Source organism: Flavobacterium sp. (genome assembly GCF_036759525.1).
Classification (GTDB): Bacteria; Bacteroidota; Bacteroidia; order Flavobacteriales; family Flavobacteriaceae; genus Flavobacterium.
In genome coordinates, this window is record NZ_DAIOUN010000001.1 from 205,813 (window position 1) to 263,483 (window position 57,671).

General features: G+C 35.3%; 58 protein-coding genes (1 of these 58 running past the window's edge). 23 read left to right on the top strand and 35 right to left on the bottom strand.

The window, feature by feature from the left end; genetic code table 11:
- Nucleotides 1-933 (top strand): TRCF domain-containing protein (locus V7M80_RS00930; RefSeq protein ID WP_333693364.1); only part of this gene is annotated, 933 nt, incomplete at its 5' end.
- A gap of 73 nt (nucleotides 934-1,006) precedes the next feature.
- On the opposite strand, the gene V7M80_RS00935 is transcribed toward V7M80_RS00930, so the two are convergent.
- The 4 genes from V7M80_RS00935 to V7M80_RS00950 all read right to left on the bottom strand — a co-directional run bounded on the left by V7M80_RS00935 (nucleotide 1,007) and on the right by V7M80_RS00950 (nucleotide 4,229).
- Nucleotides 1,007-1,666: an aspartate kinase gene (locus tag V7M80_RS00935; RefSeq protein ID WP_333693365.1), complete on the bottom strand. Its 660-nt coding sequence runs from the start codon at nucleotides 1,664-1,666 to the stop codon at nucleotides 1,007-1,009.
- A gap of 63 nt (nucleotides 1,667-1,729) precedes the next feature.
- The gene (locus V7M80_RS00940) at nucleotides 1,730-2,887 is read right to left on the bottom strand and encodes a poly(ethylene terephthalate) hydrolase family protein (RefSeq protein WP_333693366.1); all 1,158 of its coding nucleotides are present in this window, start codon (nucleotides 2,885-2,887) and stop codon (nucleotides 1,730-1,732) included.
- Between the two features lie 52 nt (nucleotides 2,888-2,939).
- Nucleotides 2,940-3,299 carry a YraN family protein gene (locus tag V7M80_RS00945; RefSeq protein ID WP_333693367.1) on the bottom strand — a complete coding sequence of 120 codons (360 nt, stop codon included), beginning with the start codon at nucleotides 3,297-3,299 and terminating at the stop codon, nucleotides 2,940-2,942.
- A gap of 33 nt (nucleotides 3,300-3,332) precedes the next feature.
- On the bottom strand, nucleotides 3,333-4,229 hold the full coding sequence (locus V7M80_RS00950; protein ID WP_333693618.1) for a S66 peptidase family protein: 897 nt from the start codon (nucleotides 4,227-4,229) through the stop codon (nucleotides 3,333-3,335).
- Nucleotides 4,230-4,613: 384 nt separating this feature from the next.
- Here V7M80_RS00950 and metG point away from each other — a divergent pair, with 384 nt between their 5' ends.
- The 3 genes from metG to V7M80_RS00965 are packed head-to-tail and all read left to right on the top strand — an operon-like array spanning nucleotide 4,614 to nucleotide 8,267.
- The gene (metG, locus tag V7M80_RS00955) at nucleotides 4,614-6,671 is read left to right on the top strand and encodes a methionine--tRNA ligase (RefSeq protein ID WP_333693368.1); all 2,058 of its coding nucleotides are present in this window, start codon (nucleotides 4,614-4,616) and stop codon (nucleotides 6,669-6,671) included.
- Nucleotides 6,672-6,673: 2 nt separating this feature from the next.
- A complete protein-coding gene (locus V7M80_RS00960) occupies nucleotides 6,674-7,363 on the top strand; it encodes an HAD family hydrolase (protein WP_333693370.1) in 690 nt (229 codons plus the stop codon).
- A gap of 1 nt (nucleotide 7,364) precedes the next feature.
- Nucleotides 7,365-8,267 (top strand): histone deacetylase family protein, encoded by a 903-nt coding sequence (locus tag V7M80_RS00965; RefSeq protein ID WP_333693371.1) that lies wholly within the window; start codon nucleotides 7,365-7,367, stop codon nucleotides 8,265-8,267.
- Here V7M80_RS00965 and V7M80_RS00970 read toward each other — a convergent pair.
- The 4 genes from V7M80_RS00970 to V7M80_RS00985 all read right to left on the bottom strand — a co-directional run bounded on the left by V7M80_RS00970 (nucleotide 8,264) and on the right by V7M80_RS00985 (nucleotide 10,103).
- Nucleotides 8,264-8,713, bottom strand: a complete 450-nt coding sequence (locus tag V7M80_RS00970; RefSeq protein ID WP_333693373.1) for a hypothetical protein — start codon at nucleotides 8,711-8,713, stop codon at nucleotides 8,264-8,266. The genes V7M80_RS00965 and V7M80_RS00970 overlap by 4 nt on opposite strands.
- A gap of 185 nt (nucleotides 8,714-8,898) precedes the next feature.
- Entirely contained in the window at nucleotides 8,899-9,351 is a 453-nt protein-coding gene (locus V7M80_RS00975; RefSeq protein ID WP_333693375.1) for an HRDC domain-containing protein, read from the bottom strand.
- Between the two features lie 18 nt (nucleotides 9,352-9,369).
- On the bottom strand, nucleotides 9,370-9,699 hold the full coding sequence (locus tag V7M80_RS00980) for a single-stranded DNA-binding protein (RefSeq protein ID WP_333693376.1): 330 nt from the start codon (nucleotides 9,697-9,699) through the stop codon (nucleotides 9,370-9,372).
- A 74-nt stretch (nucleotides 9,700-9,773) separates the two neighbouring features.
- Entirely contained in the window at nucleotides 9,774-10,103 is a 330-nt protein-coding gene (locus tag V7M80_RS00985; protein WP_333693377.1) for a single-stranded DNA-binding protein, read from the bottom strand.
- A gap of 188 nt (nucleotides 10,104-10,291) precedes the next feature.
- Between V7M80_RS00985 and V7M80_RS00990 the strand changes: the two genes are divergently transcribed.
- Genes V7M80_RS00990 through V7M80_RS01005 form a run of 4 tightly spaced genes read left to right on the top strand, consistent with a single transcriptional unit; the run spans nucleotide 10,292 to nucleotide 14,848 of the window.
- Nucleotides 10,292-10,639 (top strand): hypothetical protein, encoded by a 348-nt coding sequence (locus V7M80_RS00990; RefSeq protein ID WP_333693379.1) that lies wholly within the window; start codon nucleotides 10,292-10,294, stop codon nucleotides 10,637-10,639.
- Between the two features lie 16 nt (nucleotides 10,640-10,655).
- Nucleotides 10,656-13,037, top strand: a complete 2,382-nt coding sequence (locus V7M80_RS00995) for a M28 family peptidase (RefSeq protein WP_333693380.1) — start codon at nucleotides 10,656-10,658, stop codon at nucleotides 13,035-13,037.
- Entirely contained in the window at nucleotides 13,024-13,824 is an 801-nt protein-coding gene (locus tag V7M80_RS01000; RefSeq protein WP_333693382.1) for an SDR family oxidoreductase, read from the top strand. Before V7M80_RS00995 ends, V7M80_RS01000 begins: the two co-directional genes overlap by 14 nt.
- Nucleotides 13,825-13,852: 28 nt before the next feature.
- On the top strand, nucleotides 13,853-14,848 hold the full coding sequence (locus V7M80_RS01005; protein ID WP_333693384.1) for an NAD(P)H-dependent glycerol-3-phosphate dehydrogenase: 996 nt from the start codon (nucleotides 13,853-13,855) through the stop codon (nucleotides 14,846-14,848).
- 90 nt (nucleotides 14,849-14,938) lie between these two features.
- On the opposite strand, the gene V7M80_RS01010 is transcribed toward V7M80_RS01005, so the two are convergent.
- From V7M80_RS01010 to V7M80_RS01020, 3 genes are all read right to left on the bottom strand, one after another.
- Nucleotides 14,939-15,346 (bottom strand): hypothetical protein, encoded by a 408-nt coding sequence (locus V7M80_RS01010; protein ID WP_333693385.1) that lies wholly within the window; start codon nucleotides 15,344-15,346, stop codon nucleotides 14,939-14,941.
- A gap of 54 nt (nucleotides 15,347-15,400) precedes the next feature.
- The gene (pheS, locus tag V7M80_RS01015) at nucleotides 15,401-16,420 is read right to left on the bottom strand and encodes a phenylalanine--tRNA ligase subunit alpha (protein WP_333693386.1); all 1,020 of its coding nucleotides are present in this window, start codon (nucleotides 16,418-16,420) and stop codon (nucleotides 15,401-15,403) included.
- Nucleotides 16,421-16,503: 83 nt separating this feature from the next.
- Nucleotides 16,504-16,860, bottom strand: a complete 357-nt coding sequence (locus V7M80_RS01020; RefSeq protein WP_333693387.1) for a hypothetical protein — start codon at nucleotides 16,858-16,860, stop codon at nucleotides 16,504-16,506.
- Nucleotides 16,861-17,080: 220 nt separating this feature from the next.
- Between V7M80_RS01020 and V7M80_RS01025 the strand changes: the two genes are divergently transcribed.
- Entirely contained in the window at nucleotides 17,081-17,599 is a 519-nt protein-coding gene (locus V7M80_RS01025; RefSeq protein WP_333693388.1) for a CvpA family protein, read from the top strand.
- On the opposite strand, the gene V7M80_RS01030 is transcribed toward V7M80_RS01025, so the two are convergent.
- The 9 genes from V7M80_RS01030 to V7M80_RS01070 all read right to left on the bottom strand — a co-directional run bounded on the left by V7M80_RS01030 (nucleotide 17,583) and on the right by V7M80_RS01070 (nucleotide 27,447).
- On the bottom strand, nucleotides 17,583-18,326 hold the full coding sequence (locus V7M80_RS01030; RefSeq protein ID WP_333693389.1) for a tetratricopeptide repeat protein: 744 nt from the start codon (nucleotides 18,324-18,326) through the stop codon (nucleotides 17,583-17,585). The two genes, V7M80_RS01025 and V7M80_RS01030, sit on opposite strands and share 17 nt — an antisense overlap.
- Before the next feature lie 10 nt (nucleotides 18,327-18,336).
- On the bottom strand, nucleotides 18,337-20,097 hold the full coding sequence (locus V7M80_RS01035; protein WP_333693391.1) for a BatD family protein: 1,761 nt from the start codon (nucleotides 20,095-20,097) through the stop codon (nucleotides 18,337-18,339).
- 16 nt (nucleotides 20,098-20,113) lie between these two features.
- Nucleotides 20,114-20,860, bottom strand: a complete 747-nt coding sequence (locus V7M80_RS01040) for a tetratricopeptide repeat protein (protein WP_333693393.1) — start codon at nucleotides 20,858-20,860, stop codon at nucleotides 20,114-20,116.
- Nucleotides 20,857-21,900 (bottom strand): vWA domain-containing protein, encoded by a 1,044-nt coding sequence (locus tag V7M80_RS01045; RefSeq protein ID WP_333693395.1) that lies wholly within the window; start codon nucleotides 21,898-21,900, stop codon nucleotides 20,857-20,859. The genes V7M80_RS01040 and V7M80_RS01045 overlap by 4 nt, the downstream gene beginning before the upstream one ends.
- A gap of 1 nt (nucleotide 21,901) precedes the next feature.
- Nucleotides 21,902-22,903, bottom strand: coding sequence for a vWA domain-containing protein (locus V7M80_RS01050; protein ID WP_333693620.1), 1,002 nt, complete (start codon nucleotides 22,901-22,903; stop codon nucleotides 21,902-21,904).
- Complete coding sequence (locus V7M80_RS01055) at nucleotides 22,903-24,519, bottom strand: hypothetical protein (RefSeq protein WP_333693396.1); 1,617 nt, start codon at nucleotides 24,517-24,519, stop codon at nucleotides 22,903-22,905. Before V7M80_RS01055 ends, V7M80_RS01050 begins: the two co-directional genes overlap by 1 nt.
- An 18-nt stretch (nucleotides 24,520-24,537) precedes the next feature.
- The gene (locus V7M80_RS01060; protein ID WP_333693398.1) at nucleotides 24,538-25,404 is read right to left on the bottom strand and encodes a DUF58 domain-containing protein; all 867 of its coding nucleotides are present in this window, start codon (nucleotides 25,402-25,404) and stop codon (nucleotides 24,538-24,540) included.
- 83 nt (nucleotides 25,405-25,487) lie between these two features.
- Nucleotides 25,488-26,489, bottom strand: a complete 1,002-nt coding sequence (locus V7M80_RS01065; RefSeq protein ID WP_333693400.1) for an AAA family ATPase — start codon at nucleotides 26,487-26,489, stop codon at nucleotides 25,488-25,490.
- Nucleotides 26,490-26,643: 154 nt separating this feature from the next.
- A complete protein-coding gene (locus tag V7M80_RS01070; RefSeq protein ID WP_333693401.1) occupies nucleotides 26,644-27,447 on the bottom strand; it encodes a DUF4382 domain-containing protein in 804 nt (267 codons plus the stop codon).
- A 96-nt stretch (nucleotides 27,448-27,543) separates the two neighbouring features.
- On the opposite strand from V7M80_RS01070, the gene V7M80_RS01075 reads away from it, so the two are divergent.
- The 5 genes from V7M80_RS01075 to V7M80_RS01095 all read left to right on the top strand — a co-directional run bounded on the left by V7M80_RS01075 (nucleotide 27,544) and on the right by V7M80_RS01095 (nucleotide 31,591).
- Nucleotides 27,544-28,410 carry an aldo/keto reductase gene (locus tag V7M80_RS01075; protein ID WP_333693402.1) on the top strand — a complete coding sequence of 289 codons (867 nt, stop codon included), beginning with the start codon at nucleotides 27,544-27,546 and terminating at the stop codon, nucleotides 28,408-28,410.
- 130 nt (nucleotides 28,411-28,540) lie between these two features.
- Complete coding sequence (locus V7M80_RS01080) at nucleotides 28,541-29,692, top strand: ATP-binding protein (protein ID WP_333693403.1); 1,152 nt, start codon at nucleotides 28,541-28,543, stop codon at nucleotides 29,690-29,692.
- Nucleotides 29,673-30,416 (top strand): metallophosphoesterase family protein, encoded by a 744-nt coding sequence (locus V7M80_RS01085; protein ID WP_333693404.1) that lies wholly within the window; start codon nucleotides 29,673-29,675, stop codon nucleotides 30,414-30,416. Before V7M80_RS01080 ends, V7M80_RS01085 begins: the two co-directional genes overlap by 20 nt.
- A gap of 36 nt (nucleotides 30,417-30,452) precedes the next feature.
- Nucleotides 30,453-31,001, top strand: coding sequence for a DUF3575 domain-containing protein (locus tag V7M80_RS01090; protein WP_333693405.1), 549 nt, complete (start codon nucleotides 30,453-30,455; stop codon nucleotides 30,999-31,001).
- Nucleotides 31,002-31,018: 17 nt separating this feature from the next.
- A complete protein-coding gene (locus tag V7M80_RS01095; protein ID WP_333693406.1) occupies nucleotides 31,019-31,591 on the top strand; it encodes a PhnA domain-containing protein in 573 nt (190 codons plus the stop codon).
- A gap of 164 nt (nucleotides 31,592-31,755) precedes the next feature.
- Here V7M80_RS01095 and V7M80_RS01100 read toward each other — a convergent pair whose 3' ends face one another.
- From V7M80_RS01100 to V7M80_RS01115, 4 genes are all read right to left on the bottom strand, one after another.
- Nucleotides 31,756-32,130, bottom strand: coding sequence for a hypothetical protein (locus tag V7M80_RS01100; protein WP_333693408.1), 375 nt, complete (start codon nucleotides 32,128-32,130; stop codon nucleotides 31,756-31,758).
- A gap of 134 nt (nucleotides 32,131-32,264) precedes the next feature.
- Complete coding sequence (gene amaB / locus V7M80_RS01105; protein ID WP_333693409.1) at nucleotides 32,265-33,818, bottom strand: L-piperidine-6-carboxylate dehydrogenase; 1,554 nt, start codon at nucleotides 33,816-33,818, stop codon at nucleotides 32,265-32,267.
- 300 nt (nucleotides 33,819-34,118) lie between these two features.
- Complete coding sequence (locus tag V7M80_RS01110) at nucleotides 34,119-34,655, bottom strand: 3-hydroxyanthranilate 3,4-dioxygenase (protein WP_333693411.1); 537 nt, start codon at nucleotides 34,653-34,655, stop codon at nucleotides 34,119-34,121.
- 67 nt (nucleotides 34,656-34,722) lie between these two features.
- Complete coding sequence (locus tag V7M80_RS01115; protein WP_333693412.1) at nucleotides 34,723-35,766, bottom strand: endonuclease/exonuclease/phosphatase family protein; 1,044 nt, start codon at nucleotides 35,764-35,766, stop codon at nucleotides 34,723-34,725.
- A 136-nt stretch (nucleotides 35,767-35,902) separates the two neighbouring features.
- Here V7M80_RS01115 and V7M80_RS01120 point away from each other — a divergent pair, with 136 nt between their 5' ends.
- The 4 genes from V7M80_RS01120 to V7M80_RS01135 all read left to right on the top strand — a co-directional run bounded on the left by V7M80_RS01120 (nucleotide 35,903) and on the right by V7M80_RS01135 (nucleotide 42,215).
- Entirely contained in the window at nucleotides 35,903-38,710 is a 2,808-nt protein-coding gene (locus tag V7M80_RS01120) for a TonB-dependent receptor (RefSeq protein ID WP_333693413.1), read from the top strand.
- A 12-nt stretch (nucleotides 38,711-38,722) separates the two neighbouring features.
- Nucleotides 38,723-39,358, top strand: coding sequence for a choice-of-anchor J domain-containing protein (locus tag V7M80_RS01125; protein WP_333693415.1), 636 nt, complete (start codon nucleotides 38,723-38,725; stop codon nucleotides 39,356-39,358).
- A gap of 2 nt (nucleotides 39,359-39,360) precedes the next feature.
- Nucleotides 39,361-40,725: a DUF5689 domain-containing protein gene (locus V7M80_RS01130; RefSeq protein ID WP_333693417.1), complete on the top strand. Its 1,365-nt coding sequence runs from the start codon at nucleotides 39,361-39,363 to the stop codon at nucleotides 40,723-40,725.
- A 152-nt stretch (nucleotides 40,726-40,877) separates the two neighbouring features.
- Complete coding sequence (locus V7M80_RS01135) at nucleotides 40,878-42,215, top strand: ammonium transporter (protein ID WP_333693418.1); 1,338 nt, start codon at nucleotides 40,878-40,880, stop codon at nucleotides 42,213-42,215.
- Here V7M80_RS01135 and V7M80_RS01140 read toward each other — a convergent pair whose 3' ends face one another.
- Nucleotides 42,216-42,962, bottom strand: coding sequence for a lysophospholipid acyltransferase family protein (locus V7M80_RS01140; protein WP_333693420.1), 747 nt, complete (start codon nucleotides 42,960-42,962; stop codon nucleotides 42,216-42,218). It abuts the gene before it with no gap.
- Between the two features lie 134 nt (nucleotides 42,963-43,096).
- On the opposite strand from V7M80_RS01140, the gene trpS reads away from it, so the two are divergent.
- The gene (trpS, locus tag V7M80_RS01145) at nucleotides 43,097-44,068 is read left to right on the top strand and encodes a tryptophan--tRNA ligase (protein WP_333693422.1); all 972 of its coding nucleotides are present in this window, start codon (nucleotides 43,097-43,099) and stop codon (nucleotides 44,066-44,068) included.
- A 1-nt stretch (nucleotide 44,069) separates the two neighbouring features.
- Nucleotides 44,070-44,498 carry a hypothetical protein gene (locus V7M80_RS01150; RefSeq protein WP_333693423.1) on the top strand — a complete coding sequence of 143 codons (429 nt, stop codon included), beginning with the start codon at nucleotides 44,070-44,072 and terminating at the stop codon, nucleotides 44,496-44,498.
- Here V7M80_RS01150 and dprA read toward each other — a convergent pair whose 3' ends face one another.
- The gene (dprA, locus tag V7M80_RS01155) at nucleotides 44,499-45,602 is read right to left on the bottom strand and encodes a DNA-processing protein DprA (protein ID WP_333693425.1); all 1,104 of its coding nucleotides are present in this window, start codon (nucleotides 45,600-45,602) and stop codon (nucleotides 44,499-44,501) included.
- A gap of 202 nt (nucleotides 45,603-45,804) precedes the next feature.
- Between dprA and V7M80_RS01160 the strand changes: the two genes are divergently transcribed.
- Entirely contained in the window at nucleotides 45,805-46,743 is a 939-nt protein-coding gene (locus V7M80_RS01160; RefSeq protein WP_333693426.1) for an SPOR domain-containing protein, read from the top strand.
- Nucleotides 46,744-46,823: 80 nt separating this feature from the next.
- Nucleotides 46,824-47,333: an acyl-CoA thioesterase gene (locus V7M80_RS01165; RefSeq protein ID WP_333693427.1), complete on the top strand. Its 510-nt coding sequence runs from the start codon at nucleotides 46,824-46,826 to the stop codon at nucleotides 47,331-47,333.
- A 35-nt stretch (nucleotides 47,334-47,368) separates the two neighbouring features.
- Here V7M80_RS01165 and V7M80_RS01170 read toward each other — a convergent pair whose 3' ends face one another.
- The 9 genes from V7M80_RS01170 to V7M80_RS01210 all read right to left on the bottom strand — a co-directional run bounded on the left by V7M80_RS01170 (nucleotide 47,369) and on the right by V7M80_RS01210 (nucleotide 57,065).
- Nucleotides 47,369-48,604, bottom strand: coding sequence for a murein hydrolase activator EnvC family protein (locus V7M80_RS01170; RefSeq protein ID WP_333693428.1), 1,236 nt, complete (start codon nucleotides 48,602-48,604; stop codon nucleotides 47,369-47,371).
- A gap of 6 nt (nucleotides 48,605-48,610) precedes the next feature.
- The gene (locus tag V7M80_RS01175; protein ID WP_333693429.1) at nucleotides 48,611-49,378 is read right to left on the bottom strand and encodes a DUF4292 domain-containing protein; all 768 of its coding nucleotides are present in this window, start codon (nucleotides 49,376-49,378) and stop codon (nucleotides 48,611-48,613) included.
- Nucleotides 49,375-50,715 carry a tetratricopeptide repeat protein gene (locus tag V7M80_RS01180; protein ID WP_333693431.1) on the bottom strand — a complete coding sequence of 447 codons (1,341 nt, stop codon included), beginning with the start codon at nucleotides 50,713-50,715 and terminating at the stop codon, nucleotides 49,375-49,377. The genes V7M80_RS01175 and V7M80_RS01180 overlap by 4 nt, the downstream gene beginning before the upstream one ends.
- Entirely contained in the window at nucleotides 50,716-51,726 is a 1,011-nt protein-coding gene (locus V7M80_RS01185) for a sugar phosphate nucleotidyltransferase (RefSeq protein WP_333693432.1), read from the bottom strand.
- A gap of 104 nt (nucleotides 51,727-51,830) precedes the next feature.
- Nucleotides 51,831-52,265, bottom strand: a complete 435-nt coding sequence (dut, locus tag V7M80_RS01190) for a dUTP diphosphatase (RefSeq protein ID WP_333693433.1) — start codon at nucleotides 52,263-52,265, stop codon at nucleotides 51,831-51,833.
- Nucleotides 52,266-52,268: 3 nt separating this feature from the next.
- On the bottom strand, nucleotides 52,269-53,723 hold the full coding sequence (locus tag V7M80_RS01195) for a lipopolysaccharide biosynthesis protein (protein ID WP_333693435.1): 1,455 nt from the start codon (nucleotides 53,721-53,723) through the stop codon (nucleotides 52,269-52,271).
- 37 nt (nucleotides 53,724-53,760) lie between these two features.
- On the bottom strand, nucleotides 53,761-54,183 hold the full coding sequence (locus V7M80_RS01200) for a hypothetical protein (protein WP_333693437.1): 423 nt from the start codon (nucleotides 54,181-54,183) through the stop codon (nucleotides 53,761-53,763).
- Nucleotides 54,176-54,607 (bottom strand): GNAT family N-acetyltransferase, encoded by a 432-nt coding sequence (locus V7M80_RS01205; RefSeq protein ID WP_333693439.1) that lies wholly within the window; start codon nucleotides 54,605-54,607, stop codon nucleotides 54,176-54,178. The genes V7M80_RS01200 and V7M80_RS01205 overlap by 8 nt, the downstream gene beginning before the upstream one ends.
- A 112-nt stretch (nucleotides 54,608-54,719) precedes the next feature.
- Nucleotides 54,720-57,065: a S9 family peptidase gene (locus V7M80_RS01210; RefSeq protein ID WP_333693441.1), complete on the bottom strand. Its 2,346-nt coding sequence runs from the start codon at nucleotides 57,063-57,065 to the stop codon at nucleotides 54,720-54,722.
- 133 nt (nucleotides 57,066-57,198) lie between these two features.
- Here V7M80_RS01210 and V7M80_RS01215 point away from each other — a divergent pair, with 133 nt between their 5' ends.
- A protein-coding gene (locus V7M80_RS01215; RefSeq protein WP_333693442.1) for a cytochrome-c peroxidase crosses the window boundary here: on the top strand, nucleotides 57,199-57,671 show its 5' end (the start). The gene runs 667 nt beyond the window's last position; the window shows 473 of its 1,140 coding nt (coding positions 1-473); the start codon lies at nucleotides 57,199-57,201; the stop codon falls past the right edge of the window.

The window sequence follows — 57,671 nt, forward strand, 5'->3', positions numbered from 1 at the left end:
GAAGAATTGATGTTGGCTTTTATGAATGGTGAATTTGATGTTTTGGTGGCCACCACCATTATCGAAAGCGGTTTGGATGTGCCGAATGCCAATACCATTTTTATCAATAATGCCAATAATTTTGGTCTATCTGATTTACACCAAATGCGAGGACGCGTGGGTCGAAGCAATAAAAAAGCATTTTGTTATTTTATCACGCCACCACAATCGGTCATGACGGAAGATGCACGAAAACGAATCAATGCGTTAACGCAATTTAGCGAGTTGGGAAGCGGTTTCAACATCGCCATGAAAGATTTAGAAATTCGAGGTGCCGGCGATTTATTGGGTGGTGAACAAAGTGGTTTTATCAACGAAATTGGTTTTGAAACCTACCAAAAAATCATGAACGAAGCCATTGAAGAGTTAAAAGAAAACGAATTCAAAGAATTGTATCAAGAAGAAAATGATTTGGAAACCAAAGAATTTGTCAAAGATCTTCAAATTGATACCGATTTTGAATTGTTGTTTCCGGATGATTACATTAACAGCGTGAATGAACGTTTGAATCTATACAACGAACTCGGAAATGTAAAAGATGAAGAAGGTTTATTGGCTTACGAACAAAAGCTAATTGACCGTTTCGGGCCTTTACCCAAAGAAGCCCAAGCCTTGTTAAACAGCATCCGTATCAAATGGATTGCCACCCGATTAGGCATTGAAAAACTCATTATGAAACAAGACAAGATGATTGGTTATTTTGTGGGCGACCAACAAAGTGATTATTACCAATCGGCTCGTTTTCATAAAGTACTTCAATTTGTGCAACACAACGGCAATCTCTGCAAAATGAAAGAAAAAGAAACCAAAAGCGGCTTGCGTTTGTTATTGACTTTTGAAAATGTAAAATCGATTAGGAAGGCGTTGGAATTGATGGAGATGATGGGAAGATAATTTTCACAATAACTATTTTTAAACTTATTTGACTTATATGGTAAAAAAATTAACCATATAAGTCATATATGTTTTATAAGCTTTTCAAGTCTTTAATCACTTTAAAAGCAACATCCACTTCCTCTTCACTTACTAAAATGGTAAATTCGTTGGAGGTTGAAATTACTTCGTTGATGATAATTCCTTCCCAAGCCAAACGTTGAAAAATGAAGTAATAAATTCCGGGAATGCTGATGTTCTCTTTAGGTAGTTTTACAGTAATGGAAGCCAAATTTTCCAATTTTTGAATCAATTTTTCACCAGAAAAATGTTTGTCAACTAAATAACCAACACTATTGCTTACCACGATATTTGTTTCATTTACGCCACGAGAAGACGTATAAAAAATACCATTTTCTTTATTGATTTCGGAAATCAAAGCCGCTTGTTTGTCTAAAATGGTTTCGGAAACCGCAAATGTATAATCGATTAATGAAGAACGAACCGTGATTTCACCAATGTTTTTTAAGACTTTTAAAATTTTGTGGTTCACTCGAAAATCCAATTCTTCTGAAAGGCGTTTTAAAGCCATAACCACCGCTCCTTGCTTGACATCTTTGCCCAATTCCTGCTCCAATTCGGGCATCATGTTTCGTGATAATGAAGTGAGATTGATGATACCTTGCGACAAAGCACTCAACAAAAAAGGTTTGGTCTTGATGTAATGTTCTACAACCGAAGAAATTGTTTTCATATCATTTCGTTTAAAAAACGCCACAAAGATATAAATAAAAACAATTTGTTACAAATATAACATTTAGTGTTTTATTAATTTTACCGTTTTCTTTTGTTGATATTGAATTACAGTCAGAAAATATATTCCACCGGAAAGAAAAGAAGTTTCCAATTGAATTTCGTTTATAGCTTTTCCTTCCAAAATTTTATTCGCTTTCAAATCAAAAAGCCTGTATTCAAAATGAGTTTTTGTGTCTGACTTTACTGTAATTACTTCTTTAAACGGATTGGGAGTAACGTTAAAAAGTATCGTTGGAGATGAATTTGTAAGCGATAAATTTTCACATAATTGGCAATTGCTGTTGGTTACATTTTCATTATCACTTGTTTTTAGTGCTTCAAAAAGTTCACCCGAAACACAATTTTCCTTCAAATAATAATCCAACCATAAATTGAGATAAGAATAAATAATTTGATGTTGCTGTGCTCTGGTTATTGTAGGTGAAGGTGAACAACTTCCTTCGCCCACCGAACAGAAAAAATTAGAATTAGCCATTTGACAATGACTTCCACCAGTAATGCCCAAATAATTTTTACAACTACTTTGCAAAGCGTTAAACATCGGTAATTGATTGGAAGCCGGAGGTGTGACGCAATCATTTACTCCGGCAATGGTAAAACTTGGTAAATCAATTGTAGAGGAAGCCGAAATCGCAGAAGGATTCGTTTCTGCTGCTGCAAAAGTAACCACATGATTAATTTGAGTAGAATATTGTTTCGCCAGTAAAGCACAACCACCCCCCATGCTATGTCCCATTACTGCATTTTTTGAAGAAACTCTTGAGAAAAAAAGCGAATTGGATTGATTGTTTAACCCATTCATCGCTTCAATAACAAAAGCCAAATCTTTAGCAAAATGGGTATGCGAAGGAGAAAATGAACCCTCTGTTTTTGGAAAGGCCATAATATATCCTTGCGGAACCAATTCTTCCCAAAAATTTTGATAGGCTTCAAAAGTCATGACAAAGCCATGCCCAAAAGAAAGCAACGGAAAAGTTTGACTGGAAGAGACCGTTATCGGAACATCTGTTCCATTGGTATCAGCCGGGTAAAAAACCTCAGTCGCAATAGTTCTATTTCGAGAAGCATCAAAAAGGTTGAGAGTAGTTCTTCCGATTTGAAAAGGTTGAGCAAAAAGGGTGAAACAACCCAAAAACCAAATGACAAATGCTTTTTTCATTTCTTTCAAAACAATTAATGGGTTAAAAATAAGCTATTTACTAAAGTAATTGCTAAAAATAATAAAATGCATCCTCGATATGTTCAATAGAAGTTTCCTGATTGTTGACGACAATACCAATGATGTCAAAACGCACTTCCAAATCCAGGTCGTTTTCAATCATGTATTGATCAACGGCTTTGACTAAGTTTTGAATCTTTTTCACTTTTACAAAATCTTGCGGTAAACCAAAATCGGCTGAGGTTCGGGTTTTGACTTCCACAATGGCTAAAATGTTATCTTTTTGGGCCACAATATCCAGCTCGGCTTTTTGAAAAACCCAGTTGCGTTCCAAGATTTCATAACCTGCTTTTTGTAGAAAATCAGCGGCTATTTCTTCTCCTTTTTGACCGAGTTCGTTGTGTTTTGCCATTTCTAAACTTCAAAATTCATCATTCGTTAATCGTTATTCAAACTTCAAAACTGTTCCACTTTCACTAACTTCTAATGTAACCTGCCTTCCAAAAACCAAGGCTCGATTATCCGGAATATGTCCAGCCGGAAAATTATATACTATCGGAATGTTGTATTTTTTTGTTACATCTTGAATAATTTCCAAGGCATTTTTGCCCCACGGAATTTCGTTATCATTCATTTTTGTCATGCTGCCCACTACAATTCCTTTTAAACTTTCCAAACATCCGTTGCGTTTGAGGTTCATCATCATGCGGTCGATATGGTATAAATATTCGTCTAAGTCTTCCAGAAACAAAATTTTATCAGTGCAATCGATCGCAGATGCCGACCCAAACAAACTGTATAAAATAGAAAGATTGCCGCCCACCAATTCACCTTTGGCTTTACCCAACTTATTCATTTTATCATACGGAATCGAATAGGAAAGGCTTTCGCCAAATAAGGCTTTGCGTAAGCTTTCTTTGGCTTCGGGAGTAGCTCTGGGAATATTAACCGGCATCATGCCGTGAATGGATTGAAAACCCATGGTATTCAAATGACTATGCAAAACTGTGACATCACTAAACCCAATCACCCATTTTGGATTTTTTTTGAATGCAGAAAAATCAATCAAATCAACCATCCGAACGGTTCCGTAACCGCCACGAACACACCATATAGCTTTTACATTGGGGTTGTTCATTTGCGTTTGAAAATCCTTAGCTCGGTCTTCATCTGTTCCGGCCAATTGATGATTATCTAAACCTATAGAAGAACCGATAATAATTTTTAAACCCCAATTCTCCAAAAACTCTTGGGCTAATTTTAAATCGTCATTGATATGTTTTCTGGCGGTGGCAACAATGGCAACCGTGTCGCCATTTTGTAAATACGGTGGAGTGATCATTTTTTTATCCATTTGAGCTTTGGTGGTGAAAAAAAGTGAAAGGAATAAAAGGGTTACAACGTTTTTCATGTTCACCGGTTTTCTTTTAACAAATAAACAAATTATCCTTTGGTTTAGCAAGTTGATTTGTTTTGAAATGATTTGTTATACGAATTTTTAGCCCGGATAGAAGTGGAAAGCCTTTTGCAGGATTGTTGTATTTTTTCTTGGTAAAAAAAGCGACCAAAGGAAGCTCTTTTTTTGCCTTAGAAAAAAACAACAAGACAAAAAAGCTTGGAACGAATAGCCGGAATAGCTTCTTGAAAAAAATAAAATGCAATCTCTGAAGTCATTGATTCGTGTCTCTGCGATAAAAAACTTATTTTTGCATACAATTTCGAAATTATGATAGAAAATCCGAAAAGATATACGATTACGGCGGCTTTGCCCTATACGAACGGCCCGATTCACATTGGACATTTGGCGGGCGTTTATGTTCCTTCTGATATTTATGCCCGCTATTTGCGTTTACAGGGAAAAGATGTGGCGTTTATTTGCGGAAGCGATGAACATGGCGTGGCGATTTCGATGAAAGCCAAAAAAGAAGGCATCACGCCCCAGCAAGTGATTGATAAATACGACGGAATTATCCGGAAATCGTTTGAAGATTTTGGAATTTCGTTTGATAATTATTCGCGAACTTCGGCTAAAATTCACCATGAAACAGCATCGGCTTTTTTTAGAAAATTATATGAAAACGGCGATTTTGTGGAAGAAGTGACCGAACAGTTGTATGACGAACAAGCTCAGCAGTTTTTGGCCGATCGATTTGTGATGGGAACGTGTCCGAAATGTGGTAACGAAGAAGCCTACGGCGACCAATGTGAAAAATGTGGTTCTACGTTGAATGCGACGGATTTGATTAACCCAAAATCGACCATAACCGGCACAACTCCGGTGAAAAAAGAAACCAAACACTGGTTTTTGCCTTTGAATCGCTATGAAGCTTTTTTACGGGAATGGATTTTGGAAGGCCATAAAAACGACTGGAAACCCAATGTTTACGGCCAAGTAAAATCATGGGTGGATGGTGGTTTGGAGCCAAGAGCCGTAACGCGAGATTTGGATTGGGGAATTGATGTTCCGGTGGAAGGTGCCGAAGGTAAAAAATTGTATGTGTGGTTTGATGCTCCGATTGGATATATTTCTTCTACCAAAGAATGGGCAGCAAGAGAAGGCAAAGATTGGGAACCGTATTGGAAAGATGCCGACACGAAATTGGTTCATTTTATTGGAAAAGATAACATCGTTTTTCATTGCATCATTTTTCCGGCGATGTTGAAAGCCGAAGGCAGTTTCATTTTACCGGATAATGTCCCAGCGAATGAATTTTTGAATTTGGAGGGCAATAAATTATCAACGTCTAAAAATTGGGCGGTTTGGTTGCACGAATACTTGATTGATTTTCCGGATAAACAAGATGTGTTGCGTTATGCTTTAACTGCGAATGCACCGGAAACTAAAGACAATGATTTTACTTGGAAGGATTTTCAAGCGAGAAACAATAATGAATTGGCCGCTATTTATGGGAATTTTATCAACCGAGTGGTGGTGTTGACGAATAAATATTATGATGGAATTGTACCTCAACCGAATGAATTTACGGAAGTGGATGAGCAAATTTTAGCAGAATTAAAAGCTTATCCGGCAGTGATTGCCTCATCTATTGAACGTTACCGATTTAGAGAAGCGTTGGGCGAATTGATGAATGTGGCTCGTTTAGGAAACAAATATTTGGCAGATGAAGAACCTTGGAAAATGGTGAAAACCGATCCGGAACGGGTAAAAACACAAATGTATGTGGCGTTGCAAATTGCTACGGCGTTGGGAATATTATCAGAGCCTTTTTTGCCTTTTACAGCCAAAAAAATGGTCACTATTTTTAAAAATGATTTGATTAGTTGGGAAAAAGTTTCCAAATCATCCGAATTAGTAAAACCCGGTCACAAAATTGGTCAGGCAGAAATATTATTTGCCCAAATTGAAGATGCTGAAATCCAAAAACAAATAGACAAATTAGAAGCTACTAAAACTGCAAACAAAATGGAAAACAAAACGGTTGAACCCCAAAAAGAAACTGCCACGTTTGAAGATTTTTCAAAATTGGATTTGCGTGTAGGCACGATTTTGGAAGCCGAAAAAATGCCGAAAGCCAATAAATTGTTGGTGCTAAAAGTAGATACCGGAATGGATGTGCGAACCATTGTTTCAGGAATTGCAGAACATTTTTCGCCGGAAGAAGTGGTTGGAAAACGGGTGACCGTTTTAGTGAATTTGGCCCCAAGAGCCTTACGTGGTGTTGAAAGCCAAGGGATGATTCTAATGACCAACAATGCCGAAGGGAAATTGGTTTTTGTGAATCCGGATGCGGATGGGGTGGATAATGGGGCTTTGATATCGTAATAATGAAAAAACAACCATCCATCATCGCCTTCGATGCCGACGATACCTTATGGCACAACGAACCTTATTTTGACGAGGCTCAAGAACGGTTTTGCGAATTGTTTCAGGATTTTGCTTCCAAACAGGAAATATTGGGTTTGATTTTAAACCATCAGGTAAAGAATTTACCGTTGTATGGTTTTGGAATTAAAGCGTTTACGTTGTCTATGATTGAATCGGCTTTGGAATTAACCAACCGTTCTATCTCAGGACAAAACATTGAAAAAGTCATTCACATTGGAAAAGATTTGTTGCAAAAACCGGTTGAATTATTGCCGGAAGTAGAACCTGTTTTACAGCAATTACATGGCAAGTACAAACTTATTGTTGCTACCAAAGGCGATTTAAAAGACCAACATCGGAAATTACATGACTCCGGAATTGGGCATTATTTTCACCATATTGAAGTAATGAGTGACAAGACCGAAATTGATTATCAAAAAATGTTAGGTCGTTTGGATTGTAAAGCTGAAGATTTATTGATGATTGGTAATTCTTTAAAATCAGATGTGTTACCGGTTTTGAATATTGGTGGTCATGCGGTTCACATTCCGTATCACACTACGTGGGAATACGAGAAAATTGATTTTGAAATCAATCATCCCAATTTTAAAGCCTTTTCATCTGTACAAGAAGTGCTTACACTTTTGTAATATGAAACTCCCGATTGCTTTTCATCCCATTTATAAACATCCGTTACCGGAAGGTCATCGGTTTCCGATGATTAAATATGAATTGTTACCTCAACAATTACTTTACGAGGGAACGGCAGAACATGATGCTTTTTTTGAACCGGAAGTTGCTAATCTGGAAACCGTTTTAAATGTTCACAAACGTTCTTATGTGAATGAGTTGTTGGAATTAACTTTAGACCCTAGATCGGCTCGAAAAATTGGATTCCCTTTATCAGCTGAGTTGGTTGAACGTGAACTTCGTATTGCGAACGGAACTATTATGGGAACACAAAAAGCTTTTGAAACCGGAATTGCGTTCAACATTGCCGGCGGAACACATCATGCGTATTCAGACAGAGGCGAAGCCTTTTGTTTGTTGAACGATCAAGCCATTGCAGCTCAATTTCTTCTGAATCAAAAATTAGCAAAAAAGATTTTAATAGTCGATTTAGATGTGCATCAAGGAAACGGAACAGCAGAAATTTTTCAAGACAATCCTTCCGTTTTTACTTTTTCCATGCATGGAAAATCGAATTATCCGTTTAAAAAAGAAGTTTCTGATTTAGATATTGCTTTACCGGATGGAACGAATGATGAAACCTATTTAAAAATTTTAACCGAAACTTTACCCCAATTAATCCAAAAAGAAAAACCGGATTTTATCTTTTATTTGGCCGGTGTTGATATTTTGGCAACTGATAAACTTGGTAAATTATCTTGTACGATTGAAGGGTGCAAAAAAAGAGATGAAATGGTTTTTGAGCAATGTTTAAAACATCAAATTCCTATTCAAGTAAGTATGGGTGGTGGTTATTCACCTGAAATCAAAACGATTGTTGAAGCTCATGCGAATACGTTTCGTGTAGCAAAGAATGTATTTTAATTATAATAAGTCCAATTGAAACCATCACTAACAAGAATAATGGTTTTATTTTGAGAATTAGGAGGTAAATCTAATGTATTTGATCCTGTGGAAGAGTTCTTTGGAAAGAAACGAAGATTTCCGTTTTGACCTTGAATACTTAATTTTGCCGTGTCAAAATTGGTTATATTCCTAATAAAATAAATTCTTCCAGGCACATCTGATGGATTAGGCAGTGAAAAATGATCTGTTGTGTTATTTCTCGGATCTAAAGAAATATAAACTCCATCATTAATAATTGTAGCTGTTGCAGCACTACCTCCTCCAGAAAGAGTTAAAACTTTAACAGAGAGGTTCCCATTGATATCTAAAGTGCTCAATGGATTGGTGGTATTGATTCCAACTTGCCCAAAAGCAAAAATTGAAAAACAACAAAAAAGCAACAAAATAATTCTCGACTGGCTCATATTCATTTGATTACAAAATCTAAATTATACAATCTTTTTGAATTAAATCTACGAAATACAACTTTTGCCTTTTACGAAAACGTTTTCGTGTTGAAAAGTTTTTCTAAATCAAGTGATTAAATAAAATTTCCCACAAAAAAAGCGATACTTTTTGGGTATCGCTTATATCAAAATTTACAGTTAAATTAACAAGCATGAAGCAACGAAATAATATCATTCCCATATCGTATTACTTTTTGTTCACCAAAACCTTTAATCTTTTTTAGATCATCCAAAGTGTCGGGTTTTAACTTTGCAATAGACATAAGTTCAGAATTATGGCAAATCATGTATTGCGGCAAACCCAACTTTGACGACTTTTCACTCCTCCAATGCTTTAAAGAATTTAAGGTATGTCGTTCAGACTCGCTCAACTCATCATAATTTAATACAGACATTTTATCAGACTCGAAGGTCTCCCTAGGTTTGTCATTCTTGGATATGTAGAATACCAAAACCGACCAATAATCAATCATTCCGGTTATAAAATGAGTGGCTGTTTTAATTACTTCAACATGGTTTAAAAATGTATTTAGCACCTCTTGATCATTCTGTAAATGCTCCCCACTTACACGAACTCTAAAATGTTTCAGTTTCATAATCATACTATTTTAAAATTACTTTCCCAAAAGCATAATTTCACTCACCGTAACTTCGGTAATAAACCTTTTATTGCCCTCTTTATCGTCATAAGATCTGGTAGATAGTTTTCCTTCTATAGCTATCTCTTTACCTTTCACTACATATTTTTCTATAATTTCTGCAGCGGCACCCCAAGCTACCAATCGGTGCCACTCCGTTTGTTCAACTTTTTCTCCTTTTTTGTTGGTATAGGATTCATTTGTTGCCAAGTTTAAGTGGGCTACTTTACCTCCTTCAAAGGTTTTTACTTCCGGGTCATTTCCTACGTGACCAATTAACTGTACTCTGTTTTTCATTGTGTTCATGGCGTATAAAATTTAATAATTAATAAGTATTGATTTTTGCTATTGAAATTGATTTTTGCTATTGAAATTACTTCTTAGTTCATCAAAATAAGTTCGTTAATCACCACTTCAGTCACATAACGTTTGTTTCCATCTTTGTCGTCATAACTTCTGGAAGTCAGCTTTCCGGTTAAACCGATTTTTTTTCCTTTGTCAACAAACTTCTCTATGATTTCGGCAGTTTTTCCCCAAGCAACTACATTATGCCATTGGGTTTGTTCTTTTTGATCTCCGCTTTTGTTTACATAAACATCTTTAGTGGCAAGTGATAAAGATGCTACTTTTTTTCCTCCTTCTAAATCTCTGATAACAGGATCTTTTCCTACGTGTCCGATTAACTGAACTTTGTTTTTTAATGCATTCATGGCGTGTAAAATATTAAATGGTTTATAAATTATTCTTGTCGTTGTTTGTTTTCGACGAGGCAAAGATTTGATGGTTTGCAAAATTTATTCGGTATAAAATCAATTACTTTCGACTGTAAATATTTGTAAACGTTTGCAAACGGAAAAGAAATTCATTATATTTGGTTGATTTTTAAAGTTTTATTACCATGAAAAACTGTTTAGAATGTGGTGAAAAAATCATTGGTCGAGAAGACAAAAAGTTTTGCAGCGACGGTTGTAGAAACGCCTACAACAATAAAATGAACAAAGACAGCAACAATTTGATGCGAAACATCAACAACAAGCTGCGAAAAAACTATCGTATTTTATGCGAATTAAACGTAGAAGGTAAAAGCAAAACCACCAAATCTAAACTTTTGAGTAAAGGTTTTGATTTTGAATTTTTCACCTCTATTTTACACACCAAAACCGGGAACACCTATCATTTTTTATACGATCAAGGCTACATGGCATTAGAAAACGACTATTTTATGCTAGTCAAAAGAGACCATTAAACTATACCACTTAACCATGAAAAAAAACCAACTTTCTGTAGTGCTTTCAATTCTGATTTTGGGAATAATATCATTTGTATTTTATCGAATGATGCCGTCAGATTATTCCAAAGGAGAAATTGCCCTTTCTGAATTTTCTACACAACGAGCACTCAAACATATTGAAATAATTTCCAAGAAACCTCATTATGTGGGTTCGCCTTATCACAATACTGTTTTAAATTATCTCAAGGAAGAATTGCAAAAATTGGGACTTGAAACTCAAATTCAAAAGAGTACGGTACTAAGTAAATGGAATAATCTTGTTGAAACCCAAAATGTAATTGCTAAAATTGAAGGATATGATTCTTCTAAGGCCTTGCTTTTACTCACACATTTTGATAGTGCTCCTCATAGTAAATCCTATGGAGCCAGTGACGATGCCAATGGTTTAGGTGTAATTTTAGAAGGAATCAGAACCTATTTACACACCAATAAAACACCCAAAAACGATATTATAATTGTGTTTTCCGATGCCGAAGAATTGGGCTTAAATGGTGCGTATGCTTTCGCTTCCGAACATCCTTGGGCTAAAGATGTAGGCTTAGTTATTAATTTTGAAGCTCGCGGAACAGCCGGACCATCCATGATGTTGGCCGAAACCAACGGAGGTAATGCCCAATTGATTAGAACCTTTAGCGAAGCAAATCCTAAATATACCGTATCTAATTCCTTAATGTACAGCATTTACAAAATGCTCCCAAATGATACTGATTTAACCGCATTTCGGGAAAAAGCTGATATTCCCGGATTTAATTTTGCCTTTATTGACGATCATTTTGATTATCATACCGTCCAAGATAATTTTGAAAACCTAACTCCGGAAGCCGTAGAACATCAATCTACCTATTTAATGCCTCTTTTAAAGTATTATGCCTCAGCAGATTTAAATCAACTCAAAACCGATGAAGAACAAGTCTACTCTAGTACTCCTATTGGGTTTTTTCATTATCCATTCTCGTGGAATATTCCGCTATTAATTATGGCATTTGTACTTTTTATAACCACTGTAATTCTCGGGTTCGGTAAGCATGTACTCGATTTTAATGAAGTGATTAAAGGTTTTGTTCCTTTAATTTTTACCATAGTTGTAGTTGGGCTATCTTCTTTTTTGGGTTGGAAACTTATTCTTGCCATCTATCCCCAATATCAAGATATGCTACACGGTTTTACTTACAATGGTCACAGTTATATTTTGGCTTTTGTTATGTTGGCTCTAGCAATTTGTTTTTGGATTTATGCAAAATTTACAAAAAGTAAAATCATCCCCAGTCATTTTGTAGCTCCATTGTTTTTATGGCTTATCCTAAATCTATTTCTTTACTTCTATTTAAAAGGAGCTTGCTTTTTTATAATTCCGCTTTACTTTGGTATATTTATATTGGCTTATTCGGTTTTTAAAGAAAAATCAAACGTTTTTCTTAATCTTGCATTAAGTATACCTGCCTTGTTTCTTTTTGTCCCTTTTATACAGTTATTTCCTATAGGATTGGGACTCAAAATGTTACCTGGTAGTGCTATTCTGGTTGTTTTGACTTTTACACTACTTCTCCCGGTTTTTGGAGAATATCCTAAAAAAAGCTATTGGGGTACATTTTTATTTTTTATAAGTATCGGATTTTTTATCAAAGCCCATATAGAAAGTGATTTTGAAAAAGGTAAAGGCAAACCCAACAGTCTTTTATATGTATACAATGCCGATAGCAATCAGGCATTTTGGACTACCTACGATAATGTTTTAGACCCGTGGACTAAAAACTATTTAGGAGAAAATCCTAGTTTAGAAAACAGTCTTAATCAGCACGGATTATCCAGCAAATACAATTCAGGTTACCGTTACTCGGCCGAAGCTCCAATAAAGAATATTGCCCATCCTACATTTACATTTTTAAGAGACACGGTAGTGGGCAATCAGCGGGCACTTACCCTTAAAATAGATGCAAATCGAAATGTGAATCGTGTGGATGTATTTGCACCGGAACATCTTAAAATTCATCATCTAAAAGCCAATGGAGTTAAGAACATTAACCAAAAAGGAAGTTTTTTTAAACGTAAAAAATCAAACGTTTTGAATTATTATCCCATTAACAATAAACCATTAACCTTGAGCTTTCAAATTCATAAAGACGACAACTTGGAATTAGATATTATGGTTTCTTCATTTGATTTGTTAGAAAATTCACAATTCAGTATTCCCAAACGACCCGATGCTTTTATTCCGATGCCTTTTGTATTGAATGATGCCATTGTAGTGAAGAAAAAGCTTAAAAAATCAAAAATAGAGGTACAGGTTCAAGAGACTACAACTCTTGCAATAGATTCTTTAAACACTCAAAAAGACAGTCTTGAAACAAATTAGCATTTTAGGTTGTGGCTGGTTAGGAATGCCTTTGGCAATACATTTGCTCCAAAAAGGCTATGCGATAAAAGGATCAACTACAACCGAATCAAAACTAGACCTTTTGAAAAGTGAGGGCATTTTGCCTTATTTAATTTCGCTTAATGCGAATGAACTTCCGAGTAATAGTGATGCGTTTTTAGAAAATTCAGAGGTTTTGATTATCAATATTCCACCCGGATTAAGAGGAAATACCAGTGAAAATTTCGTGGCGAAAATGGAAAATTTCATTCCGTTTATCCAAAAATCGTCGGTTAAAAAAGTGATTTTTGTGAGTTCAACTTCAGTTTATGCGGACGAAAATCAAATTGTTACCGAAGAAACAACGCCAAATCCGGAAACCGAAAGTGGAAAACAATTACTCAAAGTTGAAAATTTACTTTTACAAAACCCCCATTTTCAATCCACAATTCTTCGTTTTGGCGGATTGATTGGAAAAGACCGACATCCGATTAAATTTTTAGCCGGAAGAAATAATGTGGAAAATTCGGAAGCACCAATCAATCTAATACATCAAATAGACTGCATTGAAATCATCCAAAATATCATTGAAAAAGAAGTTTGGAACACGGTTTTAAATGCTGTGGCACCATTTCATCCCACCCGAAAAAAATATTACACCGAAAAAGCATTGGAAATGAATTTAATTCCGCCACAATTTAATGAAAATGAGCATTCTGTAGGGAAAACAATTTTATCAGACAAATTGATGCAACTTTTAAACTATCAATTTAAAAATTTAGGTTAAATTTACCTTTGCAAACTAAACAATCAAAATGAACAATTCTCCAAAATTTGCTGTAATTGGTGGCGGAAGTTGGGCTACGGCTATAGCCAAAATGCTTTGTGTAAACCAACCTGAAATTTGTTGGTACATGCGAAATCAAAACGCAATCGACCATATTAAAACCGAAAAACACAATCCCAATTACTTAAGTTCCGTAGAATTTGACACTCAAAAACTGCTTTTAACAACAGATATTAATGAAGCAGTAAACTATGCCGATGTGCTTATTTTTGCCATTCCATCAGCCTTTTTGAGTGCTGAATTATCCAAATTAACTGTATCCTTAAACGATAAAATAATTTTTTCTGCCATCAAAGGAATTGTTCCCGAGACGTTTTTGATTGTTGGTGAACATTTTCATAAACAATACAATATTCCGTATGAAAACATTGGCGTAATCACCGGTCCGTGTCACGCAGAAGAAGTAGCGTTAGAACGTCTTTCGTACCTGACGATTGCTTGTGCCGATGCTTCAAAAGCCAAAATTGTAGCCAAAAATTTAAACAGCAACTACATTAAAACCAAAATTTCAGACGATATTATTGGTACCGAATATGCGGCAATGCTCAAAAACATTTACGCTATTGCTGCCGGAATGGCTCACGGTTTAGGTTACGGCGATAATTTTCAAGCCTTGTTAATGAGCAATGCCATTCGTGAAATGAAAAAATTCATCCGAAAAGTACACAAAATGAAACGCAACATCAATAATTCGGCTTATTTGGGCGATTTATTGGTTACCGGCTATTCGGTTTTTTCAAGAAACCGAATGTTTGGAAACATGATTGGAAAAGGCTATACCGTAAAAAGTGCCATGATGGAAATGAGTATGGTTGCCGAAGGCTATTATGCCGTTAAAAGTGCTTACAAACTCAACCAAGACTACAAAGCCAAAACCCCAATTATTGATGCGGTTTATGAGATTTTGTATGAAGGAAAAGAACCTAAAAAAGTGTTTAAAAAGTTGACAGATAAGTTGGATTAATTTATTAAGAAAATAGAGAAAAGAAAAAAGATAATAGATTTCATACGCATAGTTTTGGTCTATTTTCTAAATTCTTTGTTCTATATTCTTTTACTTCACCACCACCCCATTTTTAAACAAAACCGGTACTTCTACCATGGCTCGTTCGTTGATGGTGTTGGTTCTAAAAGTAAATTTTTTGTCGTATAGAGTGTTTCCTATGAAATAGGTTACCATGAATTCATTGTTCAAGGCTAAAACACTGGCTTCAATCATTTCAATTTTTACGGCAGAAACAGCAGGGATTTCCATAAAAGCATGACGTAAAAGCGAAGTTTTTTTCATTTCGCCATTTACGGTTCCAAATGCTTTTGAAACAACCATCACACTATCTAAATTGAAGTCGCTGTCGTTGATGAGATACACATTCCAAACGTTATCCAAAAAGTCGTCGTTCCATTCTTGGATGGCAGCTAAAAAGACGTTTTCTACTTTGGGGATGATAATGTCAGATTTCATGGAGACTATTTATACCTGACAGGTTTCGGAAACCTGTCAGGTTTAATCGTAGAATTAAATACTCGTTTTAAATTGCTCTAAAAAGCGAACATCGTTTTCATAAAACATTCGGATATCACCAATTTGGTATAAAAGCATGGCAATGCGTTCGATTCCCATACCAAAAGCAAAGCCGTTGTACTCATCCGGATTGATACCGCAGTTTTTCAAAACATTGGGGTCAACCATTCCACAGCCCATGATTTCCAACCAGCCGGTTCCTTTGGTTATGCGATAATCCGTTTCGGTTTTTAAACCCCAATAAATATCCACCTCAGCACTGGGTTCGGTAAAAGGAAAATAAGAAGGTCGCAAGCGAATTTTGGACTTTCCGAACATTTCTTTCGTAAAATATAAAAGTGTTTGCTTTAAATCGGCAAACGAAACATCTTTGTCAATATACAAACCTTCCACTTGATGAAAAATACAATGCGAACGCGAGGAAACGGCTTCATTACGAAAAACGCGTCCCGGAGAAATGGTTCGAATGGGCGGTTTGTTGTTTTCCATGTATCGTACTTGAACAGACGAAGTGTGCGTACGCAACAAAACATCGGGATTGGTTTGAATAAAAAACGTATCCTGCATATCTCTTGCCGGATGGTATTCCGGTAGATTTAATGCGGTGAAATTATGCCAATCGTCTTCAATTTCCGGACCTTCGGAAACATTGAATCCAATATTGGAAAAAATATCGATAATTTGGTTTTTTACCAACGAAATAGGATGACGTGAACCTACCGGAAAGGGTTCTCCCGGACGTGTTAAATCGCCAAAAACACCCACCGATTCTTCTTTGCTTTCCAACAATTCCTGAATGGATTTTACTTTATCCTCAGCCGTGTTTTTCAAGGTATTAATCACTTGACCGAATTCTTTTTTCTGCTCGTTGGGAACATTTTTAAATTCGGCAAACAAGTCTTTCAAAAGACCTTTGCTTCCTAAAAATTTAATTCTGAATTGTTCAAGAGTTTCCTTATTATCCGTTTGAAAAGCTTGTGCTTCGTCAATGTATTCTTTAATCTTATCTATCATCGTTAGTGCTGTAAAGGTGCAAATTTAGGAAAAAGTTGGGAGTTGGGAGTTGGAAGATGGGTGTTTTTATCAAAAACTAAAAACTATTTAATTAACTCATTATCCAAAAAATAATGCACAATGGCTTCCTTCATCAAAACCGTTTGTTCACCGGCTTTTAGAGGCGGAAGTTCTTCTTTTACTTTGTAGTGTGGCCAACCGTCGTTGTCGTAAAAATCAAACTCATAATAGCCATACGGCTCGAGTAAACGACAAATGGCAATGTGCATCAAATTGATTTTTTCGTCTTTTTTGAAGGTTTGTTTTACTTTACCCAATTCTTGTACACCAATAAGATAAATGATGGCATCGAGGTCGAGTTCATCGCCATCGGCAAATTGATTGGATAATATGTTGACAACGTTTTCCCAACGTTCTTTTAACTGTGTATCTCTTGACATGGTAGAAAATAGAAATGTGATGATGGAAGAGTCATTTCGTCAATCATTCACAATTTTGGCAAAGATAAGTTTTTAGTTTAAAATGAAGGAAGTTGGGAGATTGGAGTTAGAAGTTAGAAGAATATGCTTTAAACTATAAAGTAACCTGTTTTTTCAGCCTTAATGCTCCAAAATAACTTAATGATTCTGAAAAAAAGTTATTTTTGTTTAAAAACAACTAATGGATATTGCAATTGGCATTTTACTAATTATCGGATTGTATCACGGCATAAAAAATGGTTTGTTTGTTGAAATTGCTTCATTCATTTCGTTTGTTTTAGGTATTTTTCTAGCGATTAAATTCTCCTATTTGGTGAGAGGATTTTTAGAGGGTTCTGTCAGTTGGAATCCACAAACCCTACAAATTAGTGCTTTTGTAATAACTTTAATTTTGGTGGTAATTGGCGTTCATTTGTTAGCCAAAATTTTTACCAAAATAGCTGATTTTGCTTTTTTAGGGTGGGCAAATAAATTAGGAGGCGGCGTTTTTGGGGTTCTAAAAACCGTTTTGATAATTGGAGTTGTATTGAATTTAATTCAAAAGATAAATCTTGACAATCAATTGATTTCTAAAGAAAAACAAGAAAAGTCTGTTTTCTACCGACCTATTTTAGATACCACTGCTTTTATATTACCCATGGTTCCCAATTGGGTTGACGATGTGAAAAAAATGTATGAAGATACTACTTCAACTCCTTAATGGCTTCGCTCGAAATCCAGCCTTCGGTTTCATCTGTGAGTTCGATTTTTTTCCAGTTATCAACGGTTTCCAAAACAAAAACTTTGGTTCCTTCGTGCAGAATAAAAGCATCGGTTGCGTTTTCACGAGGTTCATTTTTAACCGAAACTACTTCGGCAAAAACAATTGCCGGACGTTCCGATTCGTATAGGTTTTTTTCGAAAATTGCCGCTCCAACTGCCGCTACTATCAAAAACGGGATGACAAACATCCCCAAGAAGAAAATACGTTTGATTAAACTGGTTTGCGAAAAATAATAGCCTATAAAAAACATCAAAAACAAAACAGCCAATCCAACTGAAATATAACCCCAAGTATTGTAATGAACCGATTCGGTAAAATTTCGCAAAGCTCTTTCGAATCCTACTTTTTGAACTTCTTTAATGTCGTCTATCGTACTGTTTTTGGCAAATTTTAGATTGTTTAGAATGTCTTTGTCGTTTGGACTAATCAATAATGCCTTTTCATAATAATAAATTGCGGGAGCAATTTGGTTCAATTTATAATAACTGTTGGCCAAATTAAAATACAAATCACACGATTCTTTTTTACCTTTTATGATACTTTCATAGGCATTTATCGCTTCTTGATAATTGCCTTTCCGATAGTGATCGTTCCCTTTATCAAAAACACTCTGAGCCCAAAATGTTTGGGAAATTAAGAGTAAGATATAAATGCTATTCTTCATGGTTTTGATGTTAAGAAATTTGTTTTTCCAATTCCGATATCACTTCCGCAGCTTTGTCAAAATCATTTTGCATAGCCACATCTGAAAAAGGGGCATAACGAGCCAACTCACAATTTTCGGTTATTTGAATAAACTTATTAATGGTTTCCGGTTGGGCTTTTTTATCGGCTAAAAATTCTTTAATACGTTCTTTACTCATTTCTGAAGTTTCAATTTTCAATTTGGCTTTCAAAAAATTGTGCAACGATTTTTCTAACGCCACATAAAACGGTTCTTTGTTGCCCAATTGTTTTTTAGCTTCTGATAAATATTTCTTTGCCAGTTTATTGTTCATTCTCAACTTATTACCAATTACATCTCCATCGATAGCTTCTTTTTTCTTTTTAAATAAAATGATGAATGGTATCAATAAAAATGGAATTCCCAACAAAACATAATACATCGTTGATCCAAAGAAATCTTCTTTATTGATTTGGGATAATTTGGTTTTCAAATGAATAAACTTAAATTGATCTTGAGCCGAAACCGTTTTTTTCTCCACGGAAGCATTGTCTTGATTTGAATTTCCGGCATTTGGTGAAGTTGGCCCATCTGTTACATTAATAGTTATTTCGTTGGAAGTAATTGTTTTGTAGCTGTAAGTCCCTAAATCAAAATACGAAAATTGCATCGGTTTAATTGTATAATTTCCTTTGAATTGCGGTATAATTGTGTATTTGTCAGCAATTTTACCGTTCATTCCACTCAAAGGCGTATTCACATTTTCGGAATAAACCGGCTCATACATTTCCAATGCCGTAGGAACATTTGGTTTGGGCAAACTGAATAACTTTAAATTTCCCGTTCCGGATACACTTACTTCCAAATCCATGCTTTCCCCATTTTTTAAAGTGGTTTTAGAAGGAGTTACTTTGAAATCAAATTTACCTACAGCTCCCGAAAAATCTGAAGGTTTTCCGTTCTCGGGAAGTGGTTTCACGTTAATGATTTTGCTTCCGGCAGAAACCCTCTTGTGATCTTTGGTAAGCATGACTTGACCAAAAATATTGCGTCGGTTGGTAGGCAATTCAACATCAATATCCAGCGAAAGCGGTTCAATTTCCAATTTTCCTGCTTTTTGGGGATACAAAACGGTTTTACGAAGCACTACAAAACGAAATCGTTCTCCGTTATAGGTTCCTTCTTCCGCAACTAATTGTTTAATATCGATATTTTGACTCCAAAAATCATTGTATTTGGGCTTATCTAATTCCCTCCAGTTGGTTATCCCGATATTGTGACTAAAATACAATTTGTAAACCACCGTAATGGGTTCGTTTAGATAAGGATTGGTTTTACTTACTTCGGCAACCAGATGCAAGGCGTCATTTATAGAAACAGAATTGTCATTTGGGTCCCGGGGTTGTTCAACCGCATCGGTGACTTTTACCGTTATAGGTGTTGTTTTGTAAACTTGACCATTGTACTCAATTGAGGCTTGCTTTATGGTCAGATTCCCTTTTTGTAGAGGTAATAAATAATACGAATAGGTTTTATTGAACGAACTTTTTCCGTTTACCCACGACTGACTCACTTGCTGACTTGGACCAGCTAATAAGCGAAAACCTTCAAATGAAGGTGGCACAAAATTATCGCCATCTACATTCATCGTGAAATCAATTCGCAATCGTTCGTTTAAACCCAAAGAGGTTTTACTTGCCTTGGCATCAAATTGAACTTGGGCGTAAAGCCCTTGTAAACTGATTAAAAATATTAAAATATACCTTTTCATTTTATGCACTTCAATTTTACCAGTCTTTTTCGTTTGGAGAGGGCTTCGCTTTAACTTTTTGAGCATTAACCTTTTCTTGAATTTTTTTCTCTTCGTTGTTTACTGCCTCTAATAAATTTTGTAAACTTCCTTTTGACATTCCGGATGGTTGTGGTTTGGGTTTGCCGTCTTTATTTTCGTCTTTTTGACCTGAATCACTATCTTGTTTGTCTTGTTTGTCCTCTTTTTCTTTATCGTTTTGAGGCTTTTGATTTGGTTCTTTATCTTGATTTTTTTTCGGGTCTTCTTTATCCTCTTTTTTGTCTTTATTAGGCTCTTCCGGATTGTTTTTCAAATATTCTTTGGCTAAAGCATAATTGTATCGGGTTTGCTCATCAGAGGGGTTGTTTCGCAAAGCATTTTTGTAAGCTTCAACGGCTTTACTGTATTGCTTTTCTTTCATAAAAACGTTGCCCAAATTGTGCCACGCTTTGTGTTTTTCTTCTTTAGTAGTAGCTTTTTCGATGGCTTTGGCATAGGCAAATTTTGATTCACTAAACTGATTTTGTCTGTAAATTGAATTGCCTAAGTTGTATGCGGGTTTTGCACCCGATAATCCTTTGGAATTGGAAATTCGGTATTGTGCTTCGGCATCTGCATATTTTTTATCGGCAAAAGCTTCGTTTGCTTTGGGCAAAATTTTATCTTTTTCCTGCTTTTCTTTTTCCTGACTTTGTAAAAGAAAGGAAAAAAATAAACATACTAAAACAGTTAGCTTTTTCATGATTCCTTTTCGTTAAATAAGTTTAACTTACTAATCCATTTTGTTTTTCTTTCCAACAAGAAAACATCTAAAAACAAAAGTAAAAATGCAATTCCTAAAAACCATTGAAATTGCGATTGAAAATCGGCTACTTGTGTGGTTTCAAATTCGGTTTTTTCAATATTATCCAAGGCATTTTTAACATAATCTAAAACTTCTTTAGTGTTTCCGCCATACACATAACCGCCTTTTGTTCCTTTCCCTATTTCTTTTAGAATTTCAGGGTTGAGTTTGGTCACAACCACCTCATCATTTTGATCTCGTTTAAAACTTTCAACTACTCCATTTCTTTTTAACGGTATTGGTCCGCCTTTTTCGGTACCAACTCCAATGGTAATAATCTTTGCTTTTACTTTTACCGCTTCTTCTATCGCTCCTTCATAGCCTTCGGAATGATCTTCGCCATCGGAAACTAAAATGATTAACTTATTGGTTGCATTGCCTTTATCAAAAAAATTGGCCGATAATTTGATGGCATCTTCCAGTGAGGTTCCTTGTGAAGAAACCATATCGGTGTTCATACCTTGTAAATACATCTTGGCTACACCGTAATCGGTTGTAATTGGCAACACGGGAAAAGCACTTCCGGCATAAGCTACCATTCCAATGCGGTCGCTACCGAGTTGATTGATAATTTGCGAAACAATTTGTTTGGTTTTGTCCAATCGGTTGGGAGCAACATCTTCGGCCAACATACTTTTGGAAACGTCTATGGCAAAAACGATATCGATTCCTTCTCGTTTTACCGTTTCCATTTTGGTACCAATTTTCGGGTTGGCTAAAGCGATAATCAAACTAGTCAAAGCCAACATCAAAACCGAAACCTTTAAAACCGATTTGAAAACCGATTTTTCAGGACTTAATTTTTTAACCAATTCAACATCGCCAAATTCGCGTTGCTTTTTGCGTTTCCAATATAAATTGAAAAGAAAAAGCAAAACTATCACAGGGATAACTGCTAAAAAGTACAAATATATTTTTTCGTCTATTTGGGAATACATCTTATATAAAACCTCTAAAAATGGTTTGTCTTAATACAATTTCAATTAATAATAGCAATCCGGCTAACCAAATCAACGGACGAAACTTCTCGTCGTAATTGTAAAATCTTTGTTCTTCAATCTCGGTGGTTTCCAATTGATTGATTTCGTCGTAAATTTCTTTTAACTTGCTATTGCTTGTGGCTCTAAAATATTTTCCGTCGGTTTTTTTAGCAATATTTTTCATTAATGCTTCATCAATTTCAACCGGCATCATGCGGTATAAAAACCCTCCATTTGGAGCATATGCATATGGAGATTCAGCCATACCGTTGGTTCCAATTCCAATGGTATATACTTTTATTCCATATTCTCTGGCAATATCAGCTGCAGTTTCGGGTTCGATAAATCCGGCATTGTTTACTCCATCAGTTAGTAAAATCACAATTCTACTTTTGGCTTTACTGTCTTTTAATCGATTTACAGCTGTAGCCAATCCCATCCCGATTCCGGTTCCATCTTTCAAGACATTATCATACTTAATGCTATTGATGGCATCAATCACAATTGATTTGTCACTCGTTACGGGAGTTTTGGTGTAACTTTCGGCGGCATACACCACAATTCCGAAACGGTCATTGGGTCGATCGTTCACAAAATTGGCTGCTACCTTTTTTAGTGATTCTAACCGATTAGGCTTTAAATCTTTGGCCAACATACTTCCTGAAACGTCTGTAGCCATCACAATGTCAATTCCGCGTGTGGTTTTGGTTTTGTTGCTTACATCCACCGTTCTGGGGCGAGCTAAAGCAACAATTATGGCACTTAAAGCCAACATTCGCATTACAAAAAGTATGGGCTTCAATTTAGGAAGAATGGAACCTTTTACTTTAAAACCTTTCAAAGAACTCACTTTTAACGTAGCGGTTTGTTTGTTTCTTTTCCAAACATACCAAGCGATTGCAACCGGTAAAAGGGTAAACAACCAAAAAAACTGCGGATGTAAAAACGTTATTTTTTCCATCATTGTTTCAATTGGGCCATTTCTACTGAGTTCATAATTCGCTCTGAAATTTGATTGGCAACTTCATCGCCTTCTTCATGCATCACCATAACTTGTTGTAAACCTCCTTCTTGGGCAAAATAAATGGATTCATAATAGGCTTTTCTGCTTTTTTTGGTAAGTTTATCTAAAATACTCATTGTACCATATGCTCTTAAACCAGTGTGCCCTTCAGGTGTTGAAAATTGTTCTTGTTTTATCAAGATATTTTGAGCCCCATTGGCTTCCATCATTTTTAATGAGCCTTCCAATGCCTGAGTCAATTCTATATTTATTTCTTGCTTGAAACGGGTTGTCATGATGGCAATATAGTAGTTATCCATCATAGATCCATAACCAAACATTTGCATATTCACCATTTCACCTAGTTCTTTCCCTATCATTTTAGAAACATCCATTCTGGTAAGAACTTTGGGAGTCTCAATTCGTATAGCCGGATTTCCGTATTCACTTGTAACCCATTCGCCTTCTAACAATTCTTTGGTTGGATGGCCAATGATGTTGTCTTTTAAAAAATCAAATCCTTTAACCGCCACTAAAACACCCAATGAAAGTAGTATTACACCAACCGTAGAAAGTATAATAATGTTGCGTTGTCTCGCTTTTTTGCGTTTTAAAATTTTGGCTTTTAGGGCTTCATTATCGATTAAATCTTCCTCTTCTTCTACAACTTCCGGAATGGATTGGTGAATTTTATAAATGGTTTTTTCTATTTTGATTTTATCATCCGCAATCTCAAATTCCAACGGTTTTGATTTAGCAAATTTTACCAAATCGGCTTGTTTCAAAACCTTTTCTAGATTTTTGATAGTTTCATCCGTCAAGGAAAGTTTCTTTTTAACCACAGCTATTTTAAAAGCTGCTATTAACTCATCGGTGGTGCTTTCCATGGCCGGAATTTCGATGGCTTCTTCAATATACGTTCGGGCAATATCTGTTAATTCGGAATAATATTCTTTCACTTCACCACGTTCAACCAAACTCTTTTTTTCCAATGACTTTAAATGAGCCGTAGCTTTTTCGATGGGAGAAGCATACACGATTTCATCTTCAACCGGTTTTTTATTTCTTTTAATGAAATGGTAAATAAGATAACCCAATCCGCCAACTCCAATAACAATCAATAGAATAATCAACCAATAGGAATAATCATTTGGAACCGTTGAAATATCTTTGATATCATACATGTGTTGCTTTAACGTATCAACCACCACAGGGAGAATTTCAACCAAAACACTATCAGTCGGATAAACTTTTGAATTGATTATCACTTGAAGGGAAGGAATGGTATATTTTCCGCTATCAAATTGCGTCAACCCGTATTTTTTAATCAATTGGTATTTATCGTTTTCCTTGATGGTATCGGTGGGATAACTTTCTAGCACTTCCAATCGTCCGAATAATTTTCCTTCGGGAAAGGCAACTTTGGACAAAGTATCTACCGTTGTCTTAAGTGTCAAATTGATTTGAGCTCCTATTTTTACTTTGGTACTGTCAACTGAAGTCGTTACTCTTTTTTGCTGAGCAAAAACCACAGTAGAAAGCAGTAAAAATAGTATGTAAATTTTTTGTTTCATTTTGGCTTAACAACTAGTTTATCTGGATTTGAAATAAGTCAATAATTTGGTTACATAACTTTCATCTACACGTGTATGAACCGTTCCCGAGCCACATCGGGAAAAGGTTTCTTTGAAATAATTCACTCTGTCTCGGTAGTATTTTTCATATTCCATTCGGATGGATTTTGAATTGGTGTTCACCAAAAGAGTTTCTCCGGTTTCAGCATCCAACATATTTACCATTCCAATGTTAGGTATTTTTTCTTCCCGAATATCATATACTCTAATTCCGGTGATGTCGTGTTTTTTCCCAGCGATTTTTAGCGTCTGTTCATACGAATCATCGGCAATAAAATCAGAAATTAAAAAAACAATCGCTTTCTTTTTCATCACACTTGACAAAAACTTCAAGGCTTGTGAAAGATTGGTTTTGTTGCTTTTCGGCTTAAATTCAATCAACTCCCGAATGATACGAAGTACGTGTGATTTCCCTTTTTTGGGTGGTACATACAATTCGATTTCATCTGAAAACAAAATCAGTCCGATTTTATCGTTGTTTTGTGTTGCTGAAAAAGCCATTGTTGCGGCAATTTCAGTGACAATTTCACTTTTCAATTGGTTTTTTGTGCCAAAACTTTCCGAACCCGAAATATCCACCATTAACATCATGGTAAGTTCTCGTTCTTCTTCAAAAACTTTGATATACGGTTCATTATAGCGAGCCGTCACATTCCAATCAATCGCACGAACATCATCGCCAAATTGGTATTGACGCACTTCAGAAAATGTCATACCCCGACCTTTAAACGACGTATGGTATTCTCCCGAGAAGATATGATCACTCAATCGTCGGGTTTTGATTTCTATTTTTCGTACTTTTTTGAGTAGCTCTTTTGTTTCCATTCTTTCTTTGTTTCAGGTTTCAAGTTTCAGGTTTTCTTTGTTTCAGGTATTTAAACTTGAAACATTAAACTTGAAACAAAAAATTAAGGCACTTCAATTTCGTTTACAATCTTGTTAATGATTTCAACCGAAGTAATATTTTCAGCTTCGGCTTCGTAAGTAATTCCGATTCTATGACGTAACACATCGTGTACTACGGCACGAACATCCTCCGGAATCACATAACCTCTTCGTTTTATGAATGCGTAACATTTGGCAGCTGTGGCTAAATTGATACTTCCACGAGGCGAAGAACCGTAACTGATAAGTGGTTTTAAGCTTTCTAGTTTATATTTTTCAGGGAAACGCGTTGCGAAGATAATATCGAGAATGTACTTTTCAATTTTTTCATCCATATATACTTCGCGAACGGCTTGTTGAGCACGAAGAATTTGATCAATGGAAATCACCGCATTTACCTTCTCATAACTTCCTCTTAAGTTTTGACGAATCACCAAACGCTCGTCTTCCATTTTGGGATAATCAATTACGGTTTTGAGCATGAAACGGTCCATTTGAGCTTCCGGTAACGGATAGGTTCCTTCTTGTTCAATTGGGTTTTGAGTGGCTAAAACCAAGAACGGTTTATCCAATTTAAAACTGGTTTCGCCAATGGTAACTTGCTTTTCCTGCATAGCTTCCAATAATGCCGATTGTACTTTTGCAGGAGCCCGATTGATCTCATCGGCCAAAACGAAATTGGCAAAAATGGGACCTTTTTTAATTGAAAATTCGTTTTGTTTAATGTTGTAAATCATGGTTCCGATAACATCGGCGGGAAGTAAATCGGGCGTAAACTGAATTCGACTAAACGAACCTTGAACGGCTTGAGATAAGGTATTAATGGCTAAGGTTTTAGCCAACCCCGGAACGCCTTCCAACAAAATGTGTCCTTGTCCCAATAAACCAATAAGCAGTCGTTCTACCATGTGTTTTTGACCCACAATAACTTTGTTCATTTCATAGGTAAGCAAATCGATAAACGCACTTTCTCTTTCTATTTTTTCATTGATAGCTCTGATATCCAAAGTCGTATTTTCTTCCATTTTCTTTTGTTTTTAAAACTAAAGTTAAATTGTTAATTTTAACAGTGCAAATTGAATTTTTTTTTACGTTTTTGATGTTAACAATTGGTTAAAAAACAAAAGACAACCATTGAATTGGCTGTCTTTTAATAAAATTATAGATTCCTTTAACTTATTATATAGGAATATTTCCAAGTTCTGTTATTTCTCCATTAATTACAATTACATTTTCTAAAGTTACCGGAGGAAGATTTGAATTAACGTCTGGGGTTAGAGTTACGGCATAAGTTCCAGCCGGAATTCCGTGAAGGTAAAACACTCCATTTTCATCTGTAAATGCAGAAACTATCTCATCTCCAACTGTAACAGATGCTAATACTTGAAATTCTCCTGCCATAGCAATACCTGTAATAGATCCCGATGCAGCTTCTGTTGATACGCGAAGAACAGGATGTAAATTAAAGTTACCCGAATTACCGGCTTGTACAACAATGGATTGATTCACATCAAAATCAATTAAAAAGGTATAGTTCACATTAGGTTGAAGCGTTTGATTGATTTGCAACTTCAAACCCGATTGTTGTGCACTTGGAGTTTGAAGCGGATAGGTTGTACCGTCTTTGACAACCGAATTGTTCTGGCCTAAAACAAGTCGGATTTGACCCACAAAACCAGAAGGTATTTCATTATCTGCTAACAAAACCGTAACACCTCCGGTTAATTCTAACAAATTGTAAATACCCGGATTGATGTTTCCTACACTTACCCAACCCGAATCATCTGAATTGGAAGAATTTTTAATTCTTACATCAAGCACTTCAACGAAAACGGCATCATAATCACCGGGAGCATCTGTCATCTTGACAACAATACGGGAAGTCCCTTTTGTATTATCATCAGAATCTGAACAACTTACAGCAACCATACAAAATAGGATAACGGCTGCTATTAGGTTTAGGTTTTTTTTAAGATTTTTCATGGGGTTGTTATACTTATTATTAGTATATTCATAACGGAATAAAAAAAATTCTAATGCTTTAAAAATCATAAAAAAAACATAAAAGAAACTTAAAAAATGACTTCTATCTCTAAAATCATCGCAGGAACCATGAACTGGGGCTTCTGGGATAAAAATTTGACAACACAGGAAATGGCAAATTTGATTCATGTTTGTCATGAAAATAAAATCACCACTTTTGATCATGCCGATATTTATGGAGGCTATACCACAGAATCTGATTTTGGAAAGGCTTTCAAAGAATCTAAGATAAACCGTTCAAAAATTCAATTAATCTCAAAATGCGGAATTCAATATGTTACAGAAAACCGTCAAAATAGAATAAAACATTACGATTATTCAAAAGAATACATTGTTTGGTCTGCAGAAAATTCTTTGAAAAATTTACAAACCGATTATTTAGATGTTTTCCTTTTACATCGTCCAAGCCCTCTTATGCAAGCCGATGAAATTGCAGAAGCCATAGAAAAGTTAAAAAAAGAGGGTAAAATTTTAGATTTTGGATTGTCCAATTTTACACCTTCGCAAACCGATTTAATTCAACAAAAAACTAAAGTAAATTTCAATCAAATTCAATTTTCGGCTACCCATTTTGAACCCATGTTAGATGGTAGTTTAGACCATATGCAACTTCATCAAATTATTCCTATGGCATGGAATCCTTTGGGTACCGTATTCAGAGAAGACACCGACCAAACCCGTAGGCTTAAAATCTTGTTAGCCAAATTGAATGAAAAATACCATTTGGGAGCCGATATTATTTTACTTTCATGGATTATGCAACATCCTTCGGGAATAATTCCGGTAGCCGGAACGGTAAATATTGCACGAATTCAACAATTACAAAAAGCATCAGAATTGGTTTTAGAAAAACAAGATTGGTTTGAAATTTGGACCGAAAGTATGGGGAATAAAGTGCCTTAAAGAAGTTTTCAGTCGCAGTTTCAAATAAAGATATAAGTTGAAAAAGTAGATTTTAAAAAAACTTGTCTCACTGAAAACCGTGACTGCGACTGAAAACTGCGACTGCGACTGAAAACTGAAAACTAAAAAAATGATTAACAAACGCCTTCTCATTAAAAACCTTTTAGCTCACAATGATGAGAGTAGTTTTTATGATAAAAAGCGACAACTTAATCTTCACACAAAAGAAGGAAAAGCAAAATTTTTAAAACACATTTGTGCTTTATCCAATTCAAATCCAACCAATAATTCTTATATTGTTGTGGGAGTGGAAGACCAAGACAACGAAATTGTAGGAACCGATTTTTTTGACGACAGTAGGATTCAAAATCTTGTTAATGCTTTTCTGGAAAATCCACCAAAAATTCAATATGAAAATGTTCCTTTTCCCAATTTACCCAAAGATAAAGTTATAGGTTTAGTTACAATCAAACCCAATAGTAAAACCGCAACCTTTAAAAAAAACATACACGTAATCCCGGCTGGAGCGGTATTTGTTAGAAGAGGAAGTAATTCTATTCCAACCGAAGAAAAAATTCCCTTTTCTAAAATGAATACCGAAACGGTAATTGGAATTGAAAACAATTCACGAAACAGTATCTCACACACCCTTGAAGGTGTTTTAGATTTCATGAATTTTAGACATAAAGATTTAACGACCAAATACCATGTGTTTAAAGAGCTTTTTGTAGTTTGCTGGGCCGGTAATAAAAAGAAAATACGCGATAAAGTATTTTTTTCCAGAGTAGACATTGAGCTTATTAATGAACAAATTAAATTGTTTTATTCTGCTCTCGACGAAGTTACTATTGAATATAATGAGAAAACATTTGCCATTACTGAATACGTACCCTTAGGTTTAAATGACAAAACCAGTTACTATCCTTTAGAAAGACAAACCTTGACATTTTTTGATAATGGATATTACAAAATTGAAACCGAATTTTTGTTTGAACCGCCACAATACAACCGAAAAATGATGTTTCATATTTACAATTCGAACCTAGCATTGTTACAAAAACTGAACAAAGGAATGGGATTAACTCCTAATGAAAAACGAGATTTATTAAATTTGCCTTCTACTTTGATGATTTGCTTTTTAAACGGATTTGAAGAAGCCAAAACAAAATTGATAGAGGCCAAAACCCTACTCAAAGCAGTAGAAAACCCTGTGGTTTATACGAACTTCAAGGAAACCATGAGGATATTAAGAAAAGTAAAATATGATAAAAACAGCGACTAAAACATTTGTTATTGGAGATATTCACGGTGGGCTTCGGGCTTTACATCAAGTACTCGAAAGAAGCCAAGCCACCAAACATGACACCTTAATTTTCTTAGGCGATTATGTTGACGGCTGGAGTGAATCGCCACAAGTTTTAGATTTTTTAATTGAATTAGGAAAACATCAAAACTGTATTTTCATTCGCGGAAACCACGACGAATTGTTACTCAATTATTTAAAAACAAACGATTACAATCAGGAATGGTTCAAACACGGTGGTCAATCGACTATTGATGCCTATCAAAAGGTTTCTGAGAAAACGCGGCATGAGCATATTCATTTTTTAGAAAACCAATTGAAAGATTATCACCTAGACGACCAAAATCGACTCTTTATACATGCCGGGTTTACCAATGTAAATGGAATAGCGTTTGAATATTACCCGCGTTTATTTTATTGGGATCGAACCTTATGGGAAACGGCTTTGGCTTTAAACCCAAATTTAAATTCAGAAAGTCCCTACTTCCCTAAAAGATTTAAACTTTATGACGAAATTTATATTGGTCATACCCCTACCACTCGAATCAATGAAACCATTCCGATAAATAAAGCCTGTGTGTGGAATATTGATACCGGAGCCGCTTTTTATGGGCCGCTTACTATCTTGGATATCGATTCTAAGATGTATTGGCAAAGCGAACCTTTACCTCAATTATACCCTAATGAAAAAGGAAGAAACTAAATTCGTATCTTTGAAACCAATAAATCTTAGACACTTATGAAAAAAATTGTATTATTCGCCTTACTCCTAAGTACTTTTTACAGTAATGCTCAACATGGAGATTTTCCTCAAAACGAAATAAAATATAATATTTTAAACACCTTAATTCAAGCCTCTGTAGAAATTGGTTATGAAAGGTTTATAGATTCTAATCAATCTATTGAAGGTGAAATTTTATTTAATGACCGTATCAACTACCACACCGAAAAAGGGGCTAGAGAGTTCCAAACATCAAGTCTAAAAATAGGTTACAATTACTATTTTGGAAAAGAAAATGCAGGCTCAGGAATCTATGCTAACCCTTTCTTTAAATACCGTTGGGGAGATTTCATTGATGAAATAAGTGTTGAAGGAAACCCGGTAAAAAGAGTTACTGACGTTAGCGGATTCATCCTTGGTATTGGTGTGGGATACAAATGGAATTCTAACGACAAATTTGTTTTAGGTCCATACTTAAATATTGGAAGAAATTTTAATGATGAATCTTCAGACCGTTTTACAGCTATAGAATTCAATGGAGGGTTTAGTATCGGATACCGTTTTTAATTTTATTGATTCTAAGTATGACTCCAATTGAAAAAAAACTTCACGATAGAAGTTTATCTAAATGCGAAATAAGTGGTTCGGATGAAAATTTAACTGTTTACACTATCGCACCTAAGACTGAAGAAAGCCTTGAAAACTGTATTTTAATCACTCAAAATTTAAAAAATCAAATCGAAAATCCGGAAACAACAAATCCGGAAGATTGGCGAGGTTTAAATGATAGTATGTGGAGTGAACATTTACCCGTACAAATTGTATCATGGCGAATGTTGGCCCGACTCAAAAAACACGATTTACTCGACATGATGTATTTGGATGATGAAGCTTTAGAGTGGGCAAAAGCTACCTGTGAAGGCGATGACGACGAAGGTAAAATCGTTCATAAAGATTCCAATGGAAATATCCTAAAAGACGGTGACTCGGTGGTTTTGATTAAAGATTTGGATGTAAAAGGAGCAAACTTTACTGCAAAACGCGGTGCTGCGGTGCATAATATTAAATTGGTTTGGGATGATGCTAACCTGATTGAAGGGAGAGTGGAAAACCAAAGTATTTATATTTTAACGCAGTATGTGAAGAAAACAAAATAATTGAAAATTTTATACCCATTGTTTGTCATTCCGACGAATGAGGAATCTCATACAATTAGAATATTGATTACTACATAGACGTAATGACAAGATTAAGAAGTAAAAACCCTGCTAAACTTAAAGCTTAGCAGGGTTTCATGTTACTAAAACAAAACATACAAGTCTTAATTGGGTTGCAGTTCTACCAAAAAGTTTTGAGGTATTACATGGCAAACATCAGCTGTAAGGGTTACAAGCTCTGATGTGTAAGTTTGATAACCTTCTTTAGAAACTGTAAAAATATAAGTTCCTACACGCTCATAGGCTCCCATAAAAACCGGAATGTCACTTTGTGGAAATGCTTCCAAAGTTTCGGTATATGAACCATCTTGAGCTATTACGGTAATACCCGTAGAAAGGTATTCATTGGTAACTGCGTCTTTAACAGTAATGTTTAAGCCAGCTTTTGCTTCTTGTGTACAATAAATTTGATCGTCATCATCACAAGAAGTTGCCAGTAAAAAGGGGGCAATAGCTAAAAGTAAAATAATCTTCTTCATATGTTTATTTTTTGATTATTGTTAAGATGCTACAAAGTTGAAAAAGTTGCGTATTTAAATTTATTATAATCGAAAAGCCGAGCAAATTTTGAATATTTACTCGGCTTTTCTTTTTATTTCTTTCGATTTGTTTGCTACAAATCAAACTTAATACCTTGTGCCAATGGCAAACTGGTTGTATAATTGATAGTATTCGTTTGTCTTCTCATATAAATCTTCCAAGCATCTGATCCCGATTCACGGCCACCGCCTGTTTCTTTTTCTCCACCAAAAGCTCCACCGATTTCGGCACCGGAAGTTCCAATGTTTACATTGGCAATTCCGCAATCTGAACCGGCATGCGATAAGAAAGCTTCCGCTTCACGTAAATTGTTTGTCATGATGGCTGATGATAATCCTTGGGCTACACCGTTTTGGATTTCGATGGCATTGTGCACATCACCGGAATATTTTAGTAAATATAATACCGGGGCAAACGTTTCGTGTTGTACGATTTCAAAATGATTTTCAGCTTCGGCTATGGCTGGTTTAACATAACACCCACTTTCATATCCTTCTCCGGATAAAACACCGCCTTCTACGATGATTTTTCCGCCTTCGGCCACTACCTTTTCTAACGCTTTTTTGTACATTTCTACTGCGTGAACATCAATTAACGGACCTACATGGTTGTTTTGGTCTAATGGATTTCCGATGCGTAATTGCTTGTATGCTCCAGCTAAAGCCTCTTTTACTTTATCGTAAATACTTTCGTGTATGATTAATCGTCGGGTAGAAGTACAACGTTGTCCGGCTGTTCCAACGGCACCAAAAACGGCACCAATTACGGTCATTTTAATATCCGCATCCGGCGTAACGATGATGGCGTTGTTACCACCTAATTCAAGCAACGAATTGCCTAAACGAGCGGCACAAGCTTGAGCCACAATTTTACCCATTCGAGTAGAACCGGTTGCTGAAACTAAGGGAACGCGTTTATCATGCGTCATTAATTCCCCTACTTTGTAATCGCCGTTGATTAAACAAGAGATTCCTTCTGGTAAATTATTTTCTTTTAACACTTCGGCAATGATGTTTTGACACGCCACGCCACAAAGTGGTGTTTTTTCAGAAGGTTTCCAAACGCAAACGTCGCCACAAATCCAAGCCAAAGCGGTATTCCAAGACCAAACGGCTACCGGAAAGTTAAAGGCCGAAATGATTCCCACCACACCAAGCGGATGGTATTGTTCGTACATTCTGTGTCCGGGACGCTCAGAATGCATGGTTAAACCGTGTAATTGACGAGAAAGACCTACTGCAAAATCACAAATATCAATCATTTCCTGCACTTCTCCATAGCCTTCTTGCAATGATTTTCCCATTTCGTAGGAAACTAATTTCCCGAGTGGTTCTTTGTATTTTCTCAATTTTTCACCAAACTGACGAACGATTTCGCCTCGTTTTGGAGCCGGCATTAAACGAAAGGTTTTAAACGCTTCGGTAGCGATTTGCATTACTTTTTCGTAATCGGCTGCGGTGGTGGTTTTTACTTTGGCAATCAATTGACCGTCAACGGGTGAATAACTTTCGATGATTTCGCCATTGGAAAAATGGTTGTTTCCGGTGGAAGTTCCTTCGTTGATGGGTTTGATACCTAATATTTCTAGGGCTTCGGTCATTCCGAATTGTTGTGCGATGGTTGACATTATAACTTTTTTAAAGGTTTTTGTTATATTTTTTTGCGAAGATACCGATTTTTTTTGTTTTGGAAAACTGCTTTTGTTGTGTAGCAGTGAATTGCAGCCCCGATGGTAGTGGAAAGCCTTGTATAGCAAAAACTGCTTTTTTCTTGTTGAACCAAAGCGACTAAAAGGAGCTCTTGGGGCAGCTTAGAAAAAACAGTTTGGGCAAACAAGCTTGGAGCGGACAGCGGGAATTGTCTGCCAAAATTTTAGTTTCAGGTTTGCTTCGCCAGTCGCCTTCTAGACTCGTGTCAGGTTTCAAGTTTACTTGGCGACAAATCGCGGATCGGTTTCCATGACGGTGCCACAATTTTGGCAGGTTCTAAGTTCTTTGGAATTGTAAAAGTGTTGAAAATGGCCTAAGAAATCTTTTTCGATGTCTTTGAGTTCAAAATAGACTTCGTATAATTTATGGTTGCAATTATCGCAAAACCAGAGCAATCCGTCGGGAATATCTTGGCCCATTCGTTTTCGTTCGACTACCAATCCGATGGAGTTTTCTTCTCGCACGGGTGAATGTGGCGTTTTGGCGGGCAATAAAAACATATCGCCGGGACCGAGTTGCATGGCAATTTTTTCTCCGTTTTCTTGTACATAAACCGTGATGTTTCCTTCGAGTTGGTAGAATAGTTCTTCGGTTTCGTTGTAGTGATAGTCTTTTCGGGCGTTGGGTCCGGCTACAATCATAACAATATAATCTCCGGAATTTACATATATATTTTTGTTACCAACAGGTGGTTTGAGTAGGTGACGGTTTTCATCAATCCATTGGGTGAGATTGAATGGTTTTTGAATGGCCATTTGTATCGATTTTTTTGAATGGTAAATTTACGAAATAAAAAAAGCCGAAGGGAATCGGCTTTGGAATTTATTTTACTTCTTTTATAATGTAAACATATACCGGGAAGTGGTCGCTAAATCCGGGTTCGGAAGGTGAATTTCGCAACGGATATCCTTTATATTGTCCGGTTTGTTGAATCATATAGGGTTTGTTATAAATACCGGCTTTCCAATATCTGAAGGATGAAAAATCTTCACTAATGTATTGTTCTGAAACCATGATTTGATCAAAAATATCACCTGAATCTCTGTAAAAAAGAGTGGCGTGTCCATCCTTGGCCATTTGTTCAAAAGGATTGTAAATATCTCTCGGTTCTTTAAGTTCTGATTTTTTTAGTTTGGCTCCAATTCCTACTTTCACACTTTTATTGTAGGCTCCATCGTTTAAATCACCCATGGTCATAATTTTGGCATTGGGATTTATAGCAATTAAAGAGTCCATAATTTTACGATTTAACCTTCCGGCAGCTTCTCTGTAGGGACTACTTCTTTTTTCACCACCTGAGCGAGAAGGCCAGTGATTGATGATAAAATGCATTTCTTCACCATCTAGATAACCGGTAACGAGTAGTTGATCACGAGTGTAAACTCTTTTTCCGCTACCGTCTACATTGGTAATCATCAAAGGAATATTGATAGAGCTTGTAGGTGTAAAATGCTTCTTTTGATATAAAAAGCCCACATCAATACCCCGTCCATCTGGAGAATCATAATGAACAATTCCATAATCTTTGGCTGCCAATTTGGGCATTTTAATTAAATCTTCCAAAACATCTCTGTTTTCAATTTCGCACACACCTAATATTACAGGAGCATTACTTTGTTGTTCACTAGTTCCAATTTCAGAAATAACACGTTCTAAATTTCTTAATTTTTGTTGGTATTTAGCATCAGTCCATCCCTGAGCAGGAGTATACTCTTCGTCATTAATTTTCGGGTCGTCTTTGGTGTCAAATAAATTCTCCAAATTGTAGAAGGCAACCGTGTGAACTTTGAACTTTTTGTTTTGGGCAACTGCCTCATTTATTGAGCATATAACAATAAAAGCGGCAATAAAATGTTTAATTTTCATAAATTGTATATTAAATTACTATCAAGTTTGATACAAACTTCGCACCAAAAGTAAATAATATTATTAAAAGATGTACATTTGCAGGCTGTTAAGAAATAATTAACTTAACAAAAAGTAAATTAATTTAATTTTTTTTATGAAAAAACTTATTTTTAGTGTTTTACTTGTAATGCAGGTGCTGTTGGGGATGGCACAATCTGAAACAAAAGTTACAGGTAAAGTTGTAGATTCTAAAACTCAAAGACCTATTAAAGGTGTTGTAGTTAGTGTTCAAAACACCGTGTTGATGAAATTGACCAATGCTGAAGGGGTGTTTATTATTGAAAAAGTTCCAACCGGAACCCAATTAATTCAAGTAAAAAGTGATGGATATACGCCTCAGCTTTTATCAGTTGAAGTAGTTGAAAACCAAACTGTAGATTTAGGCGTAATTGTTTTTGAAGAAGATATAACTGCCGAACTTCAATTAAGTTTGATTACTCTTACCGAAAATGATTTAGGAGACGATAATAGTGGTTCTGAAAACACAGCCGGTTTGTTACAAGCTTCGAGAGATGCCTTCCAACAAACTGCTGCATTTAACTGGGGTCAGGCTCGTTTTAGAGTTAGAGGATTGGATAACGAATATGCTACTACGATGATTAATGGTATAGCAATGAATAAATTGTTTGATGGAAGACCTCAATGGAGTAACTGGGGAGGTTTGAATGATGCCACTCGTAACCAGGAGTTTACCATGGGTTCTAAACCCTCAGATTATACTTTTGGAGGTCCATTGGGAACACAAGAAATTAACACAAGAGCCTCATTGTACAGACCGGGCTCTAGAGTTTCTATGTCAGGAACGAATACGAACTATAGCTGGAGAGTTATGGGAACTCATGCTTCGGGAATGGATAAAAACGGATGGGCTTATGTAATTTCAGCCTCTAGACGATGGGCACAAGAAGCTCATTTTGAAGGAACTGATTACAGTGCCAATTCTTTCTTTGCAAGTTTAGAGAAGAAATTCAACGATCGTCATAGTTTAAATTTAACAACTATTTATGCCCAAAACAGTAGAGGTAAAAATTCACCAAATACTGAAGAAGTAAATAATTTGATGGGTATCAAATACAACTCCTACTGGGGATATCAAGATGGCAAGAAACGCAATTCCAGAGATAAAGATGTAGAAGAGCCAATTGCTATGCTTTCACACTATTGGAAAATCAACTCAAAAACATTATTAAATACGAATATTGCATACCAAGTTGGTAGAATTTCAAACTCTCGTTTGGAAAATCCTATTGGCAACAATCCCGATCCAACCTATTACAGAAACTTACCTAGTTACTTTTTGAATAACCCGGATAATTATGTTACCGTAAACAACCCGGATGGCTCAACAACAGTAACCAATCCTTTGGCTGATATTGCTCGTGAACAGTTTTTGTTAAACAGCCAAATCAACTGGAATGCTATGTACATAGCAAATCAAAACACCGCAACAGGTGAAAGTGCGTTTATTTTGACCGAACAAAGAAATGACGATGAACAATTTAGCTTTAACTCTTTGCTAAATACAATTTTATCTGATAATGTGAGTTTAAACGCAGGAGTTAGTCTTAAGAAATTAAAATCACATAATTATACAACTGTTACCGATTTATTAGGTGGTGCTTATGTACTGAATGTAGATCGTTTCTTTAGTGGAGATAACTCACAATTTGATTTAAATAATCCAAATGCTCAAATTGGTGAAGGAGGAACATTTGGTTACAACTATAATTTATTTGCTAATGTTGCCGAAGCCTTTACCCAATTTAAATTCAATTACAACAAAGTTGATTTTTATTTAGCTCAAACTTTTTCTAGAACAGACTACCAAAGAGAAGGGTTATTCAGAAGCGGAAATTATGCCAATAACTCTTTTGGTAAAGGTGCTATAGAAGTTTTTGAAAACTTTGGTTTCAAAGGTGGAGCTACCTATAAAATTACAGGACGTCACTTATTGGATTTCAATGGACTTTACATGACTAAAGCCCCAAGTTTAAGAAACGCTTTCTTCAATGCCCGTAGAAGTAATGACTTTACACCCGATTTAAATAGTGAAGCTGTTATAAGTGCAGATGCAAGTTATATTTTAAGAGCTCCAAGATTCAAAGCTAGAGCAACCGGTTTCTTTACAAAAGTTTCAGACGCAACAGAAATTGCATTTTTCTATGCTGAAAACATTGGAGATAATGACGGTGATGAAGATTCATTTGTAACCGAAATAACAACCGGTGTTCAAAGAAGAAACATAGGTGGTGAATTAGGTTTGGAATACCAAATTACCTCAACCATAAAATTAACCGGAGCGGCCTCTTATGGTCAATACATCTATTCTGACAATGCTCGATTAAAAACAAGTGATGATAATTTAGCCGCTTTAGGACAAAGTCCAATCAAAGATTTCGGTACCGTTTACTTGAAAAACTACCGTCAACCCGGAATGCCACAACAAGCTTATTCATTTGGTATTGAATATAGAGATCCGAAATTTTGGTGGATTGGAGCTAACATAAACTACTTAGATGACAGCTATATAAGTGTTTCCAAAATTATGAGAACCGATAATTTTAGTATCGATGATCAAACCGGAATATCTTATCCAGGTGCCACTGAAGAAACGGTTAGAGAAGCTTTAAGACAAGAAAAATTTGACCCCATTACATTGGTAAATTTAACGGGAGGAAAATCTTGGAGACTAAGTCGTAAAACAAGAGATACCTTTGGTTTCTTTGCATCAATAAATAACTTATTTGATATAAAATATAAAACCGGTGGTTTTGAACAATCACGTAAAGCTACTTTTGTTGATTTGGCAGCAGATCGTGCGTATGGATCTCCTTCATTTGGACCCAGATATTTCTATGGATATACACGTACGTTCTTTGTTAACTTCTACATTAATTTCTAAAAATTGCACTTTATGAAAAATTTATTCAAAAAACTTAGTCTTGTAGCAGTGGCATTGTTTACACTTACAAGCTGCATTAAAGAGGATGATTACGCCATTCCTACCGTAATAGAACTTTTATTAAATGAAACTTTCGAATCTACGACTACAGGTAGTGGTGCAAATGAAGTGCCTATTTCCTTAGAAGGTTGGGGTAACTATAGTGTAGTGGGATCTAGAAAATGGCATTCACGTATTTTTAGCAATAATAAATATGCCGAATTTTCTTCGTTCTTCTCTGTAGCGGCTACAGATCCAAATGATGAAATTTGGTTAATAACTCCCGCAGTAGATTTAACCAATAGTGTTAATGAGGTTTTAAGCTTTGATACTAAAATTCGTTTTTGGCAAGGACAATGTTTAACGGTATATGTTTCTGAAAATTATGATGGTACACAAGCCGGAATCAGCACAGCTACATGGACCCAATTGAATCCTATTTTACCTACTTCATCTCAAGCTGATATTTTTGTAAATAGTGGAAACATCGATTTGAGTATGTACAATAGTTCCAATGTTCGAGTGGCTTTCAAATATGTTGGTAGCAAACAAAATAACGTTACAACTACTTATCAATTAGACAATATTAAAATTTTTGAAAATCTATAACTATGAAAAAGATTCAAATAATTCTAACCGCAGCTGTTTTCTTCAACCTTGTAGGTTGTGTAAATAGCGATGAATACAACGCTCCGGATTTGTCTGGAAATTGTGTTGATATTGCTGCTACAAAACAAGTGTCTCAAATCACTTCTGTAGCTACTTCAAGTGCTACTCAGTACACTGGAGATGACATTATTGAAGCCTATGTAACTTCAAGTGACGAAGGTGGTAATTTTTACAAATCTATTTCCTTTGTCTCTTTAGACAACACAGTAGGATTTAGCATGCCGGTAGATAATTACAACTTGTTCAACGAATTTGAACCTGGAAGAAAAGTAAGCATCCGAATGAAAGATCGTTTCTTTAACCTTCAAAACAGTTCAACCGTTATTGGGTCTTCTTTCAACAATGGTGTAGGAAGAGTTTCTGGTGTTGAATATAAAGACATTATTCTTCGTTCCTGTTCAGATGTTAACGAAGACGAATTGGTAAAAAACTTTACAATTGCTCAAGCCAAAAACAACCAAAATTTGAACATGTTAATTGAATTTAATAACGTTCAATTTACTGATGCCTCGCTTGGAAAAAAATACTACGACCCTTCATTGCCTTCACCGGGTGGTGCTACAAATCACGAGATTACAGATCAATTTGGAAACAAAATTATCGTACGTGTAAGTCAGTATGCTCGTTTTGCAGGAAATGCTGTTCCAACTTTAAATGGAAAAATAAGAGGTGTTTTAACCAAATTTGGAAGTGATTTCCAGTTTATGATTCGTACCGAAAACGATGTGAACTTTACTAATGATAGAGTAGAAGTTGATTTTGCCCCACCTATTGTTGGGAATAATATACAATATTTAGGTTCATTTAATGAAAATTTTGAAAGCTATCCTACGACTTCGCCTGCCAACAGACAATTTGATAAATATGTAAACGATGCCGCAGTAGGTACTCGTTACTGGGCAACCACAACATTTGGTGGCAACAAATACATTCAAATGACTTCTTTTGGTGGTACTCCGGAAGCCAATAGAGCATTATTTATGGTACCTGTAAATATGACAGCTGCCAATACATTGTCTTTCCAAACCAAAGCAGGTTTTACCAATGGCTCTGTATTTAAAGTATATTACACCACAAATTATACGCCTGGTGCCAATATTAATACAGCTACATTAATTGACATTACCTCGAATTTTTCAATATCTGCAGGACTATCTTCTGGTTATCCTGCAAATTTCACAAACAGTGGTACTTATAATATTCCGGCTTCAATCACCGGAAATGGTTTCTTTGTTTTTGAATATGTAGGAAACGGAACCACTGGTTTAACTACCACAATGCAAATTGACAATATAGTAGTAAACTAATACACTCTTTACAAAAAGTTAAAAAAGCGAGACTTAAACGGTCTCGCTTTTTTGTTTTTATTAAAAATACAAGTATGGGCTTAAAATATTTAGGGGTTATGTGTAAATAAATATACAATTTAATAAATTTACCCTAATTAAAATAGGGGCATATGAAATTAGAAAAAAGATGGGTCGCTTCATTTGGATTAATCTCAATTTTAGCCATTACTGGTTTATTCTGGAAAAACAGTAGTACAAAATACGAAAATAATTTCTTAACCTTAAATGATATAAACGCAGCAGATACCGCGTGGCTTCTAACCTCATCCTGCTTGGTTTTATTGATGACACCCGGACTTTCTTTCTTTTATGGTGGAATGGTTGGAAAAAAAAATGTCATTTCTACCATGCTTCAAAGCTTTATATGCTTAGGTGTAGTATCATTACTATGGGTAGCTTTCGGATTTAGTTTGGCTTTTGGAGACCCCATAGGAATAACACTCAATGGGAATCATTATGGCTTAATAGGCAATCCTTTTCAATATGCTTTTTTTGATCAAGTATCGGTTTTGCCTCATACAAACTTGGCTTCTACCATTCCTTTTGTATTGTTTGCTCTCTTTCAAATGAAATTTGCTGTTATCACTCCTGCCATTATTACCGGCTCATTTGCAGAGCGGGTTCGATTTATATCCTATTTGCTTTTTATTTGCCTTTTCACCTTATTTATTTACACCCCTTTATGCCATATGGTTTGGCATCCAAACGGATTATTAGGAAGTTATTTTGGTGTAAAAGATTTTGCAGGCGGAACAGTAGTTCATATGAGTGCCGGATTTGCCGCTTTGGCTGGTGTTTTAGTTCTTGGAAAAAGAAAAAACAGCGAGCATATTCCCACCAATATTCCCTTTGTTCTTTTGGGAACCGGAATGTTGTGGTTTGGTTGGTTTGGTTTCAATGCAGGGTCTGCATTGGCAGCCAATGGCACAGCCGCTATGGCATTTGCAACCACTACAATAGCATCGGCATCTGCAATGCTAACTTGGATATTTTTTGATCGTCTAAACGGAAGAAAAGTATCTGCACTAGGAGCTTGTATAGGAGCGGTTGTAGGTTTGGTTGCTATAACTCCCGCTGCCGGATTTATCTCTATTCCTCTAAGTCTGTTTTTTGGATTTGTAGCTGCCATCGTTTCCAATGTGATGCTCAATTGGTCAAAACTAAAAGCCATAGATGACACACTAGATGTATTTGCTTGTCATGGAGTGGGTGGAATAATGGGAATGGTTTTAACCGCATTATTTGCAGAGGGCGAAAATGTAAGTTTGTTAAATGGGGGTTGGAGTATATTTGGACATCACATGATTGCCTTAGTATTTGTCGCTTTATTTTCTTTCTTTGGTACACTTGTACTTTATAAAATAACCAACAAAATTATTCCGTTGAGAGTTTCTGAAGAATCAGAACTTATGGGCCTTGACCTCTCACAACATAACGAAAAGTTTTAATTACAGTTTGTGATTAGAGGAAGAAAGCTCTTGGAAAAGAATATTCCAAACTTGGTCTTTTATATTCTTTTTATCTTCTAAAGTCAATCCCAAAGTAGGAATGAATGGATGTACTTTGGCTCTCATTATACCCGGACTTCCGCTTAAAAAAGTATATGAAAATCGTTTTTTATTATCGTAAAAAGTCATGGGAACAATTGGAATTTGATGTTCTATTGCCAAACGAAAAGCTCCATCCTTAAAATCGGCTAAAACCACAGATTCATCCTCAGGAACCAACCCTTCCGGAAAAATACAAATACTTAATCCTTGATTTAATCTGTTTTGTGCCCTTTGGTAAACGGCCATCCTACTTTTTGGACTGTCTCTATCAACCAATATACAGGTTCTTTTGTAAAAAAATCCAAATAATGGAATTTTGGCTAATTCTTTCTTCCCAACAAAAACAAACGGATTTTTTGCTATGACTAACATAAGCATAATGTCGGTCATAGAAGTGTGGTTTGCCACCAACATATAACTTTGCTTTTTAGAAAATGATGCTTCGTACTGTATTTTGGTATAAAACCCCATACCCCATAAAATACATTTAGCCCAAAATTGAGCCAACTTGAAAAAAAAAGGATACCAAGATTCTTTTAGAATAGATAGAACTAAAAGAGGAAACAAAACGATAATGAGAAGAGCAATAAGAAGATAAAACCAAACCCTCCAGAGTATCCAAAAAATAATTTTAACTAATTTCATAGTTTCAAATGTAAGGAAACGAAAATTAATTTGTAAACGAAAAGACGGATAATCATAAAACTTTAATTCAAAAAAAATACCTTTGCATTTTTAAAACCCTATAAAACTTACGTTTTACTAATTCTAAAAACACTATGTCAAAGATTTTAACCGGAATTCAAGCCACAGGAACTCCTCATTTGGGAAATCTATTGGGAGCTATCATTCCAGCAATAGAAATGGCAAACCGTCCTGAAAACGACTCATATTTATTTATTGCTGATTTACATTCTATAACCCAAATTAAAGACGGTGAAGTTTTAAAACACAACACCTACAGCGTGGCAGCAACCTGGATGGCATGTGGTTTAGATTTGAATAAAGTGGTTTTTTACAGACAAAGTGATGTTCCACAAACAGCCGAATTGGCTTGGTATCTCAGTTGTTTTTTTCCTTTTCAACGCTTAACTTTAGCTCATTCCTTCAAAGATAAAGCAGATAGGCTGGATGATGTAAATGCCGGATTGTTTACCTACCCAATGCTGATGGCTGCAGATATATTACTGTATGATGCCGAAATAGTTCCGGTTGGGAAAGACCAATTGCAACATTTGGAAATCACTCGTGATGTAGCTTCACGCTTCAATCATCAAATGGGCGAAACATTTGTGCTTCCTGATGCTAAAATTCAAGAAGAAACTATGTATGTACCCGGAACTGATGGACACAAAATGAGCAAGTCCAGAAACAACACCATCAATATTTTCTTAGATGATAAAGCATTACGAAAACAAATAATGTCTATTGAAACAGACAGCAGACCTCTTGAAGAACCTAAAGATCCCGATACTTGTAAAGTGTTTGCCCTGTATAAACTTGTAGCTTCAGCTGCTGAAACTCAGGAAATGAAAAACTTATATTTGGCAGGAAATTATGGTTATGGACATGCTAAACAGGCATTATATGAATTAATTGTAAACAAGTTTAAAATAGAACGTGAAAAATACAGTTATTATATGAATAACTTACCTGAAGTAGACAAAGCTCTTTTTGAAGGAGCACAAAAAGCACAATTAAAAGCACAAGAAGTACTTCAACGCGTTAGAAACAAACTCGGATTTTTATAAAATGAAAATTAAATTAATTTTATTTTTTCTTCTCATAACTATTGGCTTAGGGGCACAAGAAACCGAAGCTGTTCATATACTATTCAATCAAAATGAATCGAGTAGTTGTATGCATACGGTTTCACAAAACCCTTTGAAGAAAATCAAATTAGATTACATTCAAAAAAGACATCGTAAGGTAAATATAACAAGGTTTATACTCTGCAGAAACTTGTTTGTTTTTCAATTCATGAAAGACCCATTTGAAACTCTTGAAAACACCAAAGCAGCAACATTAAAAACCATTACCATTCCCGAAATTCTTGAGGCAGTAGAAAAAGCCGAGTTTAAAAAAAACATCAATGAATTGTTCCCAAACTTATACATCATAGAAAAACTAGATGATACCCAATGGGCAAAATATAAAGTAATTTGGGAAAAAACGATTTAACTAAATGGCTTCAAACCATTTCCCGGGAAGTGGTCTCACCACCCCTTTCAATTCCATAGTTGTGAGTAATGATGACGTTTTAAAAATAGGGAAATCACAATGTAAAGCAATCAAATCAAACTCTTGCTTTCCTTCTTTTAATAAATAGTCGTAAATTTTTTGTTCGCTTTCATCTAAACTTACAAAAAGTTGTTTTTGTATAGATTTTGAGGACTGACTCTCAATTTCCCAATTCAACATATAAACCAAGTCTGCCGCAGATGTGAGCATTTGAGCTCTTTGGGTTTTAATTAATGTATTACAACCCATACTGTATTTATCTGAAACTCTTCCCGGAACGGCAAATACATCTCTATTGTAATCAGCGGCCAAAGTTGCTGTAATTAATGAGCCGCCTCTATCTGCACTTTCAACTACAATCGTGGCTTCTGATATTCCGGCTACAATTCGGTTTCTTCTAACAAAATTTTCTTTATCCGGATTATGGATACTCCAAAACTCGGTTAAAAAACCACCGTTTTGTTCCATTTTAGTTACATACTTCTGGTGTGTCTTAGGATAAACTTGATTAAGACCGTGTGCCAAAACTCCAACCGTTTGAAGATGGTTGTCAACAGCCAATTGATGAATCAAAATATCAACACCGTATGCAAATCCGCTCACAATAACCGGATTTAGAGGTGCAATTTCTTCTACAAATTTTTTACAGAAATCTGCTCCATAAGATGTAATTTGTCTCGTTCCTACAACACTAATGATTTTTTTATTTTCTAAATCAATTGCTCCTTTTGAGAATAGTAAAGTTGGTCCATCAATACAATGCTTAAGTCGTTCGGGATAATTCTTTTCTGCAAAAAAAGAAACCTCAATATCATTTTTTTGAATGAATTGTAATTCTTGTTCTGCTAATTCAAAAATAGATTTGTTTTGAAGACTTGAATACAGTTTAGAACCAATGCCTTCAATTTTAGTTAGTACCGATTTCTTTTGTTTGAAAACAAGTTCCGGAGTGCCAAATTCACGGATTAATTTTTTGGCGATAATATCACCCACTCCATCCACACGAAGTAACGCTAAGGTGTAAAATAATTCAGATTCTGTCATGGCGTATAATTGAATTTCAAAGAAACATAATTTTTACAAATTGTAAAAGAATTTTTATGAAACATGTCCAAAACTTCTCGCTTCTACGCATAAAAAAACCTAATGTTTTGAAGAGCAAATAGTTATCAAAATACCTCAAATTGTTAATAAAAATTGTGAATAAAATTTTGTTTCGAGAGTTGAATCTTTTTTCTTTGTTTCTATGAGAATTGAGCAATACATATCGCAACTTCTATATCGCTACCAGTGTGTTACGATTCCGGGTTTTGGTTCCTTTGTGACCGAAATTCAATCGGCTAGAATTTCTGAAAGCGGAACTACTTTTTATCCTCCTTTCAAAAAATTGGCCTTTAACAATCGAATTACAAACAATGATGGCTTGTTGGTTGATTTTATTTCTCAAGTAGAAAAAATCACTTTTGAAGAAGCTTTGAAAAAAGTAGAACTTGAGGTGAATTCTTGGACAACTCTTTTAGATTTAAACCAACCTGTCATTCTTAAGAATATTGGAACTTTTAAAGGTAATGGAGAGTTAAGCTATTTATTTGAACCAACCGAAAACATCAATTATTTAACTCGTTCTTTTGGACTTTCTTCTTTTACTTCACCGGAAATAAAAAGAGAAATATACAAAAAAGAAGCTCAAGCTTTTGAAGATAAGGCTCCTATAACCCTAACTCCGGAGAAAAGAACCTATCCTTGGTTGAAATACGCTGCTTTATTTGTAATTGGTGTTGGTATTGGAGGATACTATTTGAACCAATGGCATGTTTCAAAAAACGAAAAACAATTATTATTGGTTGAACAAGCTGTTCAAGAAAAAGTAGAAGCCAAAATACAAGAAGCCACCTTTTTTATTGAAGCTCCAATGAAAGCCCTAACGTTAACCAATACTGACACAAAAAACTACAACTACCATTTGGTTGCCGGAGCTTTTAAAAACGAAGAAAATGCCATAAAAGCACTTAATGCTCTTTTGGATTTAGGTTTTGATGCCAAAAAAATAAGCCCTAACAAACACGGATTGCATCCGGTTCTTTATGGAAGTTTTTCCAATGCAGAAGAAGCTCAAAAAGTATTAGATTCTATTAGAATCTCTCACAACAAAGAAGCTTGGATGCTTGTTCAAGAATTACACTAACTCACTTTTACATACAGTAAACTCCTTCGGGAGTTTTTTTATTTACTATCTTGAGATTTTATACCTTTGCAAAAAAAACAATGCAAGCAAAACACCCCTCAGAATCTGTAACCACATTAACAGATATTGTATTACCGGGAGAAACAAATCCTTTGAACAATCTTTTTGGAGGCGAACTATTGGCACGAATGGATAGAGCCGCTAGTATTACAGCTCGCAGGCATTCCAGACGCGTATGTGTTACAGCATCTGTGAATCATGTTGCTTTTAATAGAGCTATACCGCTGGGAAGTGTAGTAACTGTTGAGTCAAAAGTATCTCGAACCTTTACAACTTCGATGGAAATTTTTATAGATGTATGGATTGAAGATCGGGAATCGGGAATTAAAAGTAAAGCCAATGAAGCAATTTATACTTTTGTTGCAGTTGATGAAACCGGGAGACCCATTCCTGTACCACCTATAGAGCCACAAACAGAGTTAGAAAAACAAAGGTTTGATGCTGCCTTGCGACGTAAACAATTAAGCTTAGTTTTAGCTGGGAAAATGGCTCCAAATGATGCCACAGAATTAAAAGCATTATTTGTATAAATAAAAAACGATACCAATTAGGTATCGTTTTTTATTTAATTTGGTGCCAACCACGTTTGCGGGTTTAAAAATATATCATTTTGCAAAACGGAGAATTTGACAGCTGTCTTTCCTGTCCCATCTGTAAAAATTTTTCCTAAAACTTGGTTCTCTTTAATTTTATCTCCCTTTGAAACATTTACAGAAGTTAAATTGAAATAAACCGTGAAAAAGTCACCATGTTGAACGTACACCGCTTTTTTCATGGGTGTGATTATTTGTACCAAAAAAACTTCGCCTCCAAAAACAGCATAGGCATTTTCTCCTTCTTCAGTTGAAATTTCTATTCCGTTGCTGTTAACTTGAGTAGTCTTTACAACCGGATGCGGTTGCGAACCAAATTTTAAGGAAATAAAACCTTTTTTTACAGGCCATGGCAATCTTCCTCTATTGGCTTTAAAGTTATCTGAAACAATTTTCCCTTCGGGAGTTAAAACCATTTTAGAAGAAGAGCTACCGGTTGATACGGTTTTGGTTCCGGATGATTTGGCAGCTTTTCGATTGGCTTCTGCAATAGCTTCACGAATTAATTGCTGTATTTTACGATCTATAGCATTGGCTTCTTGCTGTTGTTTTTTTAGTTGAGCTGCTATCTTATTTTTATCTTTCTTTAAAGAATTTACCAACGTTTCCTGTTGTTTCTTCTCCTTTTCTAATGTGGCTTTTTCTTGTTCTTGTTGAACCAACAACTGTTCCTTTTCCGATTTAAGTTTTTGTAATTTTATATTTTGAAGCTCTAATTCTTCGGTTTTGACTTTGATTTCATCTCCTTGGTTTTTACGATATCCTGCATATTGTTTCATATATTGAACTCTTTTGTAGGCTTGAGTAAAATCTTTGGACGACAATAAAAACATGGCTCTACTTCGCTCTGATCTGCTCTTGTATGATTTTACAATCATATTGGCATAATCTTCTTTTAAAGCTTCCAGTTCTCTGTTGAGTTTATTAATCTTGAGTTGGTTTACATAAATATCATCCGTAAGCAACTTAGCTTGCTTTTCGGTTGTTTGAATGAGTCTTTGTCTTAATTCAATTTTGGCATTTTGTTGTTGAATAACATGAATGACTGATTTTTCTTTTTGAGCTGTTTCTTTTAACATTCTCTCATTTTCCTTTATTTGTTCTAGTAATCGAGCTTTTCGTTCTTCAAGTTTCTTTTGGTCATCTGTTTGTGACCATGCTGTAATGCCAAAGGATAAAAATAGGAATAGGAGGAAATACTTTTTCATTTCATTTTAATTTTCAATCGTTTTTAATGTAAATCCCTCAGGAACTTTGTAAGGAAAAGACAAGGCCTCATTAAAAGTTACCGTGTTGTAATCCAACGTGATTGTATTGCGTTGGTCTTCTTGCATAGCTTCTATTAAAACCGTCAAAGGTAAGACAGATTCTTTATAAGATTTGTAATTGGGATAGGTAACTTTTAATTTTCTGTTTTTGTCAAACTGTTCAATTTCCTGACGTTTTATCAAAAAGTTTTCGGCTTCAAAGTAAAACGATTTAGCGGTAGTTCCGGTTTCTGACAATTTAAACTGATTGTTCTCTATTGAACTTATGTATTTTTTATCTCTTAAATTATCCATAGCCTGGCCAATTAACATGTTTTGAACTTTGAAAAAATCCAAATCGGTTCCCAACCAATTACTTAATGTCCCATAATTGCCTTCAAAGTAAGTTCCACCATTTTTTTCATAATATTGAACCGAATCCGGTGTTAACAATCCTTTGGCCATAGTCATCCCTAAAAAACGAACACTCACCAAGATAATTTCGTTTCGTTTGATCTTAATTTCTGTGGTAAATCCCAAAGATTGATTGTTGTCTTTGTATTTGGTATTCGCTCTTATGTAAACGGTTTCAAAATTGGTTTTTAGAGCATAATGTTGGTCTATAATTTTTTGAACGGCTACTTGCTCTGTTGCCTTTCCTTCGGCAATTCCCTTTTGTGTTCGGCAACTTTGAAGTAAAACCAACCCTACTATGAGAAGAAATAACTTTTTCATTTTTTAATTTTTTGGGCTTTGTTTACATATAAATTGGCTTTCTGGTTGTCTCCCAAACTTTTGTAAGTATCGGCTAAAAGCAAATAAAATTGACGTTCTAATTCTTCCGAATTTACAATATAATCTATACCGGTTTCGAGCGTTTTTTGGGCTTTGGGGTAATCTTTAATCTCATAGGCTACTTTGGCAGCGTAATAATAAAACTCGGGTTGAAGTGGGTATTTTTCTATATTATCCCAACTGAATCGTTTTAATTTATCCCATTGTTTTGATTGCAATAAGGCTTCCGACAAGAGAAAATGAATTTCAAAATCATCGGGATAATTCTGATTTGCCATTTCATAATAGTGAGCCGCTTGGATCCAATCTAATTTCATTTGATAAAACTTACCCACTTCTTTGGCCACCTGAATATCTCTTTCGTTTTTAAAATGAGAAATGGCCTTTTCTACTTCCGGAACCAATTCTTCTTTGTTTTTGGCATAAATCAAAAATTCATTAAAAATCCGATGTTTAATTTTGATGTCTATTTTTGGACTTGAAAGAGATTTATGTAATGATTCCAAAAGCTTTTGTTGTTGTTTTTGATCCAGATAAAACTTGAAAAGACTTACTTGAGCCCAATCTGATTCCGGCAATTCTTTTTCCATTTTTTGAGTTAACTCAAATGCTTTTTCTTGCTGGTTTTGTTTCAAATAATACGCAATCAAAGCTTCATAAACTGCTTCATCTTTGGGGTTGTTTTTAAGACTCTCTAAAAGTTTGTCGCTTTCTATATTTTGGTATTTTCCAGAAGCCAAAATTTGGGAGCGGTATTGTTCCCGCATTTCCGATTTTCCTATTGTGCTATTTAATTCTTCTATTAGTTTTAACGCATTGTCCAATTGGCCGGTAAACATAAACAGTGAAACCAAATCTTCCTTATACTCTTTTCTGAATTCTATCAATTGAGTTAATGTTTTAATGGCGTTGGGGTATTCTTTGGTAGCATAATATACATCGTAAACTCCTACCCAAAACCATCTGTTTTTAGGGTCTAATTGGGTCGCTTTTTGAAAATTTAATAATGCATTGGAATAGTCTTTTTGATAATAATAGTTTTTACCCAATTCAAAATAGACCACCGGATTATTGGGCTGTAACTGTACACATTTTTGCAATGCCAAGACCGCTTTGTCATAATTTTCTATGCCTTTCTCCCGAAGCGACTCATAAAAAGAAATCTGAAACGCATCGTTTTCCAAAGCAATATCTTCAGGTTCCTGTTGGGCCCATAGCATACTGGCTTGGAAAAGTAAACCAAGGAAAAATAAGGAAAAGCTCTTTTTTGTTTTCATTTATTCTAATACGGAATAATCTCCAATACTGATTTGTGTAAAATGACCGTCAAATACCACATGATTTCCTATCATAGCATTATCTAATTTGGCATTTTTTATTACTGTCAAATTTTGAACCAAACTGTTACTTATGGTTGCATTTTCAACTTTACATCCGTTTCCTAATGATACATTTGGACCAATAGTTGCATTTTTTAATACCACATTATCTCCAATGTAACAAGGTTCAATTAGGGTTGAATTCTCATTTATCAATATCTTTGAAATTAACTTTTCTCCATCTTGATGTAAAAAGTTTAACATTCGGGTATTGGTTTCAACCGTAACATTTTTATTACCACAATCCATCCATTCGTCAACTTTACCGGGTACAAATTTCAATCCTTTTTGCTTCATGTTTTCCAAGGCATCTGTAAGTTGGTATTCTCCTCCTTTGACAATATGGTTATCCAATAAAAACTGCAATTCTTTTCGTAATGTTTCGCCACTTTTAAAATAATAAATACCAATAATAGCTAAGTCTGAAATAAACTGCTTGGGTTTCTCCACAAAATCAACAATTTGATTTTTTTCATTCAATTGTACTACTCCAAAAGCACTTGGGTCGTCTACTTGCTTTACCCAAATTACACTATCTGCTGTTGTATCTAACGTAAAATCGGCTCGAAATAGTGTATCGGCGTATGCTATCACAATAGGACCGGTCATGCTCTCTTTGGCACACATAATGGCATGTGCGGTACCCAGAGCTTCATTTTGGTAACAAATAACGCCTTTGGCTCCCAATTTTTCTGCAATAGCAATCAGTTCTTGCTCTACTTGTTTCCCAAAATCCTTATGAATAATAAATGCTATTTCTTCTATATGTTGGTTAATAACACCCGCAATATCTTCAACTAAACGGTGAACGATTGGCTTACCGGCTATGGGTATTAATGGTTTTGGAACGGTTAAAGTATGGGGTCTTAATCGTGAACCGCGACCCGCCATTGGAACTATTATTTTCATACATCAGCCCCCTAACCCCCGAAGGGGAATACCTATTAGGGGTCAATAGGGTTTTTAATTATTATTTTTCAAGCATACCAATTCCCATTTAGGGGTTAGGGGGCTTATTTTACTCCTGTACTCCCAAATCCGCCTTCGCCTCTGGAGGTTTCGGATAAAGCTGTAACTTCAATCCATTCTGCTCTTTCGTGTTGAGCAATTACAAGTTGGGCAATTCGTTCACCATTTTCGATACAAAAATCTTCGTTGGATAAATTTACTAAAATAACCCCAATTTCGCCACGGTAATCGGCATCTACAGTTCCTGGTGAATTAAGCACTGTAATTCCTTTTTTGGCAGCCAAACCACTTCTTGGTCTAACTTGAGCTTCATAACCCATTGGTAATTCAATAAAGAGACCTGTTTTTACAATAGCTCTCTCTAGTGGTTTTAAGGTTATTGGCTCGGATAAATTGGCTCTTAAATCCATTCCAGCAGAAGCAATGGTTTCATAATGGGGTAGAGCATGTTGTGATTTATTAATGATTTTTATTTGCATTTTTTAAGTCGCTTTTTTTATAATTTGTAGCAATACCTGTTTTTCGTTACGATAAACAAAATAGACAAAAAGAAGTAGTAATCCTACCCCAATTGCATAGTTTTCTCGAAAACCGTAAAAATAAACAAAGGAGAACAAGACTGAAAGCCCGAGATATCCTCCAATTTTTTTTCTATCGTAAGGGATTGGATAATATTTATTACCTAAAGTATACGAAATGGCCATCATAGAACCATAGGCTGCTATGGTTGCAATGGCAGATCCCATATAACTCATTTTTTTAATTAAAACAAAATTAAGAACCAAGGTTATAATTGCTCCAACAATTGAAATATAGGCTCCCATTTGAGTTCTATCTGTTAATTTATACCAAACCGACAAATTGGTATATATCCCCAGAAAGAAATTGGCCAAGACAATCAAAGGAACTACATTCATAGCGGACCAATACGTGTCATTTGGAATGAGGATTTGCTTTAACAAATCGGAAAAAACAATTACAAACAGCGAAATTATTGATCCAAAAATCACAAAATACTTTGTAACATTGGCATAGGTTTGCGGTGCATTCTCATTTTTGGCATAGCTAAAAAAGAAAGGTTCAATTCCTAAGGAGTAAGCTGTACGAAATAGAACCATGAATAAACCAATTTTATAACAAGCCGAATAAGCCCCTATGTCTGCTTTACTTACATGTAATTTTTCTAATAAAATTTTATCAAAATGTTCGTTTATGGCAAAAGCCAATCCCGCTATCAAAATCGGGAAGCCGTAACGTATCATTTGCCTCCATAGCTTAGCATCAAAATGCCATTGAATGTGGAAATAATTAGGCGAAAGAACCACTAAAGTTAATAAACTAGCTATAATATTGGCTACAAAAATATAGCCAATTTGAAAATTCTCAATAAACAAACTAGCCAAAAATGTTTCGGGATGTTGTTGTGCAATTTGGGGTAAATAAATCAAAAAGAAAATATTTAATCCTAAATTAATAATAACATTTCCAATTTTGATAATAGCATATACAATGGGTCTTTGATAGGCCCTTAACTTAGAAAAAGGTATGATTACCAAAGCATCCAAAACCAAAATCCAAATGGTATAGGTAATAAATTCTACATCAATACCGGATATTTTTGCCAAAGTGTTTCGAAACAATATAGATACAATCAAAAACAAAAGAGTTGTCCAAAAAACTGAAATCATAGAGGTTCCAACAACAGCCCTTTTATCGTCATGGGTATTGTAAAATCTAAAAAAGGAGGTTTCCATTCCGTAGGCCAACAGCACATTGAAAACAACCAGCCATGAAAAAATGATGGAAACTTCACCATACTCTCCTCTATCGAGTGTTTTTGCATATAGAGGTACCAATAAAAAACTAAAAATACGAGGCAAGACCGTAGCCAATCCGTATATAGCAGTTTGTTTAAAAAGTGATCTGTAAAGTCCCAAAGAGTTCTAGAATTAATATTGGTGTAAGCAAAATTAACTATTTATTTGACTTTTCCATCACATTGGTAATTTTGAAACGTTTTATTTTTCCGTTTTTAAAATATTCCATAAGAGCTTCTGTATCCTTAAGCTTATAGAACGGCTCAAAATGTATTGCGGGTTGATTTCCATATTCGTTTTTGGGGTTCGAATCCAGAATTAAATCGGGTTTTTCAAATGTGGCTGATACACTTTGTGGCGAATTTTGAATTAGAACTGCTTCTTGGTTTTTAAAATACAGTTTTTCTAATTTAATATGGGATGGGAGTTTTTGTTGAAATTCTATCGTAAAAGTAGTTTGGTTTTCATGGGTCACGAAAAAGGCATTGGCTATTTCAACCGGAAATGAAGTCGTAATGGAACTATTGGTAGCACAACCCATTAAAATTAGCAATCCAAATAATGAAAATCGTTTAATCATTTTCCTCCAAAAACTTTACAAAGTGAAACCCTTTGGGAACAAAACCGTGATTGTAATAAAACTTATGTGCCGAAAAATTGGTGGTATAAGCATCTAAAGCGACCAATTTACATCCCAATTCTATAGCTTTTTGATTTAAATAGGTAGTCAATAATTTTCCAACCCCTTTAGACCTGTGGTTTGGATGAACAATTACATTATCCAACTCTAAATATTTGCCACACCATAATTTGGTTCCAACCCAAAATCCGGAAAGACCAATAGGGGCATCATTTTCCAAAGCCACAATTTGACGGTAATTATTGGGTAACATTTCATCCAATAAGTTTGCATATATGTGCTCGTTAAATTCAGGATACAATTGCTGAATTAAAGGCAATTGTTCAAGCATTTCTTCTTTGGTCGTGAGTTCTTTCAGTTGCATTACACTTGTACTTTTTTATAAAAGGATATTCACAGAATATTTTCTTTTTGTTGGTGCTAGTGATTCACTGATTTTAATTAAAAATAGCAATCAGCGAATTTGTAGCTAACAATTAATCCTTCTTCACTAATGTTTCATTAAACAAATTCAAAATTCGGGTATACTCATCTACCCATGAGTAGGCTTCTTTAAATCCATGAGCTTCTACCGGATAAACCGCCAAATCCCAGTTGTTTTTACCCAATTCTATAAATCGTTGTGATAATCTAACTACGTCTTGAAACTGAACATTGTCATCTACCATACCGTGTAACATGAGCAATTTGTCTTTTAAATTTTCGGCAAAGTAAATAGGTGAACTTCTTTTAAAAGCTATAGGGTCGGTTTCTGGAAAATTTAAAATATTTCCGGTATAACCGTGATTGTAGTGAGCCCAATCGGTTACTGAGCGTAAAGCAGCACCTGATTTAAATTCACCCGGTTTTGTTAATAAGGCCATGAGAGTAATAAACCCCCCGTATGAACCTCCATAAATACCAATGCGATTGGAATCTATCCCTTTTTGTGTTGTTAAAAACTGCTTGCCATCTAAATGATCTGATAAATCCAATCCGCCCATGTGACGATAAATTCCGGTTCGCACGTTTCTACCATATCCGTCACTTCCTCTGTAATCTATATCCAAAACGGTATAACCTAAATCGGTTAACAAATTGTGAAACATATATTCACGATGATAACTACTCCAGAAATTATGGGCATTTTGTAAGTATCCGGCTCCATGAACAAATAGAATAGCCGCGTTATTCTTTTTATCAGGATGGGGTTCGTACAGTCTTGCATAAATTGTTGTGCCATCTTGAGCTTTAAAAGTTACTACTTCGGGTTCCTTCCAGGCATATCTTTTAAAATTTTCGGTGGTAGAAAAAGTAATCTGTTGTAAAGTAGTGTTGGGTTTGTTCTCGGCAATATACAATTCCCAAGGTTTGTTTTTGTATGAATAACGTACCAATAGTGTTTTTTCGTCGGGAGATAATTCAACTTCATGAGCACCATTTTGAGTTAAAATGGGAATCATTTTTTGAGAAGAAATATCCAATTTGTAAAAGCCTCGATTCCCGGGATGTGTCGTATTTGTAGTCAGGTAAAATGATTTGCCGTCACGGGATAATTTAACATTACGTACCTCCCAATTCCCTTGGGTGAGTTGGGTTTTTTGTTTGGTTTTTAAATTCAATAAATACAAATGTGAAAACCCCGATTCTTCAGATTGAAAATAAAGGGTTTCATTGTCTTTCAAAAAGCCCATAACTCCTCTGGCAAATGCATACCCCGGAATTCCGGGACCATCTATCCATGCTTCATCATGTTGATGGTCCAATTCATGTACTTTATTGGCTTGTAAATCCAATTGAACAATCCATCTGTCTTTATTATCCTGACTTCGTATTTCTAAAACCGCCCATTTCCCATCAGAACTAAAGATAGGAGCCTGCATGACTATTGCTTTTTCTGTGGCTTCTGTTTCTTTCAAATGGTCATATTCTTCATAATATTTAGGAAATTTTGAAATTCCGGTTAAGTTGGAAAATGACACATAATAAACGGTATCTTTTTCAACTGCATATATTGCTAATCTATGTTTTGAAAAATTGGCTGTTGAAACTTTAGCACGAGCAGAGAGACTTTGCGTATATCCGTCTACAGTTATATGTTGTTCTACTTTGGTAGATGGTGTGGTTGCATATTCGGAAAGTCTAAAGGTGACAAATTTACCATTGGGTGCCGTAGAAATTTGCTCCAAAGAAGATTTGTCGTAGTAGAAAACTTTGGGTAGCTGACTCTTGTTTAACTCGGATTGTGCTTTATACCATTCTTTGGATGTTTCCTGGTCTCTTAAATATTGAAACAGTTCTTTTTGTTGGTTGGTCAAAAAATTATCTGCTTTTTTTAAATCGGATTCTTTTCCACTTTTAAAATGAGTTAACTGTACTAATGAAAAATCTTTCCAATTTAACCGATATATATTTTGATTTTGTTGAAAATAAAGAATATGAGGTTGAACACTTCGAACTATATTGGAAATTCTGTTTGAAGATGCTATTACAATTTGATGTTTCTTGATTTTCTTGTCGTATTTGTACAAATTTCCGTTTTGAGAATAAAATAATTCGTCAAATTCATTTGGGAAGTCAAAACTCAATGGATACAAATCTAGGTTTTGAGTAAGTTTTTCCGGATTTTTCATTCCTTTTTTCCAAAAAAAAGTGCTATTTCCTACCTCGTTATTTGGATTCCAATCAAAATAAACTGTCGTTCCATCAAGAGACCATCTGGGATTTTCCGGTTGGTGTCCAATAAATTCATCCCCTTTCATGATTTCAGACAAAACGAGTTCTTGAGAATAAGAATGGTTTACCAAAGTGAGTAAACCCATAAGGATAATAAACAATCGCATCGGTTCTTTTTTTTGATTGAAACAAATATAATCTATTCCTACTAGGTGTATTTTCTCAAAATTGTAATTTTTTTACAGCAATTGTTAAACCTTTCTTAAATTGGAAAGTCTAATTGTTAAAACCAAAACTTTTATGAGACTTTTTTATTTGATTTTAGCTTTTGCCCTATTCTCTTGTTCCGGATCGGATGAGGGTTCCAATCCCGAACCTCAACCCAATCCTTTTCAACTATCCGATTATTTGAATCTAAACTGGTCAAACCTACCGGAGTATGTTAATATTTCATATCCTGTACATTATTCGGGTCCCGTTTTACAAAATGTGAATGTCCCGCTTTCCAATCCTATTACCAATAAAGGAGCTAGCTTGGGAAGAGTTTTGTTTTACGATACAAAATTGAGTATAAATAACACTATATCCTGTGCAAGTTGTCACAATCAGTCATCGGGTTTTACTGACAGTGCTATTGTATCTACGGGTGTAAACGGTACTACTCCTGCTCATTCCATGCGTCTTTTAAATAGCGTGTTTTACACCGGAAACAGCATGTTTTGGGATAAGAGAGCTCCTAGTTTGGAAATCCAAACTACCATGCCTATTAAAGA

Bases quoted from the DNA above. Each gene is read 5' to 3' on its own strand.
- V7M80_RS00935 (WP_333693365.1), bottom strand. From the start codon at position 1,666: ATGAAAACAATTTCTTCGGTTGTAGAACATTACATCAAGACCAAACCT.
- V7M80_RS00940 (WP_333693366.1), bottom strand. From the start codon at position 2,887: ATGAAAAAAGCATTTGTCATTTGGTTTTTGGGTTGTTTCACCCTTTTT.
- V7M80_RS00945 (WP_333693367.1), bottom strand. From the start codon at position 3,299: ATGGCAAAACACAACGAACTCGGTCAAAAAGGAGAAGAAATAGCCGCT.
- V7M80_RS00950 (WP_333693618.1), bottom strand. From the start codon at position 4,229: ATGATCACTCCACCGTATTTACAAAATGGCGACACGGTTGCCATTGTT.
- metG (WP_333693368.1), top strand. From the start codon at position 4,614: ATGATAGAAAATCCGAAAAGATATACGATTACGGCGGCTTTGCCCTAT.
- V7M80_RS00960 (WP_333693370.1), top strand. From the start codon at position 6,674: ATGAAAAAACAACCATCCATCATCGCCTTCGATGCCGACGATACCTTA.
- V7M80_RS00965 (WP_333693371.1), top strand. From the start codon at position 7,365: ATGAAACTCCCGATTGCTTTTCATCCCATTTATAAACATCCGTTACCG.
- V7M80_RS00970 (WP_333693373.1), bottom strand. From the start codon at position 8,713: ATGAGCCAGTCGAGAATTATTTTGTTGCTTTTTTGTTGTTTTTCAATT.
- V7M80_RS00975 (WP_333693375.1), bottom strand. From the start codon at position 9,351: ATGAAACTGAAACATTTTAGAGTTCGTGTAAGTGGGGAGCATTTACAG.
- V7M80_RS00980 (WP_333693376.1), bottom strand. From the start codon at position 9,699: ATGAACACAATGAAAAACAGAGTACAGTTAATTGGTCACGTAGGAAAT.
- V7M80_RS00985 (WP_333693377.1), bottom strand. From the start codon at position 10,103: ATGAATGCATTAAAAAACAAAGTTCAGTTAATCGGACACGTAGGAAAA.
- V7M80_RS00990 (WP_333693379.1), top strand. From the start codon at position 10,292: ATGAAAAACTGTTTAGAATGTGGTGAAAAAATCATTGGTCGAGAAGAC.
- V7M80_RS00995 (WP_333693380.1), top strand. From the start codon at position 10,656: ATGAAAAAAAACCAACTTTCTGTAGTGCTTTCAATTCTGATTTTGGGA.
- V7M80_RS01005 (WP_333693384.1), top strand. From the start codon at position 13,853: ATGAACAATTCTCCAAAATTTGCTGTAATTGGTGGCGGAAGTTGGGCT.
- V7M80_RS01010 (WP_333693385.1), bottom strand. From the start codon at position 15,346: ATGAAATCTGACATTATCATCCCCAAAGTAGAAAACGTCTTTTTAGCT.
- pheS (WP_333693386.1), bottom strand. From the start codon at position 16,420: ATGATAGATAAGATTAAAGAATACATTGACGAAGCACAAGCTTTTCAA.
- V7M80_RS01020 (WP_333693387.1), bottom strand. From the start codon at position 16,860: ATGTCAAGAGATACACAGTTAAAAGAACGTTGGGAAAACGTTGTCAAC.
- V7M80_RS01025 (WP_333693388.1), top strand. From the start codon at position 17,081: ATGGATATTGCAATTGGCATTTTACTAATTATCGGATTGTATCACGGC.
- V7M80_RS01030 (WP_333693389.1), bottom strand. From the start codon at position 18,326: ATGAAGAATAGCATTTATATCTTACTCTTAATTTCCCAAACATTTTGG.
- V7M80_RS01035 (WP_333693391.1), bottom strand. From the start codon at position 20,097: ATGAAAAGGTATATTTTAATATTTTTAATCAGTTTACAAGGGCTTTAC.
- V7M80_RS01040 (WP_333693393.1), bottom strand. From the start codon at position 20,860: ATGAAAAAGCTAACTGTTTTAGTATGTTTATTTTTTTCCTTTCTTTTA.
- V7M80_RS01045 (WP_333693395.1), bottom strand. From the start codon at position 21,900: ATGTATTCCCAAATAGACGAAAAAATATATTTGTACTTTTTAGCAGTT.
- V7M80_RS01050 (WP_333693620.1), bottom strand. From the start codon at position 22,903: ATGGAAAAAATAACGTTTTTACATCCGCAGTTTTTTTGGTTGTTTACC.
- V7M80_RS01055 (WP_333693396.1), bottom strand. From the start codon at position 24,519: ATGAAACAAAAAATTTACATACTATTTTTACTGCTTTCTACTGTGGTT.
- V7M80_RS01060 (WP_333693398.1), bottom strand. From the start codon at position 25,404: ATGGAAACAAAAGAGCTACTCAAAAAAGTACGAAAAATAGAAATCAAA.
- V7M80_RS01065 (WP_333693400.1), bottom strand. From the start codon at position 26,489: ATGGAAGAAAATACGACTTTGGATATCAGAGCTATCAATGAAAAAATA.
- V7M80_RS01070 (WP_333693401.1), bottom strand. From the start codon at position 27,447: ATGAAAAATCTTAAAAAAAACCTAAACCTAATAGCAGCCGTTATCCTA.
- V7M80_RS01075 (WP_333693402.1), top strand. From the start codon at position 27,544: ATGACTTCTATCTCTAAAATCATCGCAGGAACCATGAACTGGGGCTTC.
- V7M80_RS01080 (WP_333693403.1), top strand. From the start codon at position 28,541: ATGATTAACAAACGCCTTCTCATTAAAAACCTTTTAGCTCACAATGAT.
- V7M80_RS01085 (WP_333693404.1), top strand. From the start codon at position 29,673: ATGATAAAAACAGCGACTAAAACATTTGTTATTGGAGATATTCACGGT.
- V7M80_RS01090 (WP_333693405.1), top strand. From the start codon at position 30,453: ATGAAAAAAATTGTATTATTCGCCTTACTCCTAAGTACTTTTTACAGT.
- V7M80_RS01095 (WP_333693406.1), top strand. From the start codon at position 31,019: ATGACTCCAATTGAAAAAAAACTTCACGATAGAAGTTTATCTAAATGC.
- V7M80_RS01100 (WP_333693408.1), bottom strand. From the start codon at position 32,130: ATGAAGAAGATTATTTTACTTTTAGCTATTGCCCCCTTTTTACTGGCA.
- amaB (WP_333693409.1), bottom strand. From the start codon at position 33,818: ATGTCAACCATCGCACAACAATTCGGAATGACCGAAGCCCTAGAAATA.
- V7M80_RS01110 (WP_333693411.1), bottom strand. From the start codon at position 34,655: ATGGCCATTCAAAAACCATTCAATCTCACCCAATGGATTGATGAAAAC.
- V7M80_RS01115 (WP_333693412.1), bottom strand. From the start codon at position 35,766: ATGAAAATTAAACATTTTATTGCCGCTTTTATTGTTATATGCTCAATA.
- V7M80_RS01120 (WP_333693413.1), top strand. From the start codon at position 35,903: ATGAAAAAACTTATTTTTAGTGTTTTACTTGTAATGCAGGTGCTGTTG.
- V7M80_RS01125 (WP_333693415.1), top strand. From the start codon at position 38,723: ATGAAAAATTTATTCAAAAAACTTAGTCTTGTAGCAGTGGCATTGTTT.
- V7M80_RS01130 (WP_333693417.1), top strand. From the start codon at position 39,361: ATGAAAAAGATTCAAATAATTCTAACCGCAGCTGTTTTCTTCAACCTT.
- V7M80_RS01135 (WP_333693418.1), top strand. From the start codon at position 40,878: ATGAAATTAGAAAAAAGATGGGTCGCTTCATTTGGATTAATCTCAATT.
- V7M80_RS01140 (WP_333693420.1), bottom strand. From the start codon at position 42,962: ATGAAATTAGTTAAAATTATTTTTTGGATACTCTGGAGGGTTTGGTTT.
- trpS (WP_333693422.1), top strand. From the start codon at position 43,097: ATGTCAAAGATTTTAACCGGAATTCAAGCCACAGGAACTCCTCATTTG.
- V7M80_RS01150 (WP_333693423.1), top strand. From the start codon at position 44,070: ATGAAAATTAAATTAATTTTATTTTTTCTTCTCATAACTATTGGCTTA.
- dprA (WP_333693425.1), bottom strand. From the start codon at position 45,602: ATGACAGAATCTGAATTATTTTACACCTTAGCGTTACTTCGTGTGGAT.
- V7M80_RS01160 (WP_333693426.1), top strand. From the start codon at position 45,805: ATGAGAATTGAGCAATACATATCGCAACTTCTATATCGCTACCAGTGT.
- V7M80_RS01165 (WP_333693427.1), top strand. From the start codon at position 46,824: ATGCAAGCAAAACACCCCTCAGAATCTGTAACCACATTAACAGATATT.
- V7M80_RS01170 (WP_333693428.1), bottom strand. From the start codon at position 48,604: ATGAAAAAGTATTTCCTCCTATTCCTATTTTTATCCTTTGGCATTACA.
- V7M80_RS01175 (WP_333693429.1), bottom strand. From the start codon at position 49,378: ATGAAAAAGTTATTTCTTCTCATAGTAGGGTTGGTTTTACTTCAAAGT.
- V7M80_RS01180 (WP_333693431.1), bottom strand. From the start codon at position 50,715: ATGAAAACAAAAAAGAGCTTTTCCTTATTTTTCCTTGGTTTACTTTTC.
- V7M80_RS01185 (WP_333693432.1), bottom strand. From the start codon at position 51,726: ATGAAAATAATAGTTCCAATGGCGGGTCGCGGTTCACGATTAAGACCC.
- dut (WP_333693433.1), bottom strand. From the start codon at position 52,265: ATGCAAATAAAAATCATTAATAAATCACAACATGCTCTACCCCATTAT.
- V7M80_RS01200 (WP_333693437.1), bottom strand. From the start codon at position 54,183: ATGATTAAACGATTTTCATTATTTGGATTGCTAATTTTAATGGGTTGT.
- V7M80_RS01205 (WP_333693439.1), bottom strand. From the start codon at position 54,607: ATGCAACTGAAAGAACTCACGACCAAAGAAGAAATGCTTGAACAATTG.
- V7M80_RS01210 (WP_333693441.1), bottom strand. From the start codon at position 57,065: ATGCGATTGTTTATTATCCTTATGGGTTTACTCACTTTGGTAAACCAT.